The 56,450-nt window shown below is 73.5% G+C and carries 52 protein-coding genes and 2 pseudogenes (2 of these 54 cut by a window edge); 19 read left to right on the top strand and 35 right to left on the bottom strand.

The annotated features are described in order from the left end of the window. Together ACQEUR_RS11320 and ACQEUR_RS11315 are read left to right on the top strand one after the other, a co-directional pair. Positions 1-1,172, top strand: partial view of a PQQ-dependent sugar dehydrogenase gene (locus tag ACQEUR_RS11320; protein ID WP_433029212.1) — the 3' portion only. The gene continues 7 nt to the left of window position 1, outside the view; only the last 1,172 of its 1,179 coding nucleotides appear in the window; its start codon lies off the left edge, out of view; the stop codon is at positions 1,170-1,172. Between the two features lie 63 nt (positions 1,173-1,235). Then, positions 1,236-2,840, top strand: coding sequence for a metallophosphoesterase (locus ACQEUR_RS11315; protein WP_433029210.1), 1,605 nt, complete (start codon positions 1,236-1,238; stop codon positions 2,838-2,840). Between the two features lie 60 nt (positions 2,841-2,900). On the opposite strand, the gene gatB is transcribed toward ACQEUR_RS11315, so the two are convergent. The 15 genes and pseudogenes from gatB to ACQEUR_RS11240 form a co-directional block, all read right to left on the bottom strand. Further along, positions 2,901-4,406 carry an Asp-tRNA(Asn)/Glu-tRNA(Gln) amidotransferase subunit GatB gene (gene gatB / locus ACQEUR_RS11310; RefSeq protein WP_433029208.1) on the bottom strand — a complete coding sequence of 502 codons (1,506 nt, stop codon included), beginning with the start codon at positions 4,404-4,406 and terminating at the stop codon, positions 2,901-2,903. 469 nt (positions 4,407-4,875) lie between these two features. Further along, positions 4,876-5,100 (bottom strand): DUF2188 domain-containing protein, encoded by a 225-nt coding sequence (locus tag ACQEUR_RS11305; RefSeq protein ID WP_433029206.1) that lies wholly within the window; start codon positions 5,098-5,100, stop codon positions 4,876-4,878. Positions 5,101-5,266: 166 nt separating this feature from the next. Next, on the bottom strand, positions 5,267-5,452 hold the full coding sequence (locus ACQEUR_RS11300; RefSeq protein WP_433029204.1) for a hypothetical protein: 186 nt from the start codon (positions 5,450-5,452) through the stop codon (positions 5,267-5,269). Between the two features lie 132 nt (positions 5,453-5,584). Further along, a complete protein-coding gene (gatA, locus tag ACQEUR_RS11295; protein WP_433029202.1) occupies positions 5,585-7,060 on the bottom strand; it encodes an Asp-tRNA(Asn)/Glu-tRNA(Gln) amidotransferase subunit GatA in 1,476 nt (491 codons plus the stop codon). Positions 7,061-7,152: 92 nt separating this feature from the next. After that, positions 7,153-7,446, bottom strand: a pseudogene (gatC, locus tag ACQEUR_RS11290) (Asp-tRNA(Asn)/Glu-tRNA(Gln) amidotransferase subunit GatC); the annotation flags it as partial. Between the two features lie 122 nt (positions 7,447-7,568). After that, a complete protein-coding gene (locus ACQEUR_RS11285; protein ID WP_433029200.1) occupies positions 7,569-9,914 on the bottom strand; it encodes a putative bifunctional diguanylate cyclase/phosphodiesterase in 2,346 nt (781 codons plus the stop codon). Between the two features lie 179 nt (positions 9,915-10,093). Then, complete coding sequence (ligA, locus tag ACQEUR_RS11280; protein WP_433029198.1) at positions 10,094-12,229, bottom strand: NAD-dependent DNA ligase LigA; 2,136 nt, start codon at positions 12,227-12,229, stop codon at positions 10,094-10,096. A gap of 153 nt (positions 12,230-12,382) precedes the next feature. Continuing rightward, positions 12,383-12,748, bottom strand: coding sequence for a VOC family protein (locus ACQEUR_RS11275; RefSeq protein WP_433029196.1), 366 nt, complete (start codon positions 12,746-12,748; stop codon positions 12,383-12,385). A gap of 37 nt (positions 12,749-12,785) precedes the next feature. Further along, positions 12,786-13,733, bottom strand: a complete 948-nt coding sequence (locus tag ACQEUR_RS11270; RefSeq protein WP_433029519.1) for a methionine synthase — start codon at positions 13,731-13,733, stop codon at positions 12,786-12,788. 210 nt (positions 13,734-13,943) lie between these two features. Further along, the gene (mnmA, locus tag ACQEUR_RS11265; protein ID WP_433029194.1) at positions 13,944-15,059 is read right to left on the bottom strand and encodes a tRNA 2-thiouridine(34) synthase MnmA; all 1,116 of its coding nucleotides are present in this window, start codon (positions 15,057-15,059) and stop codon (positions 13,944-13,946) included. Positions 15,060-15,110: 51 nt separating this feature from the next. Further along, the gene (locus ACQEUR_RS11260) at positions 15,111-16,289 is read right to left on the bottom strand and encodes a cysteine desulfurase family protein (RefSeq protein WP_433029192.1); all 1,179 of its coding nucleotides are present in this window, start codon (positions 16,287-16,289) and stop codon (positions 15,111-15,113) included. An 848-nt stretch (positions 16,290-17,137) separates the two neighbouring features. Further along, positions 17,138-18,097 (bottom strand): electron transfer flavoprotein subunit alpha/FixB family protein, encoded by a 960-nt coding sequence (locus tag ACQEUR_RS11255; RefSeq protein ID WP_433029190.1) that lies wholly within the window; start codon positions 18,095-18,097, stop codon positions 17,138-17,140. A 26-nt stretch (positions 18,098-18,123) separates the two neighbouring features. After that, positions 18,124-18,903, bottom strand: coding sequence for an electron transfer flavoprotein subunit beta/FixA family protein (locus tag ACQEUR_RS11250; RefSeq protein ID WP_433029188.1), 780 nt, complete (start codon positions 18,901-18,903; stop codon positions 18,124-18,126). Between the two features lie 166 nt (positions 18,904-19,069). Further along, positions 19,070-19,474 carry a hypothetical protein gene (locus ACQEUR_RS11245; protein WP_433029187.1) on the bottom strand — a complete coding sequence of 135 codons (405 nt, stop codon included), beginning with the start codon at positions 19,472-19,474 and terminating at the stop codon, positions 19,070-19,072. Further along, positions 19,471-20,340 (bottom strand): GNAT family N-acetyltransferase, encoded by an 870-nt coding sequence (locus tag ACQEUR_RS11240; RefSeq protein ID WP_433029185.1) that lies wholly within the window; start codon positions 20,338-20,340, stop codon positions 19,471-19,473. The genes ACQEUR_RS11245 and ACQEUR_RS11240 overlap by 4 nt, the downstream gene beginning before the upstream one ends. Positions 20,341-20,381: 41 nt before the next feature. Here ACQEUR_RS11240 and ACQEUR_RS11235 point away from each other — a divergent pair, with 41 nt between their 5' ends. From ACQEUR_RS11235 to ACQEUR_RS11225, 3 genes are read left to right on the top strand one after another with little or no spacing between them, the layout of a single operon-like run. Beyond that, positions 20,382-20,774, top strand: a complete 393-nt coding sequence (locus tag ACQEUR_RS11235) for a YidH family protein (RefSeq protein ID WP_433029183.1) — start codon at positions 20,382-20,384, stop codon at positions 20,772-20,774. Further along, positions 20,771-21,094 (top strand): DUF202 domain-containing protein, encoded by a 324-nt coding sequence (locus ACQEUR_RS11230; RefSeq protein ID WP_433029181.1) that lies wholly within the window; start codon positions 20,771-20,773, stop codon positions 21,092-21,094. The genes ACQEUR_RS11235 and ACQEUR_RS11230 overlap by 4 nt, the downstream gene beginning before the upstream one ends. A gap of 27 nt (positions 21,095-21,121) precedes the next feature. Further along, entirely contained in the window at positions 21,122-21,544 is a 423-nt protein-coding gene (locus tag ACQEUR_RS11225) for a PLD nuclease N-terminal domain-containing protein (RefSeq protein WP_433029179.1), read from the top strand. Positions 21,545-21,589: 45 nt separating this feature from the next. Here the strand turns inward: ACQEUR_RS11225 and ACQEUR_RS11220 are convergent, their stop codons facing one another. Continuing rightward, positions 21,590-22,396, bottom strand: coding sequence for an ABC transporter permease (locus ACQEUR_RS11220; RefSeq protein ID WP_433029177.1), 807 nt, complete (start codon positions 22,394-22,396; stop codon positions 21,590-21,592). Further along, positions 22,393-23,373 (bottom strand): ATP-binding cassette domain-containing protein, encoded by a 981-nt coding sequence (locus ACQEUR_RS11215; RefSeq protein ID WP_433029175.1) that lies wholly within the window; start codon positions 23,371-23,373, stop codon positions 22,393-22,395. The genes ACQEUR_RS11220 and ACQEUR_RS11215 overlap by 4 nt, the downstream gene beginning before the upstream one ends. Before the next feature lie 257 nt (positions 23,374-23,630). On the opposite strand from ACQEUR_RS11215, the gene ACQEUR_RS11210 reads away from it, so the two are divergent. After that, on the top strand, positions 23,631-25,337 hold the full coding sequence (locus ACQEUR_RS11210) for a hypothetical protein (RefSeq protein WP_433029173.1): 1,707 nt from the start codon (positions 23,631-23,633) through the stop codon (positions 25,335-25,337). Here ACQEUR_RS11210 and ACQEUR_RS11205 read toward each other — a convergent pair. Together ACQEUR_RS11205 and ACQEUR_RS11200 are read right to left on the bottom strand one after the other, a co-directional pair. After that, complete coding sequence (locus ACQEUR_RS11205) at positions 25,282-26,904, bottom strand: acetolactate synthase (RefSeq protein ID WP_433029171.1); 1,623 nt, start codon at positions 26,902-26,904, stop codon at positions 25,282-25,284. The two genes, ACQEUR_RS11210 and ACQEUR_RS11205, sit on opposite strands and share 56 nt — an antisense overlap. 100 nt (positions 26,905-27,004) lie before the next feature. Further along, positions 27,005-27,778 (bottom strand): enoyl-CoA hydratase/isomerase family protein, encoded by a 774-nt coding sequence (locus ACQEUR_RS11200; protein ID WP_433029169.1) that lies wholly within the window; start codon positions 27,776-27,778, stop codon positions 27,005-27,007. A 130-nt stretch (positions 27,779-27,908) separates the two neighbouring features. Here ACQEUR_RS11200 and ACQEUR_RS11195 point away from each other — a divergent pair, with 130 nt between their 5' ends. From ACQEUR_RS11195 to ACQEUR_RS11170, 6 genes are all read left to right on the top strand, one after another. Further along, positions 27,909-28,385 (top strand): DUF6232 family protein, encoded by a 477-nt coding sequence (locus tag ACQEUR_RS11195; RefSeq protein ID WP_433029167.1) that lies wholly within the window; start codon positions 27,909-27,911, stop codon positions 28,383-28,385. Positions 28,386-28,598: 213 nt separating this feature from the next. Continuing rightward, positions 28,599-29,933: an ABC transporter substrate-binding protein gene (locus ACQEUR_RS11190; RefSeq protein WP_433029166.1), complete on the top strand. Its 1,335-nt coding sequence runs from the start codon at positions 28,599-28,601 to the stop codon at positions 29,931-29,933. Positions 29,934-29,943: 10 nt separating this feature from the next. Continuing rightward, positions 29,944-30,942 carry a carbohydrate ABC transporter permease gene (locus ACQEUR_RS11185; RefSeq protein ID WP_433029164.1) on the top strand — a complete coding sequence of 333 codons (999 nt, stop codon included), beginning with the start codon at positions 29,944-29,946 and terminating at the stop codon, positions 30,940-30,942. Continuing rightward, a complete protein-coding gene (locus tag ACQEUR_RS11180) occupies positions 30,939-31,847 on the top strand; it encodes a carbohydrate ABC transporter permease (protein ID WP_433029163.1) in 909 nt (302 codons plus the stop codon). The genes ACQEUR_RS11185 and ACQEUR_RS11180 overlap by 4 nt, the downstream gene beginning before the upstream one ends. A 41-nt stretch (positions 31,848-31,888) precedes the next feature. Continuing rightward, on the top strand, positions 31,889-32,368 hold the full coding sequence (locus ACQEUR_RS11175) for a DUF6232 family protein (protein ID WP_433029161.1): 480 nt from the start codon (positions 31,889-31,891) through the stop codon (positions 32,366-32,368). A 32-nt stretch (positions 32,369-32,400) separates the two neighbouring features. Continuing rightward, a complete protein-coding gene (locus tag ACQEUR_RS11170) occupies positions 32,401-33,150 on the top strand; it encodes a hypothetical protein (protein ID WP_433029159.1) in 750 nt (249 codons plus the stop codon). A 25-nt stretch (positions 33,151-33,175) separates the two neighbouring features. Here the strand turns inward: ACQEUR_RS11170 and ACQEUR_RS11165 are convergent, their stop codons facing one another. The 7 genes from ACQEUR_RS11165 to ACQEUR_RS11135 all read right to left on the bottom strand — a co-directional run bounded on the left by ACQEUR_RS11165 (position 33,176) and on the right by ACQEUR_RS11135 (position 40,327). Then, positions 33,176-35,329: a transglycosylase domain-containing protein gene (locus tag ACQEUR_RS11165; protein WP_433029157.1), complete on the bottom strand. Its 2,154-nt coding sequence runs from the start codon at positions 35,327-35,329 to the stop codon at positions 33,176-33,178. Further along, on the bottom strand, positions 35,326-36,249 hold the full coding sequence (locus ACQEUR_RS11160) for a serine hydrolase (protein ID WP_433029155.1): 924 nt from the start codon (positions 36,247-36,249) through the stop codon (positions 35,326-35,328). The genes ACQEUR_RS11165 and ACQEUR_RS11160 overlap by 4 nt, the downstream gene beginning before the upstream one ends. Before the next feature lie 315 nt (positions 36,250-36,564). Beyond that, a complete protein-coding gene (locus ACQEUR_RS11155) occupies positions 36,565-36,894 on the bottom strand; it encodes a hypothetical protein (protein ID WP_433029153.1) in 330 nt (109 codons plus the stop codon). Continuing rightward, positions 36,891-37,298, bottom strand: coding sequence for a hypothetical protein (locus ACQEUR_RS11150; RefSeq protein ID WP_433029151.1), 408 nt, complete (start codon positions 37,296-37,298; stop codon positions 36,891-36,893). Before ACQEUR_RS11150 ends, ACQEUR_RS11155 begins: the two co-directional genes overlap by 4 nt. A 232-nt stretch (positions 37,299-37,530) precedes the next feature. After that, positions 37,531-38,694: a helix-turn-helix domain-containing protein gene (locus tag ACQEUR_RS11145; RefSeq protein ID WP_433029149.1), complete on the bottom strand. Its 1,164-nt coding sequence runs from the start codon at positions 38,692-38,694 to the stop codon at positions 37,531-37,533. A 272-nt stretch (positions 38,695-38,966) separates the two neighbouring features. Continuing rightward, a complete protein-coding gene (locus ACQEUR_RS11140; protein ID WP_433029147.1) occupies positions 38,967-39,377 on the bottom strand; it encodes a YccF domain-containing protein in 411 nt (136 codons plus the stop codon). A 56-nt stretch (positions 39,378-39,433) separates the two neighbouring features. After that, positions 39,434-40,327, bottom strand: coding sequence for a ribokinase (locus ACQEUR_RS11135; protein ID WP_433029145.1), 894 nt, complete (start codon positions 40,325-40,327; stop codon positions 39,434-39,436). 70 nt (positions 40,328-40,397) lie between these two features. Between ACQEUR_RS11135 and ACQEUR_RS11130 the strand changes: the two genes are divergently transcribed. Then, positions 40,398-41,396, top strand: a complete 999-nt coding sequence (locus tag ACQEUR_RS11130) for an LLM class flavin-dependent oxidoreductase (protein WP_433029143.1) — start codon at positions 40,398-40,400, stop codon at positions 41,394-41,396. Positions 41,397-41,414: 18 nt separating this feature from the next. Here the strand turns inward: ACQEUR_RS11130 and ACQEUR_RS11125 are convergent, their stop codons facing one another. The 3 genes from ACQEUR_RS11125 to ACQEUR_RS11115 all read right to left on the bottom strand — a co-directional run bounded on the left by ACQEUR_RS11125 (position 41,415) and on the right by ACQEUR_RS11115 (position 45,408). Beyond that, complete coding sequence (locus tag ACQEUR_RS11125; protein WP_433029141.1) at positions 41,415-42,230, bottom strand: ABC transporter ATP-binding protein; 816 nt, start codon at positions 42,228-42,230, stop codon at positions 41,415-41,417. Between the two features lie 151 nt (positions 42,231-42,381). Continuing rightward, positions 42,382-43,980: an N-acetylmuramoyl-L-alanine amidase gene (locus ACQEUR_RS11120; RefSeq protein ID WP_433029139.1), complete on the bottom strand. Its 1,599-nt coding sequence runs from the start codon at positions 43,978-43,980 to the stop codon at positions 42,382-42,384. A gap of 252 nt (positions 43,981-44,232) precedes the next feature. Next, positions 44,233-45,408, bottom strand: a complete 1,176-nt coding sequence (locus ACQEUR_RS11115) for an ROK family transcriptional regulator (RefSeq protein WP_433029137.1) — start codon at positions 45,406-45,408, stop codon at positions 44,233-44,235. 178 nt (positions 45,409-45,586) lie between these two features. Here ACQEUR_RS11115 and ACQEUR_RS11110 point away from each other — a divergent pair, with 178 nt between their 5' ends. Then, positions 45,587-47,038, top strand: a complete 1,452-nt coding sequence (locus tag ACQEUR_RS11110; protein ID WP_433029135.1) for a glycoside hydrolase family 3 N-terminal domain-containing protein — start codon at positions 45,587-45,589, stop codon at positions 47,036-47,038. Positions 47,039-47,617: 579 nt separating this feature from the next. After that, positions 47,618-48,706, top strand: coding sequence for a pectate lyase family protein (locus ACQEUR_RS11105; RefSeq protein WP_433029133.1), 1,089 nt, complete (start codon positions 47,618-47,620; stop codon positions 48,704-48,706). Between the two features lie 119 nt (positions 48,707-48,825). Here ACQEUR_RS11105 and ACQEUR_RS11100 read toward each other — a convergent pair whose 3' ends face one another. Then, complete coding sequence (locus ACQEUR_RS11100) at positions 48,826-49,512, bottom strand: GNAT family N-acetyltransferase (protein WP_433029517.1); 687 nt, start codon at positions 49,510-49,512, stop codon at positions 48,826-48,828. Positions 49,513-49,911: 399 nt separating this feature from the next. On the opposite strand from ACQEUR_RS11100, the pseudogene ACQEUR_RS11095 reads away from it, so the two are divergent. The 3 genes and pseudogenes from ACQEUR_RS11095 to ACQEUR_RS11085 all read left to right on the top strand — a co-directional run. Next, positions 49,912-50,241 (top strand): annotated as a pseudogene (locus tag ACQEUR_RS11095) (roadblock/LC7 domain-containing protein); the annotation flags it as partial. A gap of 6 nt (positions 50,242-50,247) precedes the next feature. After that, positions 50,248-50,634, top strand: a complete 387-nt coding sequence (locus tag ACQEUR_RS11090; RefSeq protein WP_433029131.1) for a DUF742 domain-containing protein — start codon at positions 50,248-50,250, stop codon at positions 50,632-50,634. After that, positions 50,615-51,232, top strand: coding sequence for a GTP-binding protein (locus ACQEUR_RS11085; RefSeq protein WP_433029129.1), 618 nt, complete (start codon positions 50,615-50,617; stop codon positions 51,230-51,232). Before ACQEUR_RS11090 ends, ACQEUR_RS11085 begins: the two co-directional genes overlap by 20 nt. Positions 51,233-51,288: 56 nt before the next feature. Here ACQEUR_RS11085 and ACQEUR_RS11080 read toward each other — a convergent pair whose 3' ends face one another. The 3 genes from ACQEUR_RS11080 to ACQEUR_RS11070 form a co-directional block, all read right to left on the bottom strand. Further along, positions 51,289-52,248 (bottom strand): oxidoreductase, encoded by a 960-nt coding sequence (locus ACQEUR_RS11080; RefSeq protein WP_433029127.1) that lies wholly within the window; start codon positions 52,246-52,248, stop codon positions 51,289-51,291. Positions 52,249-52,517: 269 nt separating this feature from the next. After that, positions 52,518-53,012, bottom strand: a complete 495-nt coding sequence (locus tag ACQEUR_RS11075; RefSeq protein WP_433029125.1) for a nucleoside-diphosphate kinase — start codon at positions 53,010-53,012, stop codon at positions 52,518-52,520. Positions 53,013-53,029: 17 nt separating this feature from the next. Continuing rightward, a complete protein-coding gene (locus ACQEUR_RS11070) occupies positions 53,030-54,439 on the bottom strand; it encodes a DUF418 domain-containing protein (protein WP_433029123.1) in 1,410 nt (469 codons plus the stop codon). A 185-nt stretch (positions 54,440-54,624) separates the two neighbouring features. Between ACQEUR_RS11070 and ACQEUR_RS11065 the strand changes: the two genes are divergently transcribed. Further along, positions 54,625-55,287 (top strand): TetR/AcrR family transcriptional regulator C-terminal ligand-binding domain-containing protein, encoded by a 663-nt coding sequence (locus ACQEUR_RS11065; protein ID WP_433029121.1) that lies wholly within the window; start codon positions 54,625-54,627, stop codon positions 55,285-55,287. A 49-nt stretch (positions 55,288-55,336) separates the two neighbouring features. Here the strand turns inward: ACQEUR_RS11065 and ACQEUR_RS11060 are convergent, their stop codons facing one another. Both ACQEUR_RS11060 and ACQEUR_RS11055 read right to left on the bottom strand, forming a co-directional pair. Beyond that, the gene (locus ACQEUR_RS11060; RefSeq protein ID WP_433029119.1) at positions 55,337-55,975 is read right to left on the bottom strand and encodes a DUF3618 domain-containing protein; all 639 of its coding nucleotides are present in this window, start codon (positions 55,973-55,975) and stop codon (positions 55,337-55,339) included. 81 nt (positions 55,976-56,056) lie between these two features. Continuing rightward, positions 56,057-56,450, bottom strand: partial view of a phage holin family protein gene (locus tag ACQEUR_RS11055; RefSeq protein WP_433029117.1) — the 3' portion only. The gene runs 38 nt beyond the window's last position; 394 of the gene's 432 nt are visible here — the last part of the coding sequence; its start codon lies beyond the right edge, outside the window; the stop codon is at positions 56,057-56,059.

Here is a 56,450-nt window from a genome sequence, read left to right as displayed (position 1 = left end):
CTCGCCCGTACCCCCGAAACAGCCGGCGCCGGGCGGCCCTGGCGCTCTGCGCGGCGGCCGTGCTCGGCACCGCCGGCTGCTCCTTCGGCGCCCCGGAGCCGGATCCGGCCGGCGAACCGCCCAACCTGCCCACCCCGTCGGCCTCCCCGGGTCGGGACGGCGAACAGCAGGTGGCGGCGACCGTCCTGGCCAGACGGCTCCAGGTGCCGTGGGGCATCGCGTTCCTGCCGGACGGCGGCGCGCTGGTCACCGAGCGGGACACCGCCAAGATCCTGAAGGTCGGCCCGGAGTCCGACGCCCAGGGTCTCAGGGTCAGCACGGTGCAGACCGTCGAGGAGGTCGACGCGGCCGGCGAGGGCGGCCTGATGGGCATCGCGGTTTCGCCGAACTACGACCGGGACAAGAAGGTCTTCGTCTACTACTCCACCGCCGAGGACAACCGGATCGCCACGCTCACCCTGGGCGCCGCACCGACGCCGATCGTCACCGGCATCCCGCTCTCCGGCATCCACAACGGCGGCCGGCTCGCCTTCGGCCCGGACGGCCACCTCTACGCGACGACCGGGGACGCCTCGGAACGCGGCCTGGCGCAGGACGGGAAGAGCCTGGGCGGCAAGATCCTGCGGATGACCGCCGCCGGCAAACCGGCGCCGGGCAACCCCTTCCCGGACTCCCTGGTCTGGTCGCTGGGCCACCGCAACGTGCAGGGCATCGCCTGGGACGCCAACAAGCGGCTGTACGCCACGGAGTTCGGCCAGAACCGCTGGGACGAGATCAACCTGATCGCACCGGGCCGGAACTACGGGTGGCCCGAGGTCGAGGGCGAGAGCGAGGGGAACAGCCCGGACGACCGGTTCACCGAGCCTCTCGTGGTCTGGCCGACCGCCGAGTCCTCCTGCTCCGGCGCGGCGGTCGTGGAACGGGTCGTCGTCGCCGCGTGCCTGCGCGGCGAGCGGCTCTGGCTCGTCGAACCGACCGCCGCCGGTGGCGTACTCGGCGCCCCCCGGCCGCTGCTGACCGGCGAGTACGGCCGGCTCCGGACCGTGGTCACCGCCCCGGACGGCTCGCTCTGGGTCTCCACCTCCAACCGCGACGGCCGGGGCGACCCGGCGCCGGAGGACGACCGAATCCTTCGGCTGGTCTTCTCCGGCGGTGCGGCCGGCAAGAGCTGACCGCGCGGCTGTGACCTGCGGCAGGTTTTTGATGATGTTCGTTCGGGCAGGTCAAAATTGAGCATGGACAGGCGGAGGAACGACACGGACGCCGCCGGGGACCCGCGGTCCCCGGCGGTTCGGCGCGTGCCCCGGCCACTGCGTCCGGCGGTACGGCTGGCCCGCCGGCTCCGCGCCTCCACCGTGACCCGGCGGGCCGTGCTCAGCCTGGCCGTGCTGGCGGTGAGCGTCGCCGGAATCCTGATCGGGGTCCTGCTCGGCGGCCGGATGGAGACCGACATCGGCCCATTCCGGGCGGAGATGGCGATCACCCCGTCGACCGAGGGCGGGACCACCGTGACGATCCCGCCGCTGGGCGCCCTGCAACTGGACAGCCACTCCGGCCCGGCACACCTGTCGGTCCGGCTCGGCTCGCTCGACCAGCGGCGCACCGAGGCGCTGATCGACGACCCGGCGAACCTCACCCGGGCCAGCCGCTCCGCCGTCACCGACGTGACCAACGGCGTGATCCGGGTCGGCATCCGCACCATCGCGGTCTCGGTACTGACCACGTTGATCCTGGCGGCACTGGTCTTCCGGAACACCCGGCGGGTCGCCTGGTCCGGCGGGCTGGCCCTGCTGATCACCGGCGGCAGCCTCGGCATCGCGGCACTCAGCATCCGACCGCAGTCGATCGAGGAACCGCGGTACGAGGGACTGCTCGTCAACGCCCCGGCGATCGTCGGCGACGCCCGCCGGATCGCCAGCGACTACGGCCGGTACGCCGATCAGCTCCAGCGGATGGTCGGCAACGTCAGCCAGCTCTACACCACCGTCTCCACGCTGCCGATCTTCGAGCAGGCGCAGGGCAGCGTACGGGTGCTGCACGTCTCGGACATGCACCTGAACCCGACCGCCTGGCAGGTGGTCCGGACGGTGGTCGAGCAGTTCAAGATCGACGTGGTGATCGACACCGGGGACATGACCGACTGGGGCAGCGAGCCCGAGGCGTCCTTCGTCGGCTCGATCAACCTGCTCAAGGTGCCGTACGTCTTCATCCGGGGCAACCACGACTCGGCCGCGACCGCCGCCGCCGTGGCCCGGCAACCCAACGCGATCGTGTTGAACAACTCGGTCACCACCGTCGCCGGCCTGACCATCGCGGGCATCGGGGACCCCCGCTTCACCCCGGACAAGGAGACCTCCCCGAACGGCTCCGGCGCCCTGCCGCAGACGGTCAGCCAGGTGACCGGCGCCGGTCAGCAGTTGGCCGCCACGATCCGGACGGCGGGCCGACCCGTCGACATCGCCCTGGTGCACGACCCCGCCTCGGCCGGAGCGCTCGCCAACCTGGTCCCGCTGGTGCTCGCCGGCCACACGCACAACCGCGAGGTCCGGGAACTGCCGCCCGTACCCGGCGCGACGACGCCGCCGACCCAGCTCCACGTACAGGGCTCCACCGGCGGGGCGGGACTGCGCGGCCTGGAGGGGGAGAAGCCGCTGCCGCTGGCGATGTCGGTGCTCTACTTCGACCAGCAGCGCGCCCTGCAGGCGTACGACGACATCCAGGTCGGCGGCACCGGCGAGGCGCAGGTGAACCTGGAACGGCACGTGGTCAACCCGGCCGCGCCGCCGACCCCGGCAACGTCCGGCCCACCGACCACCCCAACCCCCACCCCCACCGGCTGAGGTGTAAGGAAGGGCCCCTTCTTATCGCTTTCTGTATAGGAAGGGCCCCTTCCTAACCGATCAGCCCTCTACCCCGAGGCGCGCGAGGATCAGCGACCGGAGGGTCTTCGCGTCGGCCTGGCCACGGGTGCTCTTCATGACCGCACCGACCAGCGCGCCGGCCGCCGCCACCTTGCCGTCCCGGACCTTGGCTGCGATGTCGGGGTTGGCCGCGATGGCCTCGTCCACGGCGGCGGTCAGCGCGCCGGTGTCGGAGACCACCTCCATGCCCCGGGCGGTCATGATCTGGGTCGGCGAGCCCTCGCCCGCCACGACCCCCTCCAGCACCGTACGGGCCAGCTTGTCGTTGAGCTTCCCCTCGTCGACCAGCCGCTGCAGCTCGGCGACCTGAGCCGGGGTCACACCCACCGTCGACAGCTCGACGCCGGTCTCGTTGGCCCGGCGGGACAGCTCGCCCAGCCACCACTTCCGGGCGGCGGCCGGGGTCGCGCCGGCGAGCACGGTCTGCTCGATCAGCTCCACCGCACCGGCGTTGAGCACCGACTGCATGTCGTGGTCGTTCAGTCCCCAGTCCCGCTGCAAGCGGCGGCGGTGCAGCCGGGGCAGTTCCGGAAGGCCGGCCTTGAGCTCCGCGACCCAGGCCGGGTCCGGTGCCAGGGGCACCAGGTCGGGCTCCGGGAAGTACCGGTAGTCGGTCGCGGTCTCCTTGGACCGCCCCGAGGTGGTGTCCCCGCTGTCCTCGTGGAAGTGCCGGGTCTCCTGCACGATCCGGCCACCGGCGTCGAGCACGCTGGCCTGGCGCAGCATCTCCGAACGCACCGCCCGCTCGACGGAGCGCAGCGAGTTGACGTTCTTGGTCTCGGTCCGGGTGCCCCACTCGGCCGAACCGGCCGGCGAGAGCGAGGTGTTCACGTCGCAGCGCAGTGAACCCTCCTCCATCCGTACGTCGGAGACGCCGAGCGAGCGGATCACGTCCCGCAGCTCGGTCACGTACGCCCGGGCCACCAGCGGCGCCTGGGCACCGGTACCGGGGATGGGCTTGGTGACGATCTCGACGAGCGGGATGCCGGCCCGGTTGTAGTCGACCAGCGACTCGGTCGCGCCGTGGATCCGGCCGGTGGCGCCACCCACGTGCAGGGTCTTGCCGGTGTCCTCTTCCAGGTGCACCCGCTCGATCCCGATCCGGACCGTCTCGCCGTCGACCTCGACGTCGAGCCAGCCGTCCACGCAGAGCGGCTCGTCGTACTGGCTGATCTGGAAGTTCTTCGGCATGTCCGGGTAGAAGTAGTTCTTCCGGGCGAACCGGCACCAGCTCGCGATCGAGCAGTTCAGGGCCAGTCCGATCCGGATCGTCGCCTCGATGGCGGCCCGGTTGGCCACCGGCAGCGAACCGGGCAGGCCGAGACAGACCGGGCAGACCCGGGTGTTCGGCTCGCCGCCGAAGTCGGTCGGGCAGCCGCAGAACATCTTGGTGTTCGTGCCCAGCTCGACGTGGGTCTCCAGGCCGATCACCGGGGCGTAGCGCTCGACGACCTCGTCGTACGACGGCAGGACTGTGGTGCTCATCAAGACTCCCAGTTTCCGAGAGACGCCCAGCTTCTCCAGCGGTGGCCGGCCCCCGGGGCATCCGGACAGAACGCGTCCCAGCCTAATCGCTCGCCCGACCCCGCCTCGCCCGGGTTTCGCCCCGGCGCGGTGACCGGGCGGATCGGCGCCCGTCGTGCCGGCCCGGCGTCCCGGGCCGCCGAGGCGCCGGGGTGATTCCCGCCCGTCTCCCGGGCCGGACGGACCGCGGCCCGGTGCCGTCCGCACCGGGCCGCCCGGCCGTCCGGGTACGCGTCGCAGGGACGCGGCCACACGGGAATGGACCCGGAGCACGGACGTACCGGGGCGCCGCGGTGGAGGTCGCCGGCTCGGCATCGGATGCGCCGCACCGGCTGGCTACCGAAGAGGAGCCCCCGGATGCTCGGCGACCGGAAGAGCCCTGCGGCCCGGACGATGCCGGAAGCGTCGTCGCGGGCCGGGGTGGTGGTGCTCAGCCCTTGGGCGGGAAGGGGTCGTCCTGGTAGGTGTACTCGTTCTCGACCTTGCCGTCGGCGGTGTGCACCACGAGCTGGCTGGGCTGGTTGTCCTTCGCCACCTTGCGGCCCTGCTCGATCGCCGCACCCTTGGTGTCGTAGGTGCCGGCCACCGTCGACCCCTGCTCAACCTTCCACCTGTCACCTGCGGGAACCACGTGGTACTGGCTGCGCGCCGTCACGATGAGACCTCCTCGATTGTGACTCGAACTACGGTTCGGAACTGTCCATATCGGTACCCGACCCTACGGCGGATGAAACCGGCATCGATGTCCGGCGGCGCCGGAGCGCGGCCGGGCCGGGCGGCGCCAGGGCGGGCGCGAGGTGGCGGACAGGACGCACCGCAGGTCAGGACGGGACGACGTACGGGAACTGGTTGCTGCGCGCTCCGGCGGTCTTGCCGTCCTCGCCCGCCGCCGAACTGTTGACGTTCATGATGAGCACGGTGCCGCCCTCGCCCCGGAAGACGAACTGGTCGGTCAGGTCGAGCCGGCTGTCCTCCCGGGCGAGCGGAGAGTCGAGATGATGCGACACAGGGCGCTCCAAGCGTTACGACAACGAGGTAGAACTCCTGTCTACTACGCGTTTTCGCCCGTTATGTAGGTATCGCGGAATCGCCCGTTTCGCCGGCAGCGCGGAGCTGCTGCCGGCGACGTCGGACCGGCCTCAGAGGGCGGGCGGGGTGAGCGTGCCGACCGCGGACTCCAGCGCCGCGCCGACCCGGTACATCCGGTCGTCCGCCATCGTCGGAGCCATGATCTGCAACCCCACCGGCAGCCCGTCCGAGAGCCCGCACGGCACCGAGATCCCCGGCCCCCCGTACAGGTTGGTCGGGATCGTGTAGAGGTCGGCCAGGTACATCTGGTACGGGTCCGAGGTGCGCGACCCGAACGGGAACGCGACGAACGGGGTGGTCGGCGAGATCAGCACGTCCACCCGCTCGAACGCGGCGGTGAAGTCCCGGGTGATCAACGTACGGACCTTCTGCGCCTGCCCGTAGTAGGCGTCGTAGTAGCCGGACGAGAGCGCGTACGTGCCGAGCATGATCCGGCGCTTGACCTCGGGACCGAAACCGGCGTCCCGGGTCAGCGACATGACCTCCTCCAGCGAGCGGCTGCCGTCGTCGCCGACCCGCAGCCCGAAGCGCACCCCGTCGAAGCGGGCCAGGTTGGACGAGCACTCGCTCGGCGCGATCAGGTAGTAGGCCGGCAGGGCGTACTCGAAGTGCGGGCAGGAGACCTCGACCACCTCGGCGCCGAGCTTGGTCAGCGCGTCGACGGCGTCGCGGAACGCGGCCATCACCCCCGGCTCGGCACCCTCACCGGCGAACTCGGTGACCAGGCCAAGCTTGACGCCGGTCAGGTCACCGGAGGCACCCGCCCGGGCAGCGGCGACCACGTCCGGCACCGGCTGCGGGATGGAGGTGGAGTCGCGGGGGTCGTGCCCGCCGATCGCCGCGTGCAGCAGCGCGGCGTCCAGCACCGTACGGGCGCAGGGGCCGGGCGTGTCCAGCGACGAGGAGAACGCGACCAGGCCGTACCGGGAGGTGCCGCCGTAGGTCGGCTTCGCCCCGACGGTGCCGGTCACCGCGCCCGGTTGCCGGATCGAGCCCCCGGTGTCCGAGCCGATCGCCAGCGGTGCCTCGTACGCGGCCAGCGCGGCAGCGCTGCCCCCACCCGAGCCACCCGGGATCCGGCCCAGGTCCCACGGGTTGCCCGTCGGCCCGTACGCGGAGTATTCGGTGGAGGAGCCCATGGCGAACTCGTCCATGTTGGTCTTGCCGAGCATCACCGTGCCGGCGTCGCGCAGCCGCCGCACGATCGTCGAGTCGTACGGCGGGCGCCAGCCCTGAAGGATCTTCGAACCCACGGTGGTGGGAACGCCCCTGGTGGCGAGCACGTCCTTGACCGCCACCGGCACCCCGGCCAGCGGTCCCAGTTCCTCCCCGGCGGCCCGCCGGGTGTCGACCGCGCGGGCGGCGTCGAGTGCCCCCTCGGTGTCCACGTGCAGGAAGGCGTGCACCCGGTCGTCCACCGCCGCGATCCGGTCCAGGTGGGCCTGGGTCACCTCCACCGCGGACGCCTCGCCGCCGGCGATGAGGGCCGCGATCTCGGTCGCGGTCATCCTGGTCACGTCAGCCATGGTGCTCACGCCTTCCCTTCCGGGCCCACCGAGGCGGTGCCCGCGACCGACGGGTCCTCCGCCGTACCCTCGCCGCGCGGGCTCGGCGGCTCGTCCTCGTCCAGGATGCGCGGCACCCGGAACCGGTTGTCCTCGCTGTCCGGCGCGCCGGAGAGCACCTCTTCCGGGGTCAGGCAGGGCACCACCACGTCGTCGCGGAGCACGTTGGTCAGCGGCACCGAGTGCGAGGTGGGCGGAATGTCGGCCGCGGCCACCTCCCCGATCCGGGCGACCGCCTGCAGGATCACGTCGAGCTGGCCGGCGAAGGTCTCCAGCTCCTGCTCGGTGACGGCGAGCCGCGACAGCCGCGCCAGGTGCGCGACCTCCTCGCGGGAGATGGCGGACATCGGTGCCCCCTTCGTGCCGGACGTCTGCACGGCGCAGCCTGACACGCACGCCGTGACCCGAGCGAGTCTATTTGTGACCCCGACCGCCCCCGCCCCCGGCTCCCCCAACCCGGGCGGGCGGTTCACTCCACGCCGGGAAGGAAGCCGTCGACCGGCGGCGCCGGCACCGGTTCCGTCGTACCCCCGGCGGCCGGGGCCGGACGGCCGGCGGGGGCCGGCGCCCCGACGGGCCCGACCCGGCGTTCGAGCCGGGCCGCCGCGCCGCCGGGCGTGACCGGCCGGTAGCGGGCCAGCCAGCCGACCAGGTCCTCCGCCGGCATCGGCCGGGCGAAGAACCAGCCCTGCGCGACGTCGCAGCCCGCCGCGTGCAGCAACCGCCAGGTCCGCTCGTCCTCGACCCCCTCGGCGACCACCCGCAGGCCCAGGGCACCGGCGAGCTCGATCACCGACCGGACGATCGCGCCGTCGTCGGCGTCGGCCGCCATCCCGAGTACGAAGGAGCGGTCGACCTTGACCTCGGCCAGCGGCAGCCGGCGCAGGTGCTGCATCGAGGAGTAGCCGGTGCCGAAGTCGTCGAGCGCGATCGCCACCCCGATCCGGTCCAGCCGGGAGATGGTGGCCAGCACCCGACGCGGGTCGGCCATCAGGGCGCCCTCGGTCATCTCCAACTGCAACCGCGAGGGAGGTACGCCGTACCGGGCCAGCCGCTCGGCGATCTGGTCGGCGATCTCCCCGGTGTGCAGGTCACGGACGCTGACGTTGACCGCGGCCCGCAGGTCGAGGCCGGCGGCGGCCCACTTCGCGAGCTGTTCCACCACGTCGTCGATCACCCGCCGGGTCAGCAGCCGCATCACCGCGCTCTGCTCGGCGACCCGGATCAGCTCCTCCGGGTCGACCATCCCGCGCCGGGGGTGCCGCCAGCGCAGCAGCGCCTCCACCCCGACGACCTCGCCGGTGGCGATGGCGATCTGCGGCTGGTAGTAGAGGGTGATCTCGCCGACGTCCGTGGCGGCGGCCGGGTTGGCTCCGGCGGCCGTCGGGTCCGCACCGGCGGTCGCCGGGCCGGCGCCGGGCGTCGGCGCCGAACCGGCCGTCGACGCCGCTCCGGGGGTCGACGCCGAACCGGGGGTCGACGCCGAACCGGGGGTCGCTGCCGAGCCGGGTGCCTCCAGCACCCGACGCAGGTCGGCGAGGAGACTCAGCCGCTCCGCCGAGTTGTGGTCCGAGCCGGCGGCGTAGACGGTGACCGGGTCGCCGCGGTGTTTCGCCTCGTACATCGCCACGTCGGCGTGGCGCATCAGGGTGGCGAAGTCGGCACCGTGCTCGGGGTAGAGCGCCACGCCGATGGAGCCGCCGACGTCCAGCGGCAACCCGTCCAGCGCCACCGGCTCGGCCAGCGCCGCGACCACCACGTCGGCGAGCCGGCGGGCGTCGTCGACGCCGTCCAGCCGGGTCGCCACGATGGCGAACTCGTCGCCGCCGAGCCGGGCGATCACGTCCGGCGGGCGTACCACCCCGCGCAGCCGGCGGCTGACCTCGACCAGGAGCCGGTCGCCCACCTCGTGGCCGAGGGCGTCGTTGACGTGCTTGAACCGGTCGAGGTCGAGCAGCAGCAGGGCCAACTGCGGCCCCGGGGCCTGTTTGGCGGTCAGCTCGGCGTGCACCGCCACCTGCTCGGTCACCTCGGTGAGCAGCGCCTTGCGGTTGGCCAGCCCGGTGAGCGGGTCGAGCCGGGCCAACTGCTCGCGCTCGGCCGAGAACCGGGCCATCCGGAAGACCGCGTAGAGCGGCAGCACCACCATCGGGATCAGCGCGGCGCTGCTCCGGGCGGCGGCCACCAGCACCGGGCCGAGCAGCAGCAGCGAGCCGGTGGCGAGCAGCTCGAAGCCGAGGTTCTGCCGGAGCCGCCGCCACCACCGGCCACCGAAGCGCAGCCGGACCGCGGTGGTGACCAGTCCGTGGCTCACCGCCAGCCAGGCCGTCGCCGCGCCGACCACGACCGCGACGTCGACCAGCCGCGGATGCGCGCCGGGGCCGAGCCCGCCGCCCGGGGTGAGCCGGGTGACCGCGTCCGAGGCGGCGAGCGCGCAGGCGTACTGCGCGATGTTGAAGCCGCTGCGCCACGGCGCGTACCGCATCCGCAGGCCGGAGACGACCACCGCCGCGGCCTGCACCGCCACCGCCGGCCCGAGGCCCCACTCCAGGCCGATGGCGAAGGTGAAGCAGATCGACGGGAAGACCGTCGAGCTCTGCCGCCGGCCGCTCGGGCTGAACGGGCGGGCGTCGAAGGTGACCGCAAGGGCCGCCATCAGCCAGAACGCCACCGGCAGCCGGGGAACCTGCGTGGGCAGGTCGACGAGGGACGCGGCACAGGCAGCGGCGGCGAGGACGACGACCGTCCAGACGAAACCGAAGAACGGTGCGGCCCGGCCGGGAGGGACGGAGTTCCGCAGCGCTGCGGCCTCCATGGCACCTCCCGCCCCTCGGTGTCGGCGCGGCACCTGCCGCGCGTGTCGACTCCCATCAAACGCCCTGACCCCTCCAATGTGGGGGGCGACAGACGCGAATCGGGCCTAGTCGTGACTAACTTGAAATACGCCGCATTGCACGCAAGCGGTTTCACTCACAGAGAGCCAATTGATCACTACTAGTCGTTACGAATAGCAAGCCTACCTGCGGCTTCGGGACCCTCCGAGAGCAGCGCCTGGAAGCCCGCCTCATCGAGGATAGGCACCTTCAGCGCGGCCGCCTTCTCCGCCTTCGACCCAGGATTCTCCCCGACGACCACGAAGGCGGTCTTCTTCGACACCGAGCCGCTCACCTTGCCGCCCCGCGCCTGCACCTCCTCCGCCGCCCGGTCCCGGGTGTAGTCGGCGAGGGTCCCGGTCACCACCACGGTCAGCCCCTCCAGGGGGCGCGGTCCGGAGTCGACGCGTTCCTCCGCCATCCGTACGCCCGCCTCGGCCCACTTCCGCGCCACCTCCCGGTGCCAGTCGACGGCGAACCACTCCCGCAGGCTCACCGCGATGGTCGGACCGACGCCGTCCACGGCGGACAGTTCCTCCTCGCCGGCCGCCTCGATCGCCGCCATCGAGCCGAACTCCCGGGCCAGCGCCTGGGCGGCGGTGGGGCCGACGTGCCGGATCGAGAGCGCCACCAGCACCCGCCAGAGCGGTCGCCGCCGTGCCTCGTCCAGGTTCTCCAGGAGCTTGACCGCGTTGCTACCGAGGTTGCCGTCCTTCTTGACGAAGAACGGCACGGCGGCCAGCTTCTCCGCGTCGAGGAAGAAGAGGTCGCCCTCGTCGGTGATCGCCTGCGAGTCCAGCAGCGCACCCGCCGCCTTGAAGCCCAGCACCTCGATGTCGAGCGCGCCGCGTCCGGCGAGGTGGAAGACCCGCTCCCGGAGCTGGGCCGGGCACAGGCGCGAGTTCGGGCAGCGGATGTCGACGTCGGTCTCCTTGGCCGGCGCCAGCGCCGTGCCGCAGGCCGGGCAGCGGGTCGGCATCTCGAACGGGCGGGCGTCGGCCGGCCGCAGCTCCATCACCGGTCCGAGCACCTCGGGAATCACGTCACCCGCCTTGCGCACCACCACCGTGTCGCCGATCAGCACCCCCTTGCGGGCCACCTCGCGGGCGTTGTGCAGGGTCGCCAGGGCGACCGTGGAGCCGGCCACCCGGACCGGTTCGAGCACCGCGAACGGGGTCACCCGGCCGGTACGCCCGACATTGACGTCGATGTCCAGCAGCCTGGTGGTCACCTCCTCCGGCGGATACTTGAAGGCGATCGCCCAGCGCGGCGCCCGGCTCGTCGAACCGAGCCGGCCCTGCAGGGACAGCGGGTCCACCTTCACCACCACGCCGTCGATCTCGTGCTCGACGTCGTGCCGGTGCGCCGCGTAGTAGTCGATGTACTCCCGGACGCCGGCCAGGTCCGGCACCACCCGCCAGCGGTCACTGGTCGGCAGCCCCCAGGCCCGCAGCGTCGCGTACGCCTGCGACTGCGCGACCGGCTGGAACCCCTGCCGGGCGCCGATACCGTGCACGACCAGCCGCAGCGGACGGGTGGCGGTGACCCGGGGGTCCTTCTGTCGCAGGCTCCCGGCCGCCGCGTTGCGCGGGTTGGCGAAGGGCGCCCCACCCTGCTCGACCAGGCTCGCGTTGAGGTCGGCGAACGCCTCGACCGGAAAGTAGATCTCCCCCCGCACCTCCAGCAGCTCCGGCGCCGGGGCGAGCCCGTCCCCCTGCGCCAACCGCTCCGGCACGCCCCGGATCGTCCGCACGTTGCCGGTGACGTCCTCGCCGGTCCGGCCGTCGCCCCGGGTGGCCGCCCGGACCAGCCGCCCCCGCTGGTAGGTGAGGTTGATCGCCAGCCCGTCGACCTTCGGCTCGCAGAGGTAGCTGACCGGGCCGCCCGCGTCCCGCTCCACCCGCTCCGCCCAGGCGGTCAGCTCCGCCGGGTCGAACGCGTTGTCCAGCGACATCATCCGTTCGGCGTGGACGACCGGGGTGAAGAGCGTCGAGAAGGTGCCGCCGACCCGCTGGGTCGGGGAGTCCGGGGTCCGCAGCGCCGGATAGCGCTCCTCCAGCTCCGTCAGCTCGCGCAGCAGCCGGTCGAACTCGGCGTCGGAGATCGTCGGCGCGTCGAGCACGTAGTAGCGGTACTGGTGGTCGGTGATCTCGATGCTGAGCGCGTTGTGCCGCTCCTTCGCCCCGGCCGTCGGCTCCTCCCCGGCCGCCGCCCGCTGGGCGGGGCTGACCTGCTGCGGGACGGCTTCCTCGGACACCCTCGACCTCCGTGATCGCGCTTCTGGGCAAACGGTAGCCGCCCGCGCCGACTCGCACCTGGTCAGCCCGGCCACGCCCCCCGACGGCGCTGCCGGCGGTGGCGCAGGGCGCAGCCCGGACCCGCATGATCCCGTTGGTGCGCGGCCCCCGGGTCAGTCGTCCCAGCAGAGGCAGAACGGGTGGCCGGCCGGGTCGGCGTAGACCCGCCAGCCCTCGCCCTCGCCGGGCAGCCGGGTCGCCCCCAGCCGCAACGCCGCGGCCTCGGCGCGCTCGATGTCGGAGACGGTCACGTCGAGGTGGAACTGCTGGGGGCGCTCGGGATCGGGCCAGCGGGGCTCACGCAGGTCCGGCGCCCGCTGGAACGCCAACCGGGGGTGGTGGCCACGCTCGCCGCCGAGCACCACCCACTCGTTGTCGGGGTCGTCCGTGACGGGCAGCCCGAGCAGCTCCGCGTAGAAGCCGGCGAGCGCGCGTGGATCCGGACAGTCGATCACCACGGTGCGGAGTTGGCCAATCATGCCGGCCATCCTGCCCGGCGGATGTGACAGGAAAACCTCACTCCTCGGAGAGTCGGCGGCCGGCGTCCCGGACGGCGGTCAGCAGCGTCCGGGCGTACTCGTCGGTGGCGCCGGCCAACCCGCAGGCGGGGGTCACCACCACCTGCTCCGCCAGGCGGGCGCGGGGGAAGCCGAGCCGGTCCCAGACCTGGCGTACCCGGTCGGCGATCTCGGCCGACGACGGCGCCCGGCCGGTCGAGGGCGGCAGCCCGGGCGCGGCGCCGGCGAAGAGCCCGAGCCCGGCGTCGATCACCTCGCCGAGCGGGTCCAGCCGGGTCACCCGCGCCAGGTCGAGCGCGACCGCGGCGGCGCCGGTCGACCCGACCAGCTCCAGCGGTACGTCCGGCGCGCAGCAGTGCAGCACGACGGGTACGCCGGCCGCCGCCACGACGGTCCGCAGCAGCCCGGTGGCGGTGGCCGGCTCGACCGGCCGGTACGCGCCCAGCCCGCTCTCGGTCGCGATGTGCCCGGCCAGTACGGCCGGCAGCGACGGCTCGTCGAGCTGGAGCAGCACCGTGGCCCGGGGCAGCCGGCGGCGCACCTGGGCGACGTGCTCGCGCAGCCCGTCGGCGAGCGAGTCGGCGAGGTCCCGCACCGCGCCCGGGTCCCGGAGCATCCACCCACCGATCGGAAGTTCCAGGTTGGCCGCCATGGTGAACGGCCCGGCGGCCTGGATCTTGAAGCTCCCGGTGAACTCCCCGGCCTGCTCGGTCATCTGGTCCAGGTCGCGTTCCAGCAGGTCGTGGGCGCGGCGCAGGTCCCGTCCCGGACGTCCGGCCACCCGCCACCGGGCCGCGTACAGCTCGACCGGCAGCTCCACCAGCAGCCCGGCGGTCCGTCCGACGAGGTCGGCACCGGGACCCCGGGCGGGCAGCTCCGGCAGGTGCGGCAGGGGCAGCTCGCCGAGCACGATCCGTTGCGCCTCCGTGCCGTCGGTGCCGGGCATCGACCCGATCCCGCTCGCCGCGCCGGCCGGCCAGGGCCACCGCCGCCCGGCCTGCTCCTGACCCGCCGCCGGTCCCTGGTCGGTGTCCTGTCGTTGATCGCTACCCTGCTGATCGGTCACCCCGCGAAGGCTAGCCCCTGGGTCCCGCCGATCGCGGCCGGGCCGGGCGAAGCCGTCCGGCGGCGGATCCGGAAGTCCCTCGTCGGCGACTCAACCGGCGACGGCGGGCGATCCGTTCGCGGTCCCGGCGGCGGTCTCGCTGATGGTGGCGGAGCCGAGCACGATGTCGCCGCCCGGATCCGGCCGGTACGCGACGATCGCCTGACCGGCGGCGACCCCGCGCACCGGGCGGTGCAGCCCGGCGTGCAGCGACCCGCCGTCGAGCCGGACGGTCGCGGGGACGACCTGCCCGTGCGCCCGCAACTGCACCTCGCACTCGACCGGGCCGGCCGGCGCCGGTCCGCCGGTCCACACCGGCCGCTCGGCGTCCACGGTCGACACCTCCAGCGCCTCGGCCGGTCCCACGGTCACGGTGTTCGTGGTCGGGGTGATGGAGAGCACGTAGCGGGGCCGCCCGTCCGGGGCCGGTACGCCCAGCGCCAGCCCCTTGCGCTGGCCGACGGTGTAGGCGTACGCGCCGCTGTGCGCGCCGACCACCGCCCCGGAGCGGGCGTCGACGATGTCACCGGGCGCCTCTCCCAGCCGGTCGGCGAGGAAGCCCCGGGTGTCGCCGTCGGCGATGAAACAGATGTCGTGCGAGTCGGGCTTGTCGGCCACGGTGAGCCCGCGCCGCGCCGCCTCCGCGCGTACCTCCGCCTTGGTCGAGTCGCCGAGCGGAAAGATCGAGCGGTCGAGCTGTTCCCGGGTGAGCACCGCCAGCACGTACGACTGGTCCTTGGCCGCGTCGACGCTGCGCCGCAGCAGGCCGTCGGCGCCCAGCCGGGCGTGGTGGCCGGTGACCACCGCGTCGAAGCCGAGGGCGACGGCCCGGTCCAGCACCGCGGCGAACTTGATCTTCTCGTTGCAGCGCAGGCACGGATTCGGGGTACGGCCGGCGGCGTACTCGGCGACGAAGGTGTCCACCACGTCTTCGTGGAACCGGTCGGCGAGGTCCCAGACGTAGAACGGGATGCCGATCACGTCGGCGGCCCGCCGGGCGTCCCGGGAATCTTCGAGGGTGCAGCAGCCGCGGGCGCCGGACCGGTAGGTCTGCGGGTTGCGGGAGAGCGCCAGGTGCACGCCGGTCACGTCGTGGCCGGCCTCCACGGCGCGCGCGGCCGCGACCGCCGAGTCGACCCCGCCGGACATCGCCGCCAACACCCTCACCGGTTCACCCCTCTCCTCGCAGGAAGCGTAGCCGGCCCGCCGCGAGCACCGTCAGCTCCGGGCGGACCGGACCGCACCCGCCCGGCGGGCCCGCTCGACCACCCCGGGCAAGGCCGCGACCAGCGCCTCGACGTCCTCGGGGGTGGAGGTGTGGCCGAGCGAGAAGCGCAGCGACGACCGGGCGCGGTCGTCGTCGGCTCCCATCGCCAGGAGTACGTGGGACGGCTGGGCCACCCCGGCGGAGCAGGCCGACCCGGTCGAGCAGGCGATGCCCTGCGCGTCGAGGAGCATCAGCAGGGCGTCGCCCTCGCAGCCGGGGAAGGAGAAGTGCGCGTTGCAGGGCAGCCGGTCCACCGGGTCACCGTTCGGCACCGCCTCGGGCACCGCCTGCCGGACCCGGGCCACCAGGTCGTCGCGGAGCGCGGCCACTCGGGCGGCGTACTCCTGCTGGGTCTTCACCGCCGCCTCGACGGCCACGGCGAAGGAGACGATGCCGGCGACGTCGAGCGTGCCGGAGCGGACGTCCCGCTCCTGCCCGCCCCCGTGCAGGACGGGGGTGCAGGCCACGTCGCGGGCGAGCAGCAGCGCGCCCACCCCCGTCGGGCCGCCGAGCTTGTGGCCGGTGACGGTCAGCGCCGAGACCCCGCTGGCGGCGAAGTCGACCGGTACCTGCCCGACGGCCTGTACGGCGTCGGTGTGGAACGGGATGCCGTGCGCGGCGGCCACCTCGGCGAGCTCGGCGATCGGCTGGAGGGTACCTACCTCGTTGTTCGCCCACATCGCGCTGACCAGGGCGACCTCGGCGGCGTGCGCCTCCAGTTGGGCGCGCAGCCGGGCGGGGTCAAGCCGGCCCACGGCGTCGACCGGCAGCCAGTCGGCCGTGGCGCCCTCGTGCCGGGCCAGCCACTCGACCGAGTCGAGCACCGCGTGGTGCTCGACGGCGCTCGCCACCACCCGGATCCGGGTCGGATCCGCGGCCCGGCGGGCCCAGAAGATGCCCTTCACCGCCAGGTTGTCGCTCTCGGTGCCGCCGGCGGTGAAGATGACCTCGGACGGCCGGGCACCGAGGGCGGCGGCCACCCGCTCGCGGGCCTCCTCCACCCGGCGCCGCCCATGCCGTCCGGCGGCATGCAGGGACGACGGGTTGCCGACCTGGCGCGCGGTCGCGACGTACGCCTCCAGTGCCTCTTCGAGCATCGGAGTGGTCGCCGCGTGATCCAGATATGTCATCACCGTCCAGCCTATCGGCCGCCGGCGCGACAGCCTCGGGGCCGGTTGGCCCGCTCCGGTACCGCACGGTCCGGGCGGGGTGCCGCTCGGACACGGGCACGGTGCCGGAGTGCTGGCCGGGCCGACGCGGTGCCGGCGGGGGCGAGGCTGCCGGCTCGGCACCAGAGCACCGGCAGCCTGTAGACCTGCCCCGTCTATGCGCCCGCCCGGTCGCAACCGGCCCGAGCAGCGCGAGCAGCGCGAGCAGCGCGACCGCAACGACCGACGTGACCGACAGCCTGTAGAGCTGCCCCGCCTATGCGCCCGCCCGGCCGCACCCGACGCGACCGACAGCCTGTAGACCTGCCCCATCCGTGCGCCCGCCCAGCCGCCACCGACGCCACCGACGGCCTATAGACCTGCCCCATCCGTGCGCCCGCCCAGCCGCCACCGACGCACCGACGCGACCAACAGCCTGTAGACCTGCCCCATCCGTGCGCCCGCCCAGCCGCCACCGACGCACCGACGCGACCAACAGCCTGTAGACCTGCCCCGTCCGTGCGCCCGCCCGGCCATGACCGGCGTGCCCGGCGCAAGCGGCCAGACGGCACGGGCACGGAACGACCGACCGGCGAACCGGGCGCGACGGCCGGAACCCAACGCGAGGGCGGGACAGACGCGAGGGCGGGGACCGGGCGCGGCCGGCGCCCCGGCTGTGCGCCCAGGTCTACAGTTCGCCGCAGACCACCTTCGATTCCGAACGGCCCGAACGGCCCGAACGGCCGAACGGCCCGAACGGCCCGGGGCGGACGACGGGGGCCGGCGACCGTGTTCCGGTCGCCGGCCCCGGCCGTCAGCGTCGCGGCCTGCTACCGGCGCTTGCGGATCTCCTCGGCGGCCTGCGGCACGATCTTGTGCAGGTCACCCACCACGCCGAAGTCGGCGAGCTCGAAGATCGGCGCCTCGGCGTCCTTGTTGACCGCGACGATCGTCTTCGAGGTCTGCATGCCGGCCCGGTGCTGGATCGCGCCGGAGATGCCCAGTGCCACGTAGAGCTGCGGAGAGACCGTCTTGCCGGTCTGGCCCACCTGGAACTGGTGCGGATAGAAGCCGGAGTCCACCGCCGCCCGGGACGCCCCGACCGCCCCGCCGAGCAGGTCGGCCAGCTCCTCGACGATCTTGAAGTTGTCGGCGTTGCCCACGCCACGGCCGCCGGAGACCACCACCGAGGCCTCGGTCAGCTCCGGGCGGCTGCCCTTCTGCTCGGCCACCCGCTCCACCACCCGGGCCAGCCGGTCAGCGTCGCCGAGCTGGACGTCGAGCTGCTCGACGGCGGGCGTGACCGGTGCCGGGCTCGGGGTGACCGAGTTCGGCCGCAGGGTCACCAGCGGCAGGCCCCGGCGCACCCGGGAGGTGACGATCGCCGAGCCGGCGAACGCGACCTGCGTGGCGGTGCCGTCGGCGGCGAGTCCGACCACGTCGGTCAGCAGCCCGTTGTCGAGCTTGACGGCGAGCCGGCCGGCGATCTCCTTGCCCTCCTGGCTCGACGCCAGCAGCACGGCGGCGGGCTGCACCCGCCGGACCAGCTCGGCCAGCACGGTCGCCTTCGGGGCGACCAGGTGGCCGTCGATCTCCTCATGCTCGGCGGCGTAGATCTTCTCCGCGCCGTACTCGCCCAGTCGGTCGGCGAGCTGTGCGGCGGCACCGGGGCCGCCGAGCACCACGGCGGCCGGGCTGCCCAGCTCGCGGGCGAGGGTGAGCAGTTCGAGCGTGACCTTCTTGACGCCGAACTCCCGCGTGGCCTCGACGACGACGAGAACCTCAGCCATGGTCATTCCTCCTGTATCCGGCCCGGTCACACGAACTTCTCGGTGGCGAGGAACTCGACCAGTCGCACGCCGCCGTCGCCCTCGTCGGTGACCCGCTCGCCGCCGGAGCGGGGCGGACGCTTGCTGTGCTCGACGACCTCGCTGGTCGCGCCCTCGAGACCGACCTCGGCGGCGGGAATGCCCAGCTCCGCCAGGGCGAGGGTCTGCACCGGCTTCTTCTTGGCGGCCATGATGCCCTTGAAGGACGGGTAGCGGGGCTCGTTGATGGTGTCCCAGACCGAGACCACGGCCGGAGTGGCGGCGGTCACCACCTCGTAGCCCTCCTCTGTCTGCCGCTCCACGGTCAGGGAGGTGCCGTCCACGCTGAGCTTGCGGGCGCCGGTGAGCGCCGCGACGCCCAGCCGCTCGGCGAGCATGTGCGGCAGGACCTGCACCCGGCCGTCGGTCGACTCGGCACCGCAGAGCACCAGGTCGGGGCCGAGCTGGCCGAGCGCCGCCGCGAGCACCCGGGAGGTGGCCACCGCGCAGGAGCCGTGCAGCGCGTCGTCGAGCACGTGTACGGCCTTGTCCGGCCCCATCGACAGCGCCTTGCGGATCGACTCGCCGGCCCGCTCCGGCCCCATCGTCAGGATGGTCACCTCGCCGCCGTGCGCCTCCTTGATCCGCAACGCCTCCTCGATGGCGTACTCGTCCATCTCGTTGATGACGTTGTTTGCCGACCCCCGGTCGACGGTGTTGTCGTCACTGCGCAGGCTGCGGTCCGCACCCGAATCGGGCACCTGCTTGACGAGTACGACGATGTTCATCGCGCTTCGACGACCCCTCCTGTTGATGGCGATCCCGCCCGGCTGTCCGGCGCAGCCTCCCGCGTTCCTTAACGATCGGTCAATCGCGGGACGATGTGGAGTTGCCCACGGGCCAATGTTACCCGCAAGTAGCATAGGGCCTCGGCGAGGCCCGGAGTGACCCGGCTCACGCGGCGCCGAGCGCGTCCCGGACGGTCTCGATCATGGCCGCCTCGTCCGGGCTTATCCCGGCGTGCGCCCGGGCCACCTGGTCGGCGGCGGCCAGCACCGCCGAGCGGTAATCCGCCAGCTCGTCCGGCGCCTTCGCCCGCAGGATCTCCACCGCGCGGCGCAACGCCGGCAGCACCGTCGCGGGCACGTCGGCCGGCGCGCCGTACGTCAGCCGGGGCATGCCGCCGGTGGTGAGCACCTCACGGACCAGCCCGGTCGTACCGGCGAACGCGGACGAGGCGGCGAGACTCTCCTTGATCATGGAAAGCGCGCCGGGATCGGCGTTCGAGACCAGGAAGACGGCACCGAAGGCGGCGGTCTTCAGGGTGGCTCTCTCCTCGTCGGTCAGCGCTTCCGTCACGGGTTGGGAGTGTAGACGTACGGCGTGGTGGTGGTGACCGCTACAAAGCCGAGCCGCAGCAGGATCGGCCGGCTGGCGTCGGAGGCGTCCACCTGCAACAGGGTGCGGCCCCGCTCCTGCGCCAACCGGGCCCGGTAGGTGACCAGCGACCGGTAGATGCCCCGCCCGCGCCACTGCGGCAGGGTCGCCCCACCCCACAGCGTGGCGAACCCGCTGCCGGACACGAAACGCACCCACCCGGCGCTGACCAGCTCACCGTCGGCCTCGGCGACCACCACGACCAGCGGCGGCCCGGACACCGCCACGTCCAGGTCCACCACCCCGGGCGAGGAGTCCGGCACCTCGCGCGGCTGCGCCGCACCCGCGGCCAGCTCCCGGGCCAGCCCGTCGGCCAACCAGGTCCAGTCGCCGCCGTAGACCGCCGACTTGAGCTCCGCGATCCGGTCCAGGTCGGTCCGGGAGGTCACCTCACGCAGCCGTACCCCCTCGGGCGGCACCGGCAGCGTCGCCGCCAGCGGCGCCACCGGCCCGATCACGACGGTCTCCCGGTCCTCCGGCACGAAGCCGGCGGCGCGCAACCGGTCGGCCAGGTCGGCCGGCTCGTCGTGACCGTGCAGCTTCCACTCCACCTCCTGGCCCCGCCCGGCGAAGAAGTCCCGCTGCCGCGCGATCAGCTCGTCCAGCGCCGCCCCGGTCAGGCCACCCAGGTTCTCGTACGTCAGGAAGCCGCCCCGGTCCAGCCCGTGGATGCGCAGCAGCGGCCCGTCCCGCTCCACCGTCACGCCCGGCGGCAGCGGCTCCGGCGGCCGGGCCCGCAGCTGGCGGTCGTAGGCGGTACGCAGCACGTCAACGTCGAGATCTGTCACCCGATCAGGCTAAGCCGGCCGTCCACCGGATAATCGTGATCGTGTTGCAGGCGATCCGGCGGTGGTTCAACCCAGGCGACGTACGCGAACTCGGCGAGACCCCGGACTACCGGTTCTCGCTGGCCAACGAGCGGACCTTCCTCGCCTGGCTGCGTACCGGCCTGGCGCTGATCGCCGGTGGCCTGGCCGTGGCGCAGTTCCTGCCGCCGATGCCGATCACCCACCTGCGCGAGGCGCTCGCCGTGGTCCTGCTGCTGCTCGGCGGCACGGTGGCGCTGCGGGCGGTCGACCACTGGGCCCGCGCGGAACGGGCCATCCGGCTCGGCGAGGAGCTGCCGGCGTCCCGGTTCCCGGCGGTACTCGCCCTGCTCGTCGGCCTCGGCGCCGCGCTGCTGGTCGTCGCGGTGCTGGTCCAGGCCGCCGGGGCCACGTGAGCCGCCCACCGGCGCCGGACGGCGACACCGGGCTGGCCGTCGAGCGCACCCGGCTCTCCTGGCGGCGTACCCGGCTGGCGGTCACCGTGATCGCCGTGCTCGCCGTACGGTTGGCACTGTCCCGGGGGGCCGTCGGCGCGGTCGTCGTCGCCCTCACCGCGCTCGGCTGGCTGGCCGTGCTCGTCCTGACCCACCCCCGGTACGCCGGTGCGTCGGGCACCCGAGCCACCGGCCCCGGGCACGTGCTGCCGTTGACCGCCCTGGTCTCCGCCGGATTTGCCGGACTCGGCCTGCTCCTGGTGCTGGCACCGGTGCGCTGAGCTGACCCGGTGCGTCATCATGGCCACATGGTCCGCTTGTACGCGCTCCTCGCCATCGGACAGCTGATCCTGGCCGTCCTCGCTCTGATCAGCTGCCTCTCCGCCGAGGAGGACGAGATCAGGGCGCTCCCCCGCCTCGTCTGGGTGCTCGTCATCCTGCTCTTCCCGTTGGTCGGCTCGATCGCCTGGTTCGTCGCCGGACGGCCGCGACCAGCGACGCCGCGTCCGGCCGGCGGCCGACCGCCGGGTGGGTCACCCGGCCGGGAGCGTCCCCGACCGGTCGCCCCGGACGACAACCCCGACTTCCTCCGCTCCCTCGGCGAGGAGCAGTCGAAGCAGGACCGGCAGTTGTTCGACCGCTGGGAGGAGGACCTGCGGCGCCGGGAGGACGACCTGCGGCGGCGGGAGAGCGGTGACCCACCCCGGGAGGAGACCCAACCGGAGGCCTGACCGCGCTCGCGCACCGCCGCCCGGCCGCGCCCGCGCGCGGCCGGCTCAGGTCCGGCGCATCACCGCCCGGACGGCCAGCGGGGCGAAGACGACCACGATGCCCAGGCCCCAGAGCAGCGAGGTGATGATCGGGCCGGACTCGGGGCCGGTGACCAGCAGCCCGCGCAGCGCGTCGGCGAGCTGGGAGACGGGGTTCACCTTCACCCAGGCCTGCAACCAGCCGGGCATGCTCTCGGTCGGTACGAAGATGTTGCTGGTGAAGGTCAGCGGGAAGATCACTATGAAGCCGAAGATCTGTACCTTCTCCGGCTCGCTGACCAGCACGCCGACCAGCACCGAGATCCAGGCGGCGGCCAGTGAGAAGGCGAGCAGCAGGGCGAACGCGCCGAGCACCCCGAGCACGCCGTTGCCGATCCGGAAGCCGAGGGCCATCCCGACGGCGAGCAGCAGCGCGATCGACCAGGCCTGCTTGACCGTGTCGGCGAGGATCCGGCCGGCCAGCGGGGCCCACCGGGCGATCGGCAGCGACCGGAGCCGGTCGAAGACTCCCTTGGTCAGGTCGCTGTTCAGCCCGAACCCGGTGGTCATGGTGGCGAAGAGCGCGTTCTGCACCATGATGCCGGGGAGCATGAACCGCAGGTAGTCGGTGGGGCTGTTCGCGATCGCCCCGCCGAAGACGTACGTGAAGAGCAGCACGAACATGATCGGCTGGATGCTCAGGTCGAGCAGTTCCATCGGGTTGTGCTTGATCTGGACCAGGCTGCGCCAGGCGAGCGTCATGGTGTGCTGGAGTCCGGCCAGCGGGCTGACCCGGCGGGTCGCGACCGGGATCGGGGTGGTGACGGCGGTCATGCCGGGGTTCCTTCCAGCTGGGCGGCCTCGTCCTGGGGGGTGTCGTCGTCGGCGCGGTGTCCGGTCAGGGAGAGGAAGACCTCGTCCAGGCTGGAGCCGCGCAGCGCGAGCTCGGCGACCACGATCTCGGCCTCGTCCAGCCGGCGTACCACCGTGGGCAGCACCCGGCCGTCGTTGACCGCCACCGTGGCGGTGTGCTGGCTCAGCTCCGGCTCGACGCCGGCCACCTCGCGCAGGATCGCCAGCACCACGGGCAGTTCCTCCGGGTCGCCCGGGCGGACAACCAGCGCCTGCCCGCCGGTCTTCGCCTTCAGCTCCTCCGGCGTGCCGTGCGCGATCACCCGGCCGTGGTCGATCACGGCGATCTCGTCGGCGAGCTGGTCCGCCTCCTCCAGGTACTGCGTGGTCAGCAGCACCGTCACCCCGGACTCGACGAGGTCCCGCACGATCCCCCACAGCTCGGTACGGCTGCGCGGGTCCAGCCCGGTGGTCGGCTCGTCGAGGAAGAGCACCCGGGGACGGCCGACCAGGCTCGCCGCCAGGTCGAGCCGGCGCCGCATGCCGCCGGAGTAGGTCTTGGCCGCCCGGTCCGCCGCGTCCGAGAGGTGGAAGTCGGCGAGGAGTTCCCGGGCCCGCCCCTTGGCCTCCGCCCGGGACATCCCGAGCAGCCGGCCGATCAGCAGCAGGTTCTCCGTCCCGGTGAGGGTCTCGTCGACCGAGGCGTACTGGCCGGTCAGGCCGATCAGCTGGCGGACCTGGTGTGCCTCGGCGAACACGTCGTGCCCGCCGATCGTCGCGGTGCCGGCGTCCGGCCGGAGCAGGGTGGCCAGCACCCGTACGGCGGTGGTCTTGCCCGCCCCGTTCGGGCCGAGCAGGCCGAACACGGTACCGGCGGGGACCGCCAGGTCGACTCCGGCCAGCGCGGTCGTGGCGCCGAAGCGCTTGACCAGCCCTTCGGCCCGGATCGCGTAACTCATGAATCCTTCTCCCGTCGCTTCACTGGTGTCACCACCGGCGTCCGACGGCGCTGGCCCGGGGCTGACACCGGCCGGCCGGCCGCTGACACCCGGCCGAGGGTACGCGGGCACCCCGCGCGAGGCCTCCGATTTCCGGGTGGAGTGGCCGTTCCGGGGATCCCCGTCGACCCTCGGTCGTAGCATGGCCGGAGTTCGGTGCAACCACCCTCGCACCGCTGGTCGGCGTCTCCGGGCGCCGCGGCGAAGGGAGGGTGGGCATGGCACCGGAGGTGGCGACCGGGCCGGTGTGGTCGCCGGCCGGACCGCCCGAGGCGGTGGCCCGGCGGCGGCTGGCGGCGCCGGTGGTCGCCGGCACCACCTACGCGCTCGCCCAGGCGGTGCTGCTGTTCTGGTGGGCCGCCCGCTATCCGGGCCTGTTCAGCCCCGACTCGCTGGACCACGTCTGGCAGGCGACCACCGGCGACTGGAACACCCACCACCCGATCAGCTACACCGCACTGGTCTGGCTGTCGATCCACCTCACCGGCGGGGTCGGTGCGCTGACCCTGGCCCAGACCTGCGCCCTGGCCGCCGGCCTGGCGTATGCGGTCACCGGCCTGCGCCGGCTCGGCGGCCCGACCTGGGGGTGGCTCGCCGCCGCGCTGACGGTCGTCGTGCTGCCGCCGGTCGGCACGTTCGTGGTCTGCGTCTGGAAGGACGTGCCGTTCGTCATCTGCCACGTCTTCCTGCTCGGCACCCTCGCCCGGCTGGTCGCCCGCCGCCGCGACGGCCCGCTGTTCTCCCGGCCGCTGTTCTGGGCGGCGCTGGTCGAGCTGACGCTGATCTGCCTGTTCCGGCAGAACGGTTTCCTGGTGGTCGCGATCGTCGCCGCGCTGGTGGCGCCGCTGGTCCGGGGCGCCGCCGTCCGGATCCTGCTGGCCGGGGTGGCGGCGGCCTCGGTCGCGCTGCTCACCAACTGGCTGCTGCTGCCCACGCTCGGCGTACGGGACAGCGATTCGATCGTGGCGTACGAGGCATTCCTGGGCGACCTCGCGATCGGGTACGCGCAGCGTCCGGCCGGGTTTCCCGCCGCCGACGTCGGGTTGCTGGCCCGGGTGGCGCCGCTGGCGCACTGGCGCGGGTCGGCGGACTGCCACACCGTCGACCCCACCGTGTACCACGTCGACTTCGACCGGCGGGTGGCGGCGGAGCACCGCGACGAGTTCCTGTCCGCCTGGCGGCGGCTGGCCGGCCGCGATCCGGGGACGGTATTGCGGGCCCGGGTCTGCCGGGGCTCGATCGCCTGGCGGCCCACCCCGGCCGGCGGGCTGCGGGGCAATCCGACCGCCTGGGCGCTCCCGGTCTACCTGGAACGCGATCCGCGCTTCGACCGGCCCGCGATCCGGAAGGTGGCCTACTCCCGGCCGCTCGGGGAGCCGGTCGCCGAGCTGGCCGACCGGCTCGCCGGGCGGATCAGCGGGCCGCAGTGGCTGCTGTGGCGGGGCGCCACCTGGGCCTATCTGGCGTACCTGACGGTCGGCCTGGTCGCCTGGCTGCGGCGGGACCGGTCGCTGCTCGCGCTGGCGGCGTTGAGCCTCGGCAACCAGCTCTCGGTGCTGGCGGTCAACAACGCGCAGGCGGCCCGGTACATGGCCGCCCCGTTCGTGCTCGGCGTGCTGCTGCTGCCCCTGGCGTTGGCCGGGCGGACGCCACCCGGCCCGGACCGGGAGGGCCCGGAGCGGGCCGGCGACCGGCCGGGCGCGGACCCGTCGGGCGGGCCGGCGTCCAGCGGCGGCTGGTCGGCGCTGCGGGTCACCGACCTGACCGTCGGTGCCGGCGCCGCGGCGGCGCCGGCCGGCCCGCCCGCGACCGGTGTCGCCGCCGATCCCGGGGCGGCGAACCCGGACGGGTCGGGCCCGGCCGTCCGGGTCAGGCCAGGTTGGAGGAGCGCGGGTAGGCGTCGCCGGGGTCGGTCAGCACGTTGACTAGGTACGGCACGCCGGCGTCGAACGCCCGCTCCAGGGCCGGGCGCAGGTCGGCGGCCTTCGCCACCGTCTCGCCGGCACCGCCGAGCGCGGTCACCACCTGGTCGTAGCGCAGCTCGGGCTGGAGGTCGGCGGCGACGTCGTAGCCGTACATGGCCCGCATCGGGTGCTTCTCCAGGCCCCAGATGCCGTTGTTGCCGACCACGATCACCACCGGCAGCTTCTGCCGGACCAGCGACTCGACGTCCATCAGCGAGAAGCCGGCCGCCCCGTCCCCCATCAGCACGCAGATCTGCCGGTCCGGGTAGCTGACCCGGGCTCCCATCGCGTAGCCCATGCCGGTGCCGAGGCAGCCGTACGGGCCGGGGTCGAGCCAGGTGCCGGGCTGCGCCGGTTCGAGATAGCGCCCGGCGTACGAGACGAAGTCGCCGCCGTCGCCGATGGTCACCGCGTCCGGGGCGAGGACCCGGCGCAGCTCGCCGTAGACCCGGGCCGGTTTGATCGGGTCGGTCTCCGCGGCCATCGCCTCGGCGTCCCGGGCCCGGGCGGCCTCCTCGGCGGTACGCAGGTCGGCGATCCACGACTCGTGGTCGGTACGGTCGCCGGGGTGTTCGGCCAGCGCGGTCAGGATCAGCCGCAGGTCACCGGCCGGGCTGACGGCCGGCTCGACGTGCCCGGCCCGCTGTGCGGGCGCGTCGACGACGTGCACCACCTTCGCGGCGCCGAAGTCGCCGAAGCCGAGCCGGAAGTCGAGCGGGGTGCCGACCACCACGACCAGGTCGGCGCCGCCGAGGGCGACCCGGCGGGCCTTGGCGAAGCCGAGCGGGTGCCCGGGCGGCAGGGCGCCCCGGCCCATCCCGTTGGTGAAGACCGGCACCCGCAGCGCCTCGACGGCCGCCCGCAGGGCCTCGACGGCGTCCCCGGCGTACACGTCGGAGCCGGCGATGATGACCGGGCGTTCGGCTCCGGCGATCAGTCGGGCGGCCTCGGCGACCTGCTCCGGGTCCGGTTCGACGGGCGCGATGGTGGCCGCCACGGGCGGGTCCGCCGCACCGGTGGAGAAGATCACCTCCAGTGGCAGGTCGAGGAAGACCGGCCCCCGGTGCGGGGTCAGCGCCTGGGCCAGCGCCGTCGAGACGGCACCCGCGACGTCGTCGGTCGAGTGCACGGTGGCCGCGTGCTTGGTCACCGGGGCGACCAGGGGTACGTGGTCGATCTCCTGGAGGCTGCCCGAGCCCCAGCGGAAGCCCGGCGCCCGGCCACCGAGCACCATGACCGGGGAGGCGTTGAAGAAGGCGCTGGTCAGCCCCGAGATGCCGTTGGTGACACCCGGCCCGGCGGTGAGTACGGCCAGCCCGGGGCGGCGCTGGAGTTTGGCGACCGCCTCGGCGGCGAAGACCGCGGACTGCTCGTGCCGGACGTCGTAGATCGGGAAGTCGGTGCGGTGCGCCGCGTCGTAGAGCGGGAAGACGTGCCCGCCGGAGAGGGTGAACATCTCCCGCACCCCGTACGCCCGCAGTGCCGCGAGGGCCAGCTCGCCGCCGTGTCCGTCGATCCGTCCGGTCATCGCCGCTCCTGTCATCCGCCTCGACTGCTGCGAGGTTACCGGCCGGTCGGAACGAACGTGAGAATGGCTCACCTGATGCTGGCGAAACCCGGCCCGGCGACTACCGCCCGGTGAAGTCCGGCTTGCGCTTCTCGACGAAGGCGGCCATTCCCTCGCGGCGGTCGTCGGTGGCGAAGAGCGCGGCGAAGAGCTGGCTCTCCCAGGCCAGCCCGGAGGCGAGGTCCAGGTCCAGGCCGCCGTCGACGGCCAGCTTCGCCGCCCGCAACGCCTGCGCCGGGCCGGTCAGGTACGGCCGGACCAGGGCGACCGCCTCCGCGTACACCTGGTCGGCCGGCACCACCCGGTCGGCGAGGCCGATCCGCAGCGCCTCGGCCGCGTCGACCATCCGGCCGGACATGACCAGGTCCTTGGCCCGGGCCGGGCCGACCAGCCGAGCCAGCCGCTGGGTGCCACCGGCGCCGGGGATGATGCCGAGCCTGATCTCCGGCTGGCCCAGCTTCGCGTCCTCGGCGACCACCCGCCAGTCACAGGCCAGCGCCAGTTCGCAGCCGCCGCCGAGGGCGTAGCCGGTGATCGCCGCGACCACCGGCTTGGGGATCCGGGCGATGGCGCCGAGCGCGTTGGAGAGTTCGACGGCCCGGCCGGCCATGTCCACGTACGACATGTCGGCCATCTCCTTGATGTCCGCGCCGGCCGCGAAGACCTTCTCCCCGCCGTACACGATGACGGCGCGGACGTCCGGGTTCGCGGAGAGTTCGGCCGCGGCGGTGCGCAACTCCTCCTGCACCCGCGTGTTGAGCGCGTTCATCGGCGGCCGGTCCAGCCGGATCGTGCCGATGCCGTCGCCGATCTCCACCCGGACCAGGTCGCCCACGCCACACCTCCACGTCGAAGCAGCGTGCCCACCCTAACGGGGCCGGCCGCGGGAGGGATAGCTGGCGTAGCGGCGGGGTAAAGTTCCTGGTAGGCGGAGCATACGTCGAGCCGGCGAGGACGTGACGGCGATGACCATCTACTACCAGGACCGGGCGGTACGGATCACCTCGGAGGCGATCCGGGTGGGGGGCCGGGCCTACCCGCTCGCCGAGGTCGGCCGGGTCTGGCACGTGCGGGGAGCCCGCTCCTGGGGCGCCGTCGCCGGCCGGGGCGCGCTGCTCGCGGCGATCGCGGGCCCGCTGGCCGCCGCCGCGCTCGGCATCCTGCTCGCGGTACGCCTGCACACCTCGCTCACCGTCACGATCGGCATCGTCGGGTTCTCGATCCTGCTCGGGCTGGCGGTCGCGCCGGCCGCCGACTACCTGCTCGAACACGTCGACCGCAGCTACACCCGGGGCAGCCACCAGCGGGAGATCTGGGTGCAGTGGCGGGGCGGCCCGGTCCGGCTGATCCGCACCGGCGACGCGATGCGGTTCGGCCGGATCTACCGGGCGCTGGAGCGGGCGGTGGAGCAGGCGTCGGTGACCGCCGCCGCCCGCCGCTGAGAAGATCACCCTGGCCTGCCGGTCCCGGCCGACGCACGCCGTCGCGACATCGCTTGATCTGACTTCTTGACTGTCTTCCGCCCGGCCTCCTACTGTTACCGGCAGGTTTCACGCGTATCCGCAGGTCCCGTGCGTAACAGGTCCCGCGTCACCGGCGGGCCCGGGGCGCGGAGCGATGCTCGGTCCCGTCCGCTGCGGCGCGCAGGAGACACGATGGCAGAGTCCCAGGCCCAGCAGATCCCGCCGCGATCCCGGCTCAGCCCGCCACTCACCCTCAGCCCGCCATTCACGCTCGGCCGGCGACGGCTGCTCGGCGGCGCCGCGTACGCGGCGGGCGCGCTCGCCGTACCGGCGGCGCTGGCCGGCTGTGAGAAGCCCGGCACCGGCGAGGACGGCGGCACGGTCACCCTCGGCTCCAACTACTCCGACGAGGTGCCGAAGAAGGCGCTCGCCGACCTGCTGGCCGCCTCCGAGCTGGACGTACGGGTGAACACCGTCGACCACAACACCTTCCAGGAAAACATCACCCGCTACCTCCAGGCGACTCCGGACGACGTCTTCACCTGGTTCGCCGGGTTCCGGATGCAGTACTTCGCCGCCCAGGGAATGGCCGCCGACCTCTCCGACGTCTGGGGCTCGGTCGGCGGCGGCTACTCGGCGGCGATGCGGACGGCGTCGACCGGCACCGACGGCAAGCAGTACTTCGTGCCGTTCACCTACTACCCCTGGGCCGTCTTCTACCGCAGGAGCGTCTTTGCCGAGCGTGGCTACCAGGTCCCGCGCACCTGGGACGACTTCACCGGGCTCTGCGCCCGGATGAAGCGCGACGGGCTGATCCCGATCGCCATGGCGGACAAGGACGGCTGGCCCGCCATGGGCACCTTCGACCACATCAACCTGCGCGCCAACGGCTACGACTTCCACGTCAGCCTGATGGCCGGCAAGGAGTCCTGGGAGGACGCCCGGGTCAAGCAGGTCTTCTCGCTCTGGCGGGAGCTGCTGCCGTACAGCCAGCCGGGGGCGAACGGGCGGACGTGGCAGGAGGCCGCGCAGTCGCTGGGCCAGAAGCAGACCGGGATGTACGTGTTCGGCCTCTTCGTGGGGCAGCAGTTCACCGGTGACGTGGCGGCCGATCTCGACTTCTTCCCGTTCCCGCAGATCGCCGAGGCGCACGGGCAGGACGCGGTGGAGGCCCCGATCGACGGGTTCATGGTCTCCAGCAAGGTGAAGAACCCGGACGGGGCGAAGGCACTGGTCCGCTACCTGGCCAGCGCGCAGGCGCAGGCGGCGTACCTGGGCAGCGACCCGAACAACGTGGCGACGCACAACGCGGCCGACACCAGCCGCTACACCGCATTGCAGAAGAAGGCGGTCGAGCTGGTCGGCGGCGCGAAGCAGATCTCCCAGTTCCTCGACCGGGACACCCGTCCCGACTTCGCCTCCACCGTGATGATCCCGTCGTTGCAGGGCTTCCTGAGCTCGCCGAACGACATCGACGGGCTCTGTCGGCGGATCGAGGCCCAGAAGAAGACGATCTTCGCCTCCTGAGGCGGCGACCGTGACCCTGATCCCGGCGGCCCCGCCGGACGGACCAGCCCCGGCGGACGGCCCCGCCCCGCCGGAGCGGCCCACACCCTCGGCGGCCGGCCCGACCGCGCCGGGAACCCGGCGGCGACGCCGGCGGGTGGGCCGGTTCACCCCGCGCGACATCGCGGTCATCGGGCTGCTGCTCGGCCTGCCGGTCCTGCTCGACCTGCTGCTGATCTGGGGTCCGGCGCTGGCCTCGATCGGGCTCTCGTTCACCTCCTGGAACGGCATCACCGACATCCGGTTCGTCGGGCTGGACAACTACGCCGACATCGTCGGCAACTATCCGCCGTTCTGGCCGGCGGTCCGGCACAACCTGGTCTGGCTGGCGTTCCTCGGCCTGGTCGCCACCCCGTTCGGGCTCTTCCTCGCCGTGCTGCTGGACCGGGAGATGCGGTTCACCCGCTTCTACCAGACCGCGCTCTACCTGCCGGTGGTGCTCTCGCTCGCGGTGGTCGGCTTCATCGCGCAGCTCATCTTCTCCCGCGACTACGGGGCCGCCAACGCGATCCTGGGCCGCACCGGGAATCCGATCGACTGGCTGGGCGACCCGTCGATCAACCTCTGGGCCGTCCTGCTGCTGGTCGGCTGGCGGCACGTCGGCTACGTGATGCTGCTCTATCTGGCCGGGTTGAAGGCCGTCGACCCGGCGCTCAAGGAGGCGGCCGCCATCGACGGCGCGAACGAGGCACAGACCTTCTTCCGGGTGGTCTTCCCCACGCTCCGCCCGGTCAACGTGATCGTGCTGGTGATCACCGTCATCGAGGCGCTGCGGGCGTTCGACGTGGTCTACGCGATCAACCGGGGACGCAACGGGCTCGAACTGCTCTCCGTGCTGGTCACCGACAACATCGTCGGGGAGGCCAGCCGGATCGGCTACGGCTCGGCGATCGCGGTGATCCTGCTGCTGATCTCGGTCGGCTTCATCGCCACCTACCTGGTGCAGGTCTTCCGCCGGGACGAGACATGAGCGCCCCGGCGACCGTCCGGCAGCCCGCGCGGAAGTCCCGCCGGCGGCCGGGCGGACCGCTGCGGGTGCTGATCCGGGTCTTCCTCTGGGTGGTCGCGGTCGGCTGGCTGGTACCGCTGCTCCTGCCGCTCTACGCCTCGCTGCGCCCGTACGCGGAGACCGCCGCCCAGGGCTACTTCTCGCTGCCCCGCACCATGAACTTCGACTACTACGTGCAGGCGTGGCGGGGCGGCAACCTGCCCACGCACTTCCGCAACACGCTGCTGGTCGCCGTACCGGCGGTGCTGTTGACGCTCTTCTTCGCCTCGTTCGTGGCGTTCCTCATCTCCCGCCGCCGGCTGCCCGGCGGGAAGCTGCTGCTGATCGGATTCACCGCCGGCAACCTGCTGCCCCAGCAGGTGGTGCTGACCCCGGTCTACCTGACGTACACGAAGATCCCTCTGCCCTGGTGGATGAGCTGGCCCTCCGAACTGGTCTACGACTCGTACTGGGGGATCATCGCCATCCACGTCGCCTTCCAGACCGGGTTCTGCGTCTTCGTGCTGAGCAACTACATGGACACCGTGCCGCGGGAGCTGATCGAGGCGGCCACCGTCGACGGCGCCGGGGTGTGGCGGCAGTACTGGCAGGTGATCCTGCCGCTGGTCCGGCCGGCGCTGGGCGCGCTCGGCACCCTGGAGTTCGCCTGGATCTACAACGACTTCCTCTGGGCGGTGGTGCTGATGTCCACCGGCGACAAGCTGCCGGTGACCAGCGCGCTGAACAATCTCCGGGCGGTCTACTTCACCGACTACAACCTGCTGGCCGCCGGTTCGATCCTGGTCGCCCTCCCCACCCTGATCGTCTTCTTCGTCCTCCAGCGCCAGTTCGTGTCCGGCCTCACCCTCGGTGCCAACAAGGGCTGAGTCGGGCCCTCGACGGTTGACAGCCGCGCTTTGCTGGAGTGGTGACGCTCTATTACCGGGACGACACGGTGCGGGTAACCTCCGACGCCATTCACGCCAACGGGCACGCCGTGCCGGTCGCCGCGGTGACGTACGTCTGGCACCTCCGGGGGACCGGCTCGGCCCGGACCCGGTCCCGGCTGCTCGGCCGGGGGGTGCTGATCTTCCTGCTCTCCATCCCGCCGCTGGTCGGCGTCGTCTGCGTGCTCTCGCTGGCCTACTCGGCCCAGGACCGGGGCGAGTGGCGGCTCGCCGCGATCATCCTCGCGGTCTGCGTGGTCGGCGCGCTCGCGCTCACGCCCTTCCTGGAACTGCCGCTGTACTGGCTGGACCGCTCCTACGAGCGCGGGGTCCGGGTGCACGAGCTCTGGGTGCAGTACCACAACCGGGAGGTGATGCTGCTGCGTACCTCGGACGCGCTGCGGTTCGGCCAGATCTACCGCGCGGTGCAGCGCGCCGTGGAACAGCAGGGCGGCGGTTGACGCCGCCGCGGAGGCGCTGCGACCCTGGCGCGGTGCTGAGATCGCCACTGCGCGGGATAGACGCCAGCTACCGGAGGCAGTCCGGCTGCGGCAGCAACTTCGCGATCGTCGTCGTCGACTTCGAGCCGGCCGGGGCGTACGAGTTCGTCGACGCCGCGCCGGGGCGGGTACCCGCCTGGGCGTCCGACTGGGCGTCCGACCCGGACCACCTGGCGCACCTGATGCGGGGCCACGACGACGACGTGCGGGAGTACAAACGGCTGCTGACCGACGCGATGCGGGCGGATCTCGGCCGCAGCCCCGTGCGGGTGGTGCTGACCCGGTTCGCTCACCACGAGGTCGACAGCAACGAGCGCGGCTTCGCCGTCGCCGCCCGGCGGGCGGTGCGGGAACTGCACCGACGGGTCCCGCTGCGACTTACCGCGCCGGTGCGCGGGGTGCACGCCCGGGACTCCGGGACCTACGCCCGGGGTCGGGGCGACTACTTCTCCGAGATCACCGTCGACTTCGAGCCGGCCGACGCGTACGAGTTCGTCAACCGGGCGGACCCGAGGCGGGTCTACCCGGAGGTGGTGGACGAGGTGGTCCGGGCCGAGATCGGCCCGACCCCGGTACGGGTGATCCTGACCGGCGGCGGGTGCGACAACGTGGACGAGGACCGCTTCGCGGAGGTGGTCCCGCGGGCGCTGCCGCACCTGCGCGCGCACCTGACCGAGGATCCCACAACGCCCCGACCGGCAGAGGCACCGCCGGCAGGGGCACCGCCGGCACGATCGGCCTGACGCGGGTCGGTGCCGCCGCCCGGCCTCACGGCGCGGACGAGCTGCCGTCCCTCCCCGGCTTCCCCTCCGTCCGGCGGGTGGGGGTCGGCGAGGACCGTGACCCGGCCGGCTTCCCGTCGGCGGGCGGCTTCTCCTCGGTGCGCGGTTCCGCCCCGGCGGTGGGGGCCGCCGGGGACCTGGCGGCGGCGACCGGCGGCACCGGGGCCTGGACCGCCGGGCGCGCGGCGTCGCCGACGTCGGTGCGGCCGAGGTGGGCCGGCGTGGGCAGCGCCGCGACGGGCTGGCCGGCGAGGGCCGCGGCGAGGACGTCCCGCCACAGCTCCAGCGGCAGGTCCTCGCCGTTGATCGGCCGCTCCCGCACGTCCCGCACCGGGCCGGGGGTGGACCGGCCGAGCCAGACCGCCACGGCGAGCTGCGGCGTGTAGCCGGCCATCCAGGCGTCCTGCACGTCGGTGGTGTTGCCGTACTGCTGGGTGCCGGTCTTCCCGGCGGCCGGGCGGCCCGGCACCCCGCCGTGGGCCTCCACGACGCCGCGCAGCACGGTGGTCACGTCCGCCGCCACCGCCGGGTCGAGTACCCGGGTGCGCTCCGGTTCCGCGGTGTAGCGGCGCTGGCCCCGGACGTCGTCGACCGACTCGACGACGTGCCGCTCGACCCGCTCCCCCTGGGCGGCCAGCGACGCGAAGACGCTCGCCACGTCGGCCGGGGCGACCGGATAGCGACCGACAGCGATGTCGGCCCGGGTACGCCCCGGCGCCGGCTCCTTGGCCGCGTCGACCAGGGTCGGCACGTCGCCGTACCGGGCCGGGACGCCGAGGGCCTGCGCCAGCCTCCGCACCCGGTCCGGGCCGACCCGCTCGGCCAGCGCGTAGTAGGGCGTGTTCAGCGACAGCTCCATCGCCCTGTCCAGCGGGCAGTCGGCGCACTGGAGGTCGCGGCGGTTGACCAGCGGCACCCCGTACCGGTCGGTGAACTGGCGCGGGCTGGTCCCGTCCCAGCGGGACCGGTAGGAGATCCCCTGACGCAGCGCCTCGGCCAGCACCACGGCCTTGAACGTCGAGGCCGGTGGCCGGGGCGCCCGCGCGTCGTCGAAGTACCCGCTGCCCCGGTCGCCGCCGTAGTAGGCCCGGACCCCGCCGGTACCCGGGTCGACCGCGACCAGCGCCGCGCGGAGCCCGAACGGCTGCGCGGCCAGTGCCGCACCGACCCGCTCGACGGTGGCGGCCTGGGCGGTGGCGTCGAGGGTGGTGACCACCCGGAGCCCGCCGCTGTGCAGCACCTGCCGGGAGATGCCCCGGTCGGCGAGTTCGCTCTCCACCGCGTCCACGACCAGCCCCAACGGGCCGCTTAAGGCGTCCCGGGTGGGCGACCGGTCGGCCACCACCGGGTACGGCCGTTCGCCCGCTCCCGGCTCCGCCCAGCCGAGCGACTCCATCGCCGTGACGATCCAGCGCCACCGGTCCTGCGCGGCGACCGGGTCCACCGCCGGGTCGAACCGCCACGGGTCCTTGATCAGCGCCGCCAGCACGGCACCCTGGTCCCGGGTCAGGCGGTCGACGGTGACCCCGAAGTACGCCCCGGCCGCCGCCTGGATCCCGTACGCCCCGCGCCCGAAGTAGATGGTGTTGAGGTACCGCTCCAGGATGGTGTCCTTGCCGTGCCGGCGTTCCAGCTTCGCGGCGAGCACCGCCTCCTTCGCCTTCCGGTCGGCGGTCACCTCCTGGCTCAGGTAGGCGTTCCGGGCGTACTGCTGGGTGATGGTCGAGGCGCCCTGGGTCTCGCCGCCGAGCAGGTCGGCCCGGATCGCCCGCAGGACGCCCCGGGCGGAGACGCCGGAGTGCTCGTAGAAGCCGCGGTCCTCGGCGGCGAGCACCGCCCGGCGTACCTCCGGCGGGATCTGCGACAGCGGCACGTCGGTGCGGTCGGCGACGCCGACCCGGGCCAGGATGGTCGTCCCGTCGCGGTAGTAGAGCACCGAGGCCTGCACCGGGCTGGGGTCGGCGGGCAGCGGCACCGAGCGGGCGTACCAGGCCAGCCCGCCGGCCGCGAGCAGCACCAGGACGAGGGCCGGTACGCCCCAGCGCAGCCACCGCCGCCGGTGCCGTACGAAGATCCGGACCGCCAGCGACCGTCCGGCCCGGCGCAGCGTGGGCCAGAGGTCGCCCGCGACCCGCCTCACCGGGCGCCGCCGATCCGGCCGAGCGCGTCGGCGCCGGCCTCGGTGCCGGGCCGCCCCGACGCGCGGGCCGCGAGGACCCTGCTCGCCACCTCGGCGCAGGTCCGGCCGCCGTGGTCGAGGCCGCCCAGCGCCGCCGGATAGCGGGTCTGCACCGCCAGCACCCAGTCGTCGGAGACGGCCAGGCAGTTGACCGCCCACCGTCCCTCGTTGACGTGCAGCGTCCAACCGTTCTTGATCGCCAGCCCGTCCCGTTGCGCGGCCGGCAGCGCCGAGACGATGCCGAAGTATCCCTCGCCCCGGACCCGCCGCATCTGCTCCAGCACCCACTTCGTCCACCTCGGACCCGCGGCACGCCCGTCGGCGAGGCAGCCGCCCATCCGGGCGGCGTCCCGGGCCGACATCCGGGTCAGCGACCACCAGCCGGGCCGTACCGTCGTCTCGGTCAGGCCGCAGATCGAGATCAGGCGTTGCACGACCGCGTCCGCGCCGTTGCGCTGGTAGATCACCTCGGCGGCGTGGTCGTCACTGTCCCGGATCATCGCGGAGAGCGCCGCGATCTCGTCCGGGTGCGGCCGGATCCGCCGCTCGGCGAGCCGGCGCAGGTCGTCGGCGGCGATCCACACCTTGATCATCGACTCGGCGGTGTAGGTCTCGGCCGCCTCGGCGGAGGTGCGCAACTCCCCCGTGGCCAGGTCCAGCAGCGCCCATGCCGACCGGCCGGGATCCACCGGCGGCTCGGCGTGCAGCGCCCGCCACCGGTGCACCACGACCACGACCATGGACGCCAGCACCGCCGCGAGCGCGCCGGCCAGCAGGAGGCGCAGGGTCCGACGCCACGTCCGATGCCGTCGGACCGGCCGCGCAGGGTCGGGGGCGGCCGGCGGGGCGGTTTCCCGGTGTACGACCGTTGCGGTGTCCAATCAGCGCTCCCGGCCCGCGACCGGCGCCGGAGCGTCCGGTCGTGGAGCTGGGCCCGGAACTTCCCATCGAATCATGATCATTCCCCCAGGCTCTCCGACGACTACTAATACGACGGCCGGCTCCGCCGTGTTGCCTGTCGAGGCGAGGCAATCCGCCACCGCTGGCCGAATTTCCCCGCACCCGGGACGTTTCCGCAGGTAACGCACGCGACGCCGTCGGCGGTGGCGGCCACAGTGAGGTGTGATGGCGCGGGGTGGGTTCGGTGAGAGCCGGCAGATCGGGTGCGCGGTCGACGGGCTGGCGGGGTCCGGCGTTCAGCCCGTCGGCATGACGTCGTCCCCGACGGCCGTCAGCCAGGCACCGGCGAGCCGGATCCGCTCGCAGTCCGGCAGTCCGCACGGTCGACACCCGTCGACGGTGCGCGGCCAGTGGGTGAGCACCACCTGGCGAGCCACGACGGTCACCGATCGACGGTCGACGGTCCGGACCTGCTGATCGGAGACGAGCACCCACAGGGCCCACTCGGCGGTCGGGCACCAGGCGTCGCGACACTCACCGCAACCCCGACCCTCGGCGTGCCGGCCGATCGCGTGCCGCGCCCAGTCGATTGCCAGGCCCGGCACACCCTCCGGCACCATGCTCACCGGTGCACCGCCCGGTCCAGCACGTCGGTCGGCGCCATGAGCTGTAGACAGGGCGGATGCGGTTCGACCGGCTCCCGCCGACACGCCGGATGCCGGTGACCGGCCACCCAGACCCACCGCCGGTCGCCGACCTCCCGGGTCACGTTGCGGTGAACGCGAGTCACCGTCATCTCCAGGTACGCGCCATCGCGCACCGTGGCGCAGTGGGTCCACTCGTGCGGCCACAGCCGCAGCACCGTCCCCTCCGGCACCTCCGGAATGTCCGTGCCGGGCGTGATGTGTGGCGGTCGGGGGCTCACCGCCGGCCACCGACCCTGCGCCAGCGGCCGCCGTCCCAACCGGTAGTCCCGCACCCGCGCCCGGACACGCCACCAGCGCCGGGTCCACGACATTCGCATCGACACCGCTCTCCGCTCGCGGCGCCCCGGATCCCCGATCACGAAGCGCCGCTGGAACCTGAGCCGGGACCGGCCGGGCCGCGAGAGGGGAATCGGCCCGGCCGGCCAGGGCGCTCGGGTTGCGACCGGTGCGACGACACACCGCCCGCGCGCCCCAATCCGTAGCCTTACGGCAACCGAGAGTCGCGGCCAGGGTGGTCCTGTCCGCCAGCACCGGTAGCTGTCCGCTGCGGGAGACTCAGCAGTCCGGACGGTACGTCTCGTAGGCGTCGCGGAGATTCCTGGCCTCGCGGATCCCGGTCGCCTCGACCGCGCGGAGCACCTCGGTGGCGCGCCACCAGTTCGACGCCACCACCCGGCCGGAGATGATCGCGTCCTCCGCGACGACGGACGCCTCGTCCGGCTTGCTCGCCGCCAACAACGCAAGACCCAGATCCAGCCGCGCCGAGGCGACCCGTCTCGGCCGGTCCAGACCGTCCAGGTCTGAGATGACGGCCCGCGCGCACTCCTCGGCGGCCGGATCGCCGGCCCAGGCCAAGGTCGTCGCGGTGTAGGACAGTGCCTTGCCGGGGTCGTACCGATAGTGGTGCTCGGGACGTTCGGGCGTCGGCAACGGAGACACCAGCCGGGCCAGCCGGGCCAACACCCTCCGAGTCTCCCGCCGGTAGCCCATCCGCGCCCACGCCCGCCCCTGCTGCGCGGTCGCCTGGATGTACGCCGAACTGCCCCGCGGGGCGACCACCTGCGCCTGTTGGGACAGATCAAGCGCCTGACGGTACTCGCCGTCGGTCAGCACCTCCCAGGCCCGGGTCTCCAGGCACCACGCCTGGATCTCCCGATGCTCCGCCTGGCGGGCCATCCGCGCCGCCGTACTCAGGTGGATATCGGCTGCCGCCCGATGCCGCAGGTCGATGTGCACCGTGGCCCGCAACAGGGCCAGCCAGCCACCGGCCACGAGCAGGCGCCGACGCTGGTCGAGAGTGGCCCGGACCTCCAGCAGACCGGCGACCTGGGACAGCTGCCGACGGATCAGCGGCAGCAGGTCGTGCGGCGGTGTGGTGGCGTACCCGCTCGCCAGGTCGTCCACGGCGCACTCGATGTGATCCAGTACTTCCGCGGTGACGTCACTGGCCTCGACCAGACGGGCCAACTCCACCGCCTCCGCCTCGTCCCGGGCCGACGGTGCCGGATGCACGAGGGCGGCGAGCCGGCCATCCGCTCCCAGCACGTGATCGAGGTGGCGGGCGACCTCGGCGCTCGGCCGCTTGCGTCCGGTCTCCAACTCGTGCAGGTGGCTCTTCGCACGGTGCGCGCGTCGTCCCAGCTCCCGCAGCGACAGGCCGCGCTCGGACCGAAGCCGGCGCAGGAGCTGACCGAAGTACGGATCCTCGTCAGACACCACGTACCCACCCCAGGTAGCTGACCGGGCGGCACATTGCACCGGTTACCGGCCGGGACTGGCTGCCGGTTCGAACGCTACACCGCCCCGTACGCATCGCAGGAGCGCATCGACCCGGCCGGTCGCGGCACGGCGGCCGGGCGGGTGGGTGGGTGTGCCCCGTTTGTGCGGGCAGGTCTACAGGTCGTGCCCGGGGTACATGGTCCGCGTCCGTCCAGGCGCGCGCGCCGACGCGCATCCGGGTCGATCGGACACGGCACCCACGGGCCCAGGGGTCACGCCGGCACCACACCCGGGCGGCGCAGGTCGTCGACCTCGACGACCTCCCGGCCCAGCGGCCAGAAGGCGGCCGGCACCAGCTTGAAGTTCGCCACCCCGAACGGGATCCCGATGATCGTGACGCAGAGCCCGACGCCCGCGACGATGTGCAGGAGGGCGAGCCACCAGCCGGCAAGCACCACCCAGAGCACGTTGGCCAGCCCGGAGCCGAGCCCGGCGTCCGGCCTGGCCACCAGGGTCCGCCCGAACGGCCAGAGCGAGTAGTAGGCCAGCCGGAGCGCGGCGACCCCGAACGGGATCGTCACGATCAGCGCGAAGCAGATCAGCGCCGCGATCCCGTACCCGATCGCGAGCGCGATGCCGCTGCCGAAGACCAGCCAGAGCAGGTTGAGCACGAATCGCACCATGCCGCCATGGTGCGCCCCACGATCAAGGGGTCCGGCACCGGCCGACCCAGCGCCGGTCAGACCGCCGGGACGTAGAGTTCGTCGATCTCGGCGCGGAGCGGCAGCGCGACCGAGGCGCCCAGTCGCCGGGCGCAGGCCGCACCGGCCGCGCTCGCCCAGTGGACCGCGTCAAGCAGCTCGCGGTCCTCGCCCCAGGCCACCGCCAGCGCACCGGTGAACGCGTCGCCGGCCGCCGTCGAGTCGACCAGCTCCACCGTGACCGCCGGCACGTGCGTGGCGGTGCCGTCCCGGTCGCCGTACCAGGCGCCGTGCCGACCCAGGGTCAGCACCGCCCGAGGCACCACCGACAGCAGCGCCTCGGGCTCCTCGCGGCCGGTGATCGCCCTCGCCTCCGCCTCGTTCACCACGAGCAGGTCGACCAGGTCGAGCAGCTCGGCGGGGACCATCTGCGCAGGGGCGGCGTTGAGCAGCACCCGGGTGCCGGCGGCGCGGGCAGCCCGGGCCGCCTCGGTCACCGTGTCGACCGGGATCTCCAGCTGCGCGACGAGGACGTCCGCCTCCCGTACGGCGGAGAGCTCGCTCTCGGTCAGCCCCCGGAACGCGGAGTTGGCGGCCGGAGTGACCACGATGGTGTTCTCGCCGTCCGCGTCCACCGTGACCACCGCCACGCCGGAGGCGCCGTAGACCACCCGGAGCCGGTCGGTGTCCACCCCGGCGGCGGCGATCCGGGCCTTCAGGGTCACCCCGAAGGAGTCCGAGCCGATGGCGCCGAGCAGGGCGGCGGCCCCGCCGGCCCGGCTGGCCGCGATCGCCTGGTTGGCGCCCTTGCCGCCGGCCACCATCACGAAGTCGGTACCGAACACCGTCTCGCCCGGCTTCGGCAGGACCTCGGTGGTCACCATCAGGTCCATGTTCGCGCTGCCCATGACGACGACCCGTGGCGGATTCACCCGCACCTCCCGTTCGGTGACTGCCCGAGTCTAGAGGCGCCGTGGCGGTATCATCTGGCAGGCTGCCTCCATGGGACACATGCCTATCGGCGTCATGTACCGCTGCGACACCGCCCCCGAGCAGCTTCCGGCGTACGCCCGGCTGGTGGAGCGGCTGGGCTACGACGAGCTGTGGGTGGTCGAGGACTGCTTCTTCGGCGGCGCCGTCTCCGCCGCCGCCGTGGCCGCTGCGGTGACCGACAACCTCACGATCGGCATCGGCATCCTGCCGGCGGCGTTCCGCAATCCCGCGCTGGCCGCGATGGAGCTGGCGAACCTCGCCCGGATCTTCCCCGGCCGGATCCTGCCCGGCTTCGGCCACGGCATGGAGGACTGGGTCCGCCAGGTCGGTGCGGCCCACCCCTCGCCGCTCGCGGTGCTCGGCGAGACCGTCACCGCGGTACGCGCGCTGCTGGCCGGGGAGACCGTCACCGTCGCCGGCCGGCACGCCCGGCTCTCGGAGGTGGCGCTGGAGTTCCCGCCCGAGCAGCCGCCCCTCATCTCGACCGGGGTACGCAACGAGAGGTCCCTGCGGCTCTCCGGCCGGGTCGCGGACGGCACGATCCTCGCCGAGTGCGCGAGTCCGGCGTACGTCCGGTGGGCGCGGGGGCTGATCGACGAGGGCCGCCGGGAGGCCGGCCGCACCGACGACCACCGGCTCACCGTCTACGCCCACCTGGACTTCGACGACGCCCGGGTGCACGCCCGCCGGGAGATCGCCGCCCGGCTCGCCGACGCCGCGCCGATGTCCCCGGCCGACGCCGACCTGGTCGAGGAGATCACCAAGCTGCGGGCGTCGGCCCCCGGCCTCGACGCGCTGGCCGCGGCGCTGCCGGAGAGCTATCTCGACCGGTTCGCCGCCGCCGGCAGCGTCGAGCAGTGTGTGGCCTCGGTGGCCCGGCTGCGGGAGGCGAGCGCGGACGCGGTGGTCTTCATCCCGCCCCGGGACAACCGGTTCGCGGTCGCCCAGGTCACGCTGGCGGCCGAGTCGCTGCTGCCGGCGCTGCGCGGCGTGACGACGACGGCCTGACGCGGGGACGGGGCGCGCTCAGGCGGCCCGCGCCGTGAACCGCTCGCCGGCCCGGTCGACCACCAGGGGGACACCGAAGGTCTTGGAGAGGTGTTCCCCGGTGACCGTCTCGGTGAGCGGCCCCTGCGCCACGACGCCGCCCTCGCGCAGCAGCAGGGCGTGGGTGAAGCCCGGCGGGATCTCCTCGACGTGGTGGGTGACCAGCACCAGGGCCGGGGCGTCCGGGTCCTGGGCCAGCTCCGCCAGCCGGGCCACCAGGTCCTCCCGACCGCCCAGGTCCAGCCCGGCCGCCGGCTCGTCCAGCAGCAGCAGCTCCGGGTCGGTCATCAGCGCCCGGGCGATCTGCACCCGCTTGCGCTCCCCCTCGGAGAGGGTCCCGTACACCCGGTCGGCGAGCGCCTCGACACCGAGCTGGCCCAGCAGGCCCCGGGCCCGCGCCTCGTCCATCTCGTCGTACTGCTCGCGCCAGCGCCCGACCACCGACCAGGCCGCGGTCAGCACCACGTCCCGGACCCGCTCGTCGGCCGGGATCCGCTCGGCCAGTGCCGCCGTGGTCAGCCCGATCCGGGTACGCAGCTCGGCCAGGTCGGTGCGGCCGACCCGCTCGCCGAGCACGTGCACGTGCCCGCTGGTCGGGTGCAGCCGGCCGGACGCCAGGTTGAGCAGCGTGGTCTTGCCGGCGCCGTTGGGCCCCAGCACCACCCAGCGCTCGTCCAGCTCCACCCGCCACGTCACGTCGCGCAGCAGCGGGCTGCCGGAGCGCAGCACGGCGACCCCGTCGAGGTCGATCACGACGTCCGGGTCCGGCGGGGTGGGGGTGGGCTCGTCAGGCACCCATCCATCCAACCACGCACCTGCGCGCCCCCCACGCCCACCGTCCGACCCGGGCGGTGATCCGCCGGTGTCGTCCGTCACGGTGGTCACCCCGGGTGTCCGGTACGGCGCCGGGCGTACCTCGGGCACGCCCGGCGCCGGTCGGCGCGCCTCAGACCCGGCTGACCCGGATCGCGTCGGCGATCACCAGTCCGGTGCCGCCGGTCCACCGGCTGATGCCCACCTTGTTGGCGTCACCCGCGGAGAGGGTGAAGGTGCCGAGGTTCCGCCACCCCCCGCCGCCGGAGCGTTGGTCCAGGTGGACGGTCTGGTTGCCGCTCGGTGTGACGACGATGTACGGCGCCGAGCTGTTGTAGCCGGCGTCGTCCGGGTACCAGGCCTCGATCCGGTAGCTGGCCGTCTCCGGGATGTTCACCCTGTACCAGGCCGGGTCGCTCGACTCGACCGGCTCGGCGTACCGGTAGTCGGCGCCGTGCCGCTGGGACGAGTAGGTGGAGGTGCCCCAGTTGGCGCTCGCGGTGAACCGGCCCGCGGTGGTGTTGTCCACGGTGGTCGTCCAGCCGGTGGGCGGCGGGGTCGAGCCGGTGACGAGCTGCATGTAGTAGGTCCAGTTCCAGTTCGGACCCGGGTCGGTGTGGGTGGCGCCCGGCACCTGGTTGTGCCCGATGATCCGGGTGCGGTCCCGGGGGATGCCGTACCGGTCGCAGAGGTGCCGGGTCAGCGCCGCCGAGGAGCGGTACATGGCGTCGGTGAACCACGAGGGCTGGTTGACGTAGCCCTCGTGTTCGATGCCGATCGACTGGGTGTTGTACGTCCAGTTCCCGGCGTGGTGCCCGATGTCCTTCTCCCGTACCGACTGGGTCAGCGCCCCGTCGGCGGAGCGGATCGTGTAGTGGGCGCTGACCCCGGAGGCCGGGTTCTGGAACCAGCTGATCGAGCCGGCGTACGACCCCTGGGTCACGTGGATCACGACGTAGTTGATCGGGTACGACGACTCGCGGCTGGAGACGGTGTAGTTCTCCGCGTGGGCCGGGGCCCAGGCGGCGGGGGCGTAGTCCGTACTCAGCACGCCGACGCCGTCGCCGGTGCCGAGCGGGGCCACTGCGGCCAGCGGGCCGCGTCGTGGGGCGACGGCACGGGCCGGCACCCGCACCGGACCTTCGGCGGTGGCCGCGCTGAGGCCGGTGCCGAGCAGGTCGTAGACGGTGTCCGCGTAGAGCCGGGCGACGGCCGGGGTGCTTGACCCGCCGTACCGGACGACCGTGCCGTACCACTGGTTGACGTCGGCGCGTTGGGCGGCGGTGAGCCCGGCCGCGTCGGCGTACGCCCGCAGCACCGCGGCGGCGCCGGTGACGTTGGCGGCGGAGTCGGTGCGCAACGTGTCCCGGTCGAGGCCGGTCAGCGCCGCCGCCTCGTCCAGGGTGCGCAGTTTCGGGTTGCTGGTCAGGTGCATCACGCCGTAGCCACCGGAGGCGCTCGGGGCCCCGGCGTGGCCGTCGAGGTGGGTTTCCGCGTAGCCGAGCGCGACGAGCAGGTCGCGTGGTACGCCGTGGCGGGCCGCCGCGACGTCGAAGGCCCGGGCCAGCGGGCCGGTGCGGACCACCGTGGACTGGCCGGCCGCGGTGGATGGGTCGGTGGGCGTGCGCTGGGCGGCCAGGGCCGGTTGCCCGGCCAGACCGATGACGAGGGACGCGGTCAGGGTGGCGCCGAGCAGGTGGCCTGGGCGCGGCTGGGGGTACCGAACAGTCACCGTCACTCCTCCCCGAAGTGAACGGACGTCCCGGAGGGGACGCCGGGTGGCCGTACGGTATAGCTTCACTTTCGTCTATGTCGAGACCTTCCAGATGAAGGGCAGGTGATGAAAGATATCTACATGCGGGACACCCGTTCGCCGCGCCGGGCATCGCCGGCGGGCCGACCGAGGCATGCCCGCGCGACGGCGCACGCCGGCCCGGCAGGGGTGGGCGGCACGCCCCGGAGGGAGGCCGCGGTGTCGTCCGGGTCAGCCGACCGTGGAGCCGAAGACCTCGTCCCGCACCGCGTCGAGGGCGATCCGCAGCGCGCCGTGCAGCACCGGCTCCTCGGTCAGCCCGGTCGGCACCACCCGGGGCGTGACCAGCGTGATCGCGGCCACCTCGTGCTGCACCCGCTCGGCCAGCGCACTGCCGCCGGCCTGGCCGACCTCGCCGGCCAGCACCACCAGCGGCGGGTCCAGTACCACGCAACTGCTGGCCACCCCGAGGGCGAGCCGGCGGGCCACCTCGTCCAGCACCGGCCCGCCCGCCGTGCCGGCCGCGATCGCGGCCCGGATCGCCTCGGCCGCGGTGCCCGCCCGGAAGCCGTGCTCGCGGGCCACCGCGCGGACCGCGTCGGAGCCGGCGAGCTGCCCGAAGGCGGGCTTGGCCCGGCGGGAGGCGTCCCGCGGGATGGGTGCGCCGGGGACGGGCAGGTAGCCGATCTCGCCGGCCGCGCCGGTGCTGCCGTGGTGCAGGCGGCCGTTGAGCATGATCGCCAGGCCGACCCCGACCCCGCACCAGACCAGCACGAAGTCGTCGACCCCCCGGGCCGCGCCGGACTGCGCCTCGGCGACCGCGGCCAGGTTGACGTCGTTCTCGAAGAACACCGGCGTGTGCAGGTCCTCGCGGAGGGCGGCGAGCAGGCCCCGGTGCCAGCGCGGCAGGTTGAACGCGAACGTGATGTCCCCGGTGGTCGGATCGACCAGGCCGGGCGTGCCGAGCACCACCCGCCGTACGCTGGCCAGCTGGGCCTGGGCGTTGCCGGCCGCCCGCACCACGGCGTTGTGTACGACGCCGACCGGGTCGTCGGTGTCCCGGGTGGACTGTTCGACCTGGCCGATCACCTCGCCGGTGATGTCGGCGCAGGCCGCCACCACCCGGTCCGGTCCCACGTCGACGCCGACCACGTGGGCCGTGCCGGGCCGGACCGCGTAGAGCTGGGCGTTGGGCCCGCGCCCGCCGGCCTGCTCGCCGACCCGGCTCACCAGCCCCCGCTCCTCCAGCCGTTCCACGAGCTGGGAGGCGGTGACCTTGGAGAGCCCGGTCAGCTCACCGAGCTGCGCCCGGGTGAGCGGGCCCCTGGAGAGCAACAGCTCCAGTGCGGCCCGGTCGTTGAGCGCACGGAGCAGTCGGGGCGTACCGGGGAGCCGGGTGCTGGACATGCAACATCCTCTTATTTTTAAGAAACTTTCCTAATAGCTAAGCTAACCTTAATAGGAGTATCCGTAGCGTAAAGGCCGACCGGCCGGTAGGCGCTAAGCCGATCCGGTAACGCTCGGCCCCGAGATGGCCCTCCCCGGTGCGACACTCGGTCCGGGCAAGAGGCCGAAGGGGGAGATCGTGCCGACCGATCCAGGACTGCGCCGGCTGGCGCTGCGTACGCTGCTCGCCGCCTTCCCGGGGACCGTCCCGCCGGCCTGGGCGCTCGACCTGGTCGCCGAGGGGCTCGCCGGGCAGACCCTGTTCGGTCACAACGTCGAGCATCCGGACCAGGTGGCCGCCGCCACCGCCGCACTGCGCCAGGCCCGGCCGGACGTGCTGATCGCGATCGACGAGGAGGGCGGGGACGTCACCCGGCTGGCCCACGCCACCGGCAGCCCCTACCCCGGCAACGCCGCGCTCGGCGCGGTGGACGACACCGCGCTGACCCACCGGGTCTACCACGCGATCGGCACCGAACTCGCCGCGGTCGGCATCAATCTCAACCTCGCGCCGACCGTGGACGTGAACACCGCCGACGACAACCCGATCATCGGCACCCGCGCGTTCGGGGCGAGTCCCCAGCGGGTCGCCGCACACGCGGCGGCGGCCGTCACCGGGCTGCAGTCCTCCGGGGTGGCCGCCTGCGCCAAGCACTTCCCGGGGCACGGCGCCACGGTCACCGACTCGCACCTCGAACTGCCCACCGTGGACGTACCGGTCGAGCTGCTGCGCGAGCGCGACCTGCCGCCGTTCGCGGCGGTGATCGGCGCGGACGCCCGAGCGATCATGACCGCCCACATCCGGGTGCCGGCGCTGACCGGCGACGCGCCGGCCACGTTCAGCCGCGCGGTGCTGGTCGACCTGCTGCGCGACGAATACGGCTTCACCGGCGCCGTGCTGACCGACGCGCTGGAGATGAAGGGCGCCGCCGTGGCCGCTGGCGGGATCGGCCCGGCCGCCGTCCGCGCCCTGGCCGCCGGCGCGGACCTGCTCTGCATCGGGGCCCAGGTCGACGCCGACCTGGTCGAGCGGGTGGTCGCCGACATCGTGGCCGCGCTGCGCGACGGCACCCTGGCCGTGGCCCGGGTCGAGGAGGCCGCCGCGCGCTCCGACGCGCTCGCCGGCTGGACCCGGACCGTCGCACCGGCCGCACACACCCGCACCGATCTGGGGTACGCGGCGGCGCGCCGCGCCGTACGGGTGGAGGGGGTCCTCGCCGGCCTGGGAAGCCCGCTGGTCGTACAGCTCCTCGCCGCGTCGACCATCGCCGAGGGACGCGTCCCGTGGGGGCTGGGACCACACCTCAACGGCACCGAACAGCTCCGGGTCGTCGCGGCGGACACCGATGCCGGCGCGCTGCGCGCCCGGGCCGCGGGGCGGCCGATCGTGCTGGTCGGGCGGCACCTGCACCGGCTGCCCGGCGCGGCCGAACTGGTCGAGTCCCTGGCCGGCGAGCACCCGGTGACCGTGGTCGAGATGGGCTGGCCGTCACCGTGGCGCCCGGCCGGCGTACGGGCCTTCGTCACCACCTACGGCGCCAGCCACGCCAACGGCCGGGCCGCGGCGGAGGCGCTCGGCCTGGCCGGCTGAGCCTCGGCACGTCACGCTCGGTCCGGCCGGTTGAGCCTCGGCGCGTCACGCTCGGCGGTCCTCGCGCACCGTGATCGCGTTCGGGTCAAGTCGCCCGAACGGCCAGTTCAGACGGTGCACGCGCACCCTTGTGAGCGACAGAACCGATACGTAGCGTCACCAGCACGCCAGGCGATCGAGCCGGCACCGGGCGCCCGACCACGTCCTGCGACTGGACCGCAGGCGCCGTGGCCGGCGCGCCCCGACACCCCTGGCACCCGACCTCGGCCTGGGAGAGGACGCGGGCCGTGGATCCCCGAGGATCCACGGCCCGCCGGGGGTCGTCCGTCCTCGGCGCAGCTGGGCGAGCACCGCCCCGGACGGGGTCCGCCGACTGCGGCGCGGGGCCGCGCTCCCCGGTCCACGATGTGCCGGAGGGCAGCCCGGACCCGCCGCCGGCCAGCTCGCGGCAGCCGCGCGCACATTGACGGACTTCTTTGCATGGTCGTATGGTGGAGTGCGGGAAAGCGTTTTCCTGCTGGCCGGTCCCACCCCCTGACGCCGGCCCGTGGCGCCCTCCGGAGAAGTGAGGAAGCTCAGATGACACCTGGACACTCCGCCACCTCGCGCACCGCCCCCGCTCCGGGCGACCGCTGTGCGCACCCCCGCGCACGACACCGCGCGGCGCTCGTCGCCGGGGTGCTGACCGTGCTTGTCGGACCGCTCGCCGGCTCGGCGGCCGCCGCCCAGGCCGAGCCGGCCGGTGCCGCCGTCGCGGCGGGCGACCCGAGCGCGCTCTGCACCGACGCACCGATCGGCTTCGCCTCCGTCGACGCCCTCGGGCAGCCCGGCACCACCGGGGGCGCGGGCGGCCCGACGGTGACCGTCAGCACCGCGGCCGAGCTGGAGGACTACGTGGGACGCGCCGGGCCGTACATAGTCCGGGTGGCGGGGCGGATCCAGGTCGGCGACATGGTCACCGTCGTCGCCAACAAGAGCATCCTGGGCGTGGGCGGCACCGCCGAGATCACCGGCGGCGGACTCCAACTCGGCTCGACCACCCGGCCGGGCAACAACGTGATCATCCGGAACATCCGCTTCACCGGCGCCGAGGACGACTCGATCAGCGTGACGAACAAGGCACACCACGTCTGGATCGACCACAACGACCTCTCCGACGGGTACGACGGGCTGCTCGACATCAAGCGGGAGTCGGACTTCGTCACCGTGTCGTGGAACCGGTTCCACCAGCACAGCAAGGCCTCGCTGGTGGGCCACTCGGACACGTACACCGCCGACGTCGGCAAGCTGCGGGTCACGTACCACCACAACTTCTTCGACGGCACCGACCAGCGGCACCCCCGGGTGCGCTTCGCCGACCCGGTGCACGTGTTCAACAACTACTACCGGAACAACGCCCTGTACGGGATCGCCTCCACCGAGAACGCCGGCCTGCTGGTCGAGGGCAACTACTTCGAGAACGTGGCCCATCCGATCTACGTCGGGTACGACGAGAGCGGCCCGGGCCGGGTGGTGGAGCGCAACAACCGCTACGTCAACTCCGGTACGCCCCAGACCGCCGGCACGGTGGTCGAGCCGCGGACGTACTACCCGTACACCGTGGACGACCCGGCCACTGTGCCGACGACGGTGCCGAACGGGGTGGGCGTGGGCCGCGTCTGCGCCTGAGCACCGCCGCACCCGCCACACCCGCCACACCGCCGCACCGCCGCACCGCCGTCACAAGATCCCGGTGATCAGGGAGTTGAACCCACGACACGCCGACGACACGCGGAACCGTTCCCTGATCACGGGGATCTTGGGGGGCCGGGTGGGGGTGGGGCGAGGGCGTAGAGGGTCCAGCCGTGGTCGGGGAAGCCGGCGGCGGTGGCCACCCGGGCGGAGGCGACGTTCTCCGTCGCGTGCAGGTAGGTCGGCACCGCCCCCTCGTCCAGCACCCGCCGGGCGGCCTGCGCGACCAGTCGCCGGGCCAGACCACGGCCCCGGGCGGCGGGTTCGGTACCGACCGCCAGCTCGTGCCCGTACCCGTCGTGCCGCTTGACCCCCACGCCGGCCAGGTACCGGCCCTCCTCGTCCCGGATCACCAGCACCTCGCCGCCGAACGGCCGCAGCCACGACGGCAGCCCCGGATCCGCCGCGTCGACCCACTCCCCCGGGTCGGGCCCGGGAGTCGGGGCCACCGTGTAGCGGAAGACCGCCCGGTAGCCCGACCAGCCCGGCAGGTCCAGCACCCGGGGCAGCTCGTCCAACACCTCGTCGACCACGAGGTCGCCCAGCGCCCGTACGGCCGCGAGGTGGGTCGGCGGCACCGAGAGCACGACGCCGGCCCGGCTGCCGACCCCGACCACCGGATGCCGCTCCCCGTCCCAGCCCGGTCGCACCCGGCGCTCGGAGCTGACGACGTGCAGCCGCTGCCCCGCCGGCCACTGGCCGAGCCAGGTCACCAGGTGGTGGTAGAGCCGGCTGTCGAGCATCGGCCCGCTGCGCGCCGCCCGGACAGACCTCACATCCGAATCATATTCCCGTTCGGGGCACCTCGTTACGACGGACTTCGATATATTCGCGGCGCCGCCCGGTCCCGGTCCCGCTGTACCCACCAGGGCCAGGTCAACCGGGTGACGCGGGCGAACTAGTCGATCTCCACACAAAAGCGGGGTTGAGGGGCGGACCGGGCACTGCTAGCGTGCGCCGGTACTCAAAGATCGCGCACGGGCACGCAGCGACACAGCGATGCCGCCCGATCCCACGAGTGCCGCCACATCGCCTCCAACCGGTCCGGGACGGTGCAATGGGCTTCCGAAGTTCGAGTCTGCGTACCAAGGTCGTCGCCCTGCTCGTCGCCCTGCTCGTCACCCTGACCGCACTCTGGGCGTTCGGCGCCTGGCCTGCTCATGGCCGCGTCGCGGGAACTGGACCGGGACGACGCCGAACACCTGGCCGCCGTCGCCTCCGGCGTGCAGAGCCTGGCCCGAGGTGCCGGGAAACGCTTCGGCGGCGGGCCGCTCCAGCAGACCATCATCGAGTGGCGCTCGGCGTTCCTGTTCGTCAGCGCGGCGGGTCACGGCGCCTGCCTGGCCGTACTCGCCTCCGAGGACGCGGACGTCGGGCTGGTCGCGTACGAGATGGCGATGCTGGTCACCCGGGCCGGCAAGTACCTGGCCTCGGACCGGCGGGGGCCGGACCAGCCCCCCGGGCCGCGGTGATCCGCCATGGCTGAGCCCCTGGATTCCGCCGAGAGCCACTGGATCGACGAGCACGCCGGTCCGGTGGTCCGGCCGTACGCGGTGACCGGGGGCCGGGCCCGGCCGGTGACCGGGAAGTTCGACCTGATCTCGCTGGTCCGCGCCCTCCGCTGTGTGGACGCGGGCGAGATCGGACTCGGCCCCGAGCACCGGGAGATCGTGGCGCTGTGCCGGCGGGCGACCTCGGTGGCCGAACTCGCGGCGCACCTCGACCTGCCCCTGGGCACCGTCCGGGTACTCCTCGGCGACCTGCTCGAACGCCAGCTCGTACGGGTGGCCGAGCCCCGGCCGGCACCCGTCCTTACCGATGACAGCATCTTCGAACAGGTGATCAATGGGCTACGCGCGCTCTGACGGCCACGAGACCGGTACGGCGGACGACAGACTGCCGACCGCCGTCAAGATCCTGATCGCCGGTGGTTTCGGCGTCGGCAAGACGACAATGGTCGGCGCGGTCAGCGAGACCCGCCCACTGCGGACCGAGGAACTCCTCACCGAGGAGGGCGTCAGCGTGGACGACCTCTCCGGCGTGGAGGGGAAGACCACCACGACGGTGGCGATGGACTTCGGTCGGATCACCATCAACGACGACCTGGTGCTCTACCTGTTCGGCACGCCCGGACAGGACCGGTTCTGGTTCGTCTGGGACGAGCTGGCGCTCGGCGCGCTCGGTGCGGTGGTGCTCGCCGACACCCGGCGCCTGGCCGACTGCTTCCCGTCGGTGGACTACTTCGAGAAGCACGGCACGCCGTTCATCGTCGCGGTGAACTGCTTCGAGGGATCCCGGGAGTACCAGCTCGACGAGGTCACCCAGGCGCTGAGTCTCGACCCGGGCGTACCGGTGATGCTCTGCGACGCCCGCCGGCGCCAGTCCGGCAAGGAGGTGCTGATCGCGGTCCTGGAGCACGCGATGGCCAGCCGCCGGACCGCGCGGGAGGACCCCGCCGGCTGACCCGGCCGGTCGGCGTGACCCGGCCGGGCCGGCATGACGCGGCCGGTCGGCTGCGCTCAGCCGGCCGGCTCGGGCAACGGGAAGTGCACCCCGGTCAGCCGCTCCGACTCCCGCCAGAGCCGGCGCTGCGCCCGCGCGGCGCGGGCGCGCCGATGCACCCGGGCCGGCACCGGGTGCCCCACCAACTCCCACCAGCCGGACGGACCGTAGTAGGTTCCGCCCACGGCGTCGGGATCGACCGCGGCCCGTACGGTGGGCAACGCCCCCATCGCCGGTGCCTGGAGCAGCCGGTCCGCCAGCCAACAGAACCGGGCGCCGGTCGTCACCCGGGCCAGGAGCGGCACGTGTCGCACCAGGTCGGTGCGGGTCATCCCCGGATGCGCGGCCATCGCCACCGTCCCGGCGCCGGACGCCGTCAGCCGCCGTTGCAGTTCGAGGGTGAAGAGCAGGTTGGCCAGTTTGGACTGCGCGTACGCCCGGGCGGGGCGGCGACCGCGATCACCGTGCAGGTCGTCGAAGCGCATCCGGCCCAGCCGGTGCGCGCCGCTGCTGACCGTCACGACCCGCGAGCCGGGCACCGGGAGCATCAGGTCCAGCAGCAGGCCGGTGAGCGCGAAGTGACCGAGGTGGTTGACGCCGAACTGCATCTCGAAGCCGTCCTCGGTCCGGCCCGGCGGCGGCAACATCACGCCGGCGTTGTTGACCAGCAGGTCCAGCCGGGAATGCTCCGCCCGGAACCGTCCGGCGGCATCGCGGACCGAGGTCAACGAGGCGAGGTCCAGCCGGAGGACGGCGGGCGGCGCGACACTGCCGTCGGCCGCGATCCTGGCCGCCGCCCGCTCGGCCCGGTCGACGTCGCGACAGCCGAGCACGACCCGGGCGCCTCGGGCGGCGAGGATCCGGGCCGCCTCGAAGCCGATGCCGGAGTTGGCGCCCGTGACCAGCACGATCCGATCGCGCTGCTCCCCGACCTGCGCCGCGCTCCACACCCCGGCACCGGCGCTCCGGTCAGCCACCGTCACCCTCCTCCGCTGCGGGACCGCGCCGCTCGCCGGTCCGCCGGGTACGGCGCCGGCCACCCGCTGGATGGCCCGGGACCGATGCTAGTGCCGGCGGAGGCGTACCGCTCCGGACCGGCGAGGGCGGGTAGCCGAGGGGGTCCGGCGGCTGGCGGGAGCGGGCTCGACCCGGCTCTCCCCGCGGACGGCGGACATCGCCCGCGCGCCAGCGCACGGGCCGGCACCGATCGGGAGGAGGCCGGGTCGAGTTCGACGGAGAGGCGGCGTCAGAAGACGTAACGCTCGGCGAGGGTCTGGTAGTCGAACTGCTCGTCCGGGCCGAACCAGAGCTCGGACTCGTACTTCGCCTCGTCGACGCTGCCCGAGGCGTGGACGAGGTTCGCGATCGCCTTCCCCGTCGTCTCGGCGTACGCCTTCGACATGTGCGCGTAGTCGCCCCGGATGGTGCCGGGCGCGGCCTGCCCCGGGAAGGTCGGCCCGATCATCCGGCGGACGTTCGCCACCGCCTCGACGCCCTCCAGCAGCAGCGCGACGACCGGCCCCTGCTGCATGTACGTGGCGGTCGCGTCGTAGACGCCCTTGCCGAAGCGCTCCTCCAGGTCGAAGTAGTGCCGGCGGGTGAAATCGGCGTCCATGTGCCGCATCTTGACGCCGACGATCTTGAGCCCGGCGTCCTCGAAGCGTTGAACCAGGCGTCCGGTCAGCCCGCGCGCGACCGCGTCGGGCTTGAGCAGGACAAGAGTCCGTTCTATGGCCGCCACCGTGGCCCCTTCCTCGATCAATGGTCGGCCCCCTGACGGGCTGGACCGCCCGGTTGCCGGGGACCCGGCTGCCGGATCGGCGGCTCCAGCGAAAGGCCACTGAGATCACGATAGTAGTCGGCCGGTTCCGCGCCCGTCGCGGTCCGGCCGCCGGGCGCCCGCTCGGGACGGGAGCGCCCGGAACGGTCACTGAGCCGCCGCAGCAGCACCTCGGCCGGGCCGCGCCGCCCCGCCCGACGCATCAGCTCGGCGAGCAGCACGGTGCCCAGCCAGGTGCCGACGGCCACCGCGGAGGCGCCCGCGTCGCTCAGCCGCCCGCCGGCACCACCGGCGTACGGAGCGAAGATCGCCACGAACACCGCCGACTGGAGGAGGTAACAGGTGAGCGAGCGCTGCCCACAGGCGGCGAGCGCCGTGACCACGACTCCCGGCGCGGCGGCCCGACGGTGCGCGACCAGCCCGGCCAGCGCGGCATAGCCGAGTCCACCGCCGATCCCGGTGACGGCGTGCAGCGCGTACGCCGACACGGCGGCGGCACCGGCCCAGTCGGTCCAGACCCGCGCGTCGATCAGCGCCAGCGGAAGACCACCGAGGACCGCGAGGGCGATTCCGGCCGCGGCGACCCGGCGCAACAGGGACCGGTGTCGACCGGGGTCGTCGAGCAGCCGGCGGCGGGCCGCCCAGATGCCGAGCAGGAACGGGGTGACCACGTCCAGGGCCAGCATCGGCGCCAGTAGCAGCCAGGTCAGCAGCCGCGCTCCGGCCGCGGCCAGCGGGGATTCGACGCCGGTCGGCAACGGTGTCGAGCCGCTCGCGAGCATGCCGAGCGCCGGCACGACAGCGAGCGCGGCGAAGACCAGCGTCCAGGCCGCGGCGACCCGGAGCACCGTACGGTCCCGGGCGCGGACCATGCCGACCAGCAGCAACCCGAGCAGGCCGTACGTGGCCAGGATGTCGCCGAAGAAGAGCAGCAGCGCGTGTACGGCGCCGAACGCGAGCAGCCAGCGGCTGCGGCGACGGAGCAGCGCCCGTACCTGCGGCCAGTCGGCCCCGGCCGCGGTGTGCCGGTCGGCGAGGCGGACCAGCCCGTACCCGAAGAGGGCGGCGAACATCGGCAGGGCCCGCCCGTCCACCAGCAGCACCTGCAGGCCCGCCACCAACCGGTCCACCAGCCCGCCGTCGAGGGCGTAGCCGCGGAACCCGGTCGGGTGGCCGTACCGGTGCAGGTGGGCGTGGGCCAGCGCGATGAGCAGCAGCATGGTCCCGCGCGCCAGATCCGGGGCGAGGGACCGGACGCTTCGCGCCGAGCCGGGGCCGGAAGTGGAGGCCGGGCCGGGAGCGGCGCCGGCGGCCGGATCCGGCCGGGTGCGACCGTCGCGGCCGGCGGCGCGCGCGCCGACTGCCGGGTGGTCGGGAGGTGTGGACATGGCGGATCCCCGTTCCTCGAGCGGATGGTCCGCAGCTACCCGCGCGCCGCCGGACGACCGGGGGCCCTGACCGCGGTCCGGGAGCCGGCACAATCTCCAGAGACATACGCGAGGATTAGCTACGCATGCGTATCTAAGCTCAGGAAGATAAGATACGCAAGCGTATCTTGGTCTGGAGATTCAGCATGGGCGAAGAGCGACCCGGGGCCACGCCGGGGCGGATCCGGCGGCGCGGGGACGACCTGGTCCGGGCGATCCACGCCGCCGTACTCGCCGAGGTCGCCGACGTCGGCGTCAGCGGCCTGACCATGGAGGGCATCGCCCGGCGGGCGGCCACCGCGAAGACCTCGCTCTACCGACGCTGGACCTCTCCGCGGGAGCTGCTGCTCGAGGCACTCCTGGACGCGCATCCGCAGGAGGTGCCCTCACCGGGCGCCGACGACCTGCGCGGCGACCTGCTCGGCGCGTTGCGGCAGATGGTCGCCTGGCTGGACACTCCGGCGGCCTACGCGGTCATGGCGATCATGATGGAGCGGCGCCGGCACCCGGACCTGGTGGACGCCCTCTACGCCCGGGTCTTCGACGCCCGCGGCGGAACCTTCACCAGAACCGTCCTGGGACACTACGCGGCCCGGGGACTGGTCGATCCCGACCTGGTGACCCCGGTGGTGGCCGACATCGGCGAGGCACTGGTGCTCAAGCACCGCACCGACATGGGCCGGCTGCCGGACGAGTCCACCCTCGCCGCCATCGTCGACCAGGCCATCCTGCCGGCCGTCGGCTTCCCGCCGGCCGTCCGGCACCCGGTCGACCCGGCGGGCGAGCGTTCGGCGCGGAAGCCCTCCTGACCGCCCGGCCCGGGGGGTCATCCTCGCGCGGAGCCGCCCCCGACGCGGGTCACGCCCGGGAACCGCGCATGGAACGGGAGACCCGGGTCACCGACTTCGCCGCGGTCGCCCACCACGGGGCGATCGGCCGGGCCATCCGGATCAGGCGGTCGACGTCCAGCCGGTTGGACCAGTGCCGGGAACGGGCGGCCTTCCGGCGCCTCCGTTCGACGGCCACCCCGACGGCCGCCGCGACCGCGACCGCCGCCAACGGGGCCGGGCTCCGCCGCAGCTTGCCACCGGCCCGGTTCGCCGACGCACCCATCGCCTGCGCGCCCTGGGCGCCCTTCTGCCCCGCCGACTTGCCATTCTCCATCACCATCTGCCCCACCCTCTTCGGCAACCGCATCATCTTCTGGCCCGCTGTCCTGGGCGCCTGCGCGGCCTTGTCCCGTACCGTGCCGGTCGTCTGCGCGGCCTTGTCCCGTACGGTGCCGGTCGTCTGCGCGGCCTTGTCCCGGACGGTGCCGGTCGTCTGCGCGGACCGCTCCTGGACCCGGTCCGCGACCTGCGCGGCCTTCTCCCGGCCCCGGGCCTTCACGTCGGCCTTGGCGGTCAGTGCCTGGACCGTCTCGCCCAGCTCCGCCCGCCGCCGCTCGATCTCGGCACGGGCCGCGTCCGCGTCGCCCATCCCGTCACCTGTCGTCATGCCCGCCACCCATCGTCATCCCATCCCCCGCTCGCGTCCGTCCCGCGTCGTCACGTCCCCGCACCCGTCCGTGCCCGGCCGTCAGGACCGACCCCGGTCCCGGGCCGCACCCCGCACGGTCTCCGCGTCCGCGCGCAGGTTCCGCACCGTCGACTTCGGCATCGGCGGCATCGCCCGGTCCACCTGCTTCTTCCCGCTGCGCGCGAACAGTCCGGCGACAACCAGCAGGACGACCCCCACGACGAGGGCCGCCAGGGCGGCCGGAATCACGTAGCTCAGCCCCACCACGGCCGCGGCGACCAACACGCCACCGGCGTAGAACGCCAGGGCACCGCCGCCGCCGAAGAGACCCGCCCCGATGCCGGCCCGCTTGCCCTTCTCGGCCAGCTCGATGCGGGCCAGCGCGAGTTCGTCCCGGATCAGTCCGGAGATCTGCTCGGTGGCCCGCTGCACCAGTTGGGCGGTGGACGTGTTG

Origin of the sequence: Plantactinospora sp. CA-290183 (assembly GCF_050936375.1) — a bacterium.
Taxonomy (GTDB): Bacteria; Actinomycetota; Actinomycetes; order Mycobacteriales; family Micromonosporaceae; genus Plantactinospora.
Note: the sequence above shows the minus strand (reverse complement) of the source record. Positions and strands in the feature narration are given on the sequence as shown.

Bases quoted from the DNA above. Each gene is read 5' to 3' on its own strand.
- ACQEUR_RS11315 (WP_433029210.1), top strand. From the start codon at position 1,236: ATGGACAGGCGGAGGAACGACACGGACGCCGCCGGGGACCCGCGGTCC.
- gatB (WP_433029208.1), bottom strand. From the start codon at position 4,406: ATGAGCACCACAGTCCTGCCGTCGTACGACGAGGTCGTCGAGCGCTAC.
- gatA (WP_433029202.1), bottom strand. From the start codon at position 7,060: ATGGCTGACGTGACCAGGATGACCGCGACCGAGATCGCGGCCCTCATC.
- ACQEUR_RS11285 (WP_433029200.1), bottom strand. From the start codon at position 9,914: ATGGAGGCCGCAGCGCTGCGGAACTCCGTCCCTCCCGGCCGGGCCGCA.
- ACQEUR_RS11275 (WP_433029196.1), bottom strand. From the start codon at position 12,748: ATGATTGGCCAACTCCGCACCGTGGTGATCGACTGTCCGGATCCACGC.
- ACQEUR_RS11270 (WP_433029519.1), bottom strand. From the start codon at position 13,733: ATGCCCGGCACCGACGGCACGGAGGCGCAACGGATCGTGCTCGGCGAG.
- ACQEUR_RS11260 (WP_433029192.1), bottom strand. From the start codon at position 16,289: ATGACATATCTGGATCACGCGGCGACCACTCCGATGCTCGAAGAGGCA.
- ACQEUR_RS11255 (WP_433029190.1), bottom strand. From the start codon at position 18,097: ATGGCTGAGGTTCTCGTCGTCGTCGAGGCCACGCGGGAGTTCGGCGTC.
- ACQEUR_RS11250 (WP_433029188.1), bottom strand. From the start codon at position 18,903: ATGAACATCGTCGTACTCGTCAAGCAGGTGCCCGATTCGGGTGCGGAC.
- ACQEUR_RS11225 (WP_433029179.1), top strand. From the start codon at position 21,122: ATGGTCCGCTTGTACGCGCTCCTCGCCATCGGACAGCTGATCCTGGCC.
- ACQEUR_RS11220 (WP_433029177.1), bottom strand. From the start codon at position 22,396: ATGACCGCCGTCACCACCCCGATCCCGGTCGCGACCCGCCGGGTCAGC.
- ACQEUR_RS11215 (WP_433029175.1), bottom strand. From the start codon at position 23,373: ATGAGTTACGCGATCCGGGCCGAAGGGCTGGTCAAGCGCTTCGGCGCC.
- ACQEUR_RS11210 (WP_433029173.1), top strand. From the start codon at position 23,631: ATGGCACCGGAGGTGGCGACCGGGCCGGTGTGGTCGCCGGCCGGACCG.
- ACQEUR_RS11205 (WP_433029171.1), bottom strand. From the start codon at position 26,904: ATGACCGGACGGATCGACGGACACGGCGGCGAGCTGGCCCTCGCGGCA.
- ACQEUR_RS11195 (WP_433029167.1), top strand. From the start codon at position 27,909: ATGACCATCTACTACCAGGACCGGGCGGTACGGATCACCTCGGAGGCG.
- ACQEUR_RS11190 (WP_433029166.1), top strand. From the start codon at position 28,599: ATGGCAGAGTCCCAGGCCCAGCAGATCCCGCCGCGATCCCGGCTCAGC.
- ACQEUR_RS11180 (WP_433029163.1), top strand. From the start codon at position 30,939: ATGAGCGCCCCGGCGACCGTCCGGCAGCCCGCGCGGAAGTCCCGCCGG.
- ACQEUR_RS11140 (WP_433029147.1), bottom strand. From the start codon at position 39,377: ATGGTGCGATTCGTGCTCAACCTGCTCTGGCTGGTCTTCGGCAGCGGC.
- ACQEUR_RS11130 (WP_433029143.1), top strand. From the start codon at position 40,398: ATGGGACACATGCCTATCGGCGTCATGTACCGCTGCGACACCGCCCCC.
- ACQEUR_RS11115 (WP_433029137.1), bottom strand. From the start codon at position 45,408: ATGTCCAGCACCCGGCTCCCCGGTACGCCCCGACTGCTCCGTGCGCTC.
- ACQEUR_RS11105 (WP_433029133.1), top strand. From the start codon at position 47,618: ATGACACCTGGACACTCCGCCACCTCGCGCACCGCCCCCGCTCCGGGC.
- ACQEUR_RS11100 (WP_433029517.1), bottom strand. From the start codon at position 49,512: ATGCTCGACAGCCGGCTCTACCACCACCTGGTGACCTGGCTCGGCCAG.
- ACQEUR_RS11090 (WP_433029131.1), top strand. From the start codon at position 50,248: ATGGCTGAGCCCCTGGATTCCGCCGAGAGCCACTGGATCGACGAGCAC.
- ACQEUR_RS11085 (WP_433029129.1), top strand. From the start codon at position 50,615: ATGGGCTACGCGCGCTCTGACGGCCACGAGACCGGTACGGCGGACGAC.
- ACQEUR_RS11070 (WP_433029123.1), bottom strand. From the start codon at position 54,439: ATGTCCACACCTCCCGACCACCCGGCAGTCGGCGCGCGCGCCGCCGGC.
- ACQEUR_RS11065 (WP_433029121.1), top strand. From the start codon at position 54,625: ATGGGCGAAGAGCGACCCGGGGCCACGCCGGGGCGGATCCGGCGGCGC.
- ACQEUR_RS11060 (WP_433029119.1), bottom strand. From the start codon at position 55,975: ATGACGACAGGTGACGGGATGGGCGACGCGGACGCGGCCCGTGCCGAG.